At 71.0% G+C, this 57214-nt stretch carries 46 protein-coding genes and 1 tRNA gene (2 of these 47 cut by a window edge); 26 read left to right on the forward strand and 21 right to left on the reverse strand.

The window, feature by feature from the left end; genetic code table 11:
* A protein-coding gene (gene lgt / locus ACZ4D5_RS06410) for a prolipoprotein diacylglyceryl transferase (protein WP_467771172.1) crosses the window boundary here: on the forward strand, positions 1-380 show its 3' end. Its footprint begins 571 nt before the window's first position; the window shows 380 of its 951 coding nt (coding positions 572-951); its start codon lies beyond the left edge, outside the window; the stop codon is at positions 378-380.
* Positions 381-477: 97 nt separating this feature from the next.
* Here lgt and ACZ4D5_RS06415 read toward each other — a convergent pair whose 3' ends face one another.
* The 7 genes from ACZ4D5_RS06415 to ACZ4D5_RS06445 all read right to left on the reverse strand — a co-directional run bounded on the left by ACZ4D5_RS06415 (position 478) and on the right by ACZ4D5_RS06445 (position 8414).
* The gene (locus ACZ4D5_RS06415) at positions 478-1314 is read right to left on the reverse strand and encodes an HpcH/HpaI aldolase/citrate lyase family protein (protein WP_467771173.1); all 837 of its coding nucleotides are present in this window, start codon (positions 1312-1314) and stop codon (positions 478-480) included.
* Positions 1311-2534, reverse strand: a complete 1224-nt coding sequence (locus ACZ4D5_RS06420) for a CaiB/BaiF CoA transferase family protein (protein WP_467771174.1) — start codon at positions 2532-2534, stop codon at positions 1311-1313. The genes ACZ4D5_RS06415 and ACZ4D5_RS06420 overlap by 4 nt, the downstream gene beginning before the upstream one ends.
* A complete protein-coding gene (rbsK, locus tag ACZ4D5_RS06425) occupies positions 2531-3454 on the reverse strand; it encodes a ribokinase (RefSeq protein ID WP_467771175.1) in 924 nt (307 codons plus the stop codon). Before rbsK ends, ACZ4D5_RS06420 begins: the two co-directional genes overlap by 4 nt.
* Complete coding sequence (locus ACZ4D5_RS06430) at positions 3451-4917, reverse strand: ADP-ribosylglycohydrolase family protein (protein WP_467771176.1); 1467 nt, start codon at positions 4915-4917, stop codon at positions 3451-3453. Before ACZ4D5_RS06430 ends, rbsK begins: the two co-directional genes overlap by 4 nt.
* Positions 4914-6092 carry an ADP-ribosylglycohydrolase family protein gene (locus ACZ4D5_RS06435; RefSeq protein ID WP_467771177.1) on the reverse strand — a complete coding sequence of 393 codons (1179 nt, stop codon included), beginning with the start codon at positions 6090-6092 and terminating at the stop codon, positions 4914-4916. Before ACZ4D5_RS06435 ends, ACZ4D5_RS06430 begins: the two co-directional genes overlap by 4 nt.
* The gene (locus tag ACZ4D5_RS06440) at positions 6076-7242 is read right to left on the reverse strand and encodes an ADP-ribosylglycohydrolase family protein (protein WP_467771178.1); all 1167 of its coding nucleotides are present in this window, start codon (positions 7240-7242) and stop codon (positions 6076-6078) included. The genes ACZ4D5_RS06435 and ACZ4D5_RS06440 overlap by 17 nt, the downstream gene beginning before the upstream one ends.
* Positions 7243-7454: 212 nt before the next feature.
* Positions 7455-8414: an ADP-ribosylglycohydrolase family protein gene (locus ACZ4D5_RS06445; RefSeq protein WP_467771179.1), complete on the reverse strand. Its 960-nt coding sequence runs from the start codon at positions 8412-8414 to the stop codon at positions 7455-7457.
* A gap of 202 nt (positions 8415-8616) precedes the next feature.
* Between ACZ4D5_RS06445 and ACZ4D5_RS06450 the strand changes: the two genes are divergently transcribed.
* From ACZ4D5_RS06450 to ACZ4D5_RS06475, 6 genes are all read left to right on the forward strand, one after another.
* Positions 8617-9348: a VIT1/CCC1 transporter family protein gene (locus tag ACZ4D5_RS06450; RefSeq protein WP_467771180.1), complete on the forward strand. Its 732-nt coding sequence runs from the start codon at positions 8617-8619 to the stop codon at positions 9346-9348.
* A 308-nt stretch (positions 9349-9656) separates the two neighbouring features.
* Complete coding sequence (gltB, locus tag ACZ4D5_RS06455; RefSeq protein ID WP_467771181.1) at positions 9657-14234, forward strand: glutamate synthase large subunit; 4578 nt, start codon at positions 9657-9659, stop codon at positions 14232-14234.
* Positions 14227-15687, forward strand: coding sequence for a glutamate synthase subunit beta (locus tag ACZ4D5_RS06460; protein WP_467771182.1), 1461 nt, complete (start codon positions 14227-14229; stop codon positions 15685-15687). The genes gltB and ACZ4D5_RS06460 overlap by 8 nt, the downstream gene beginning before the upstream one ends.
* A gap of 365 nt (positions 15688-16052) precedes the next feature.
* Positions 16053-17318, forward strand: a complete 1266-nt coding sequence (locus ACZ4D5_RS06465; RefSeq protein WP_467771183.1) for a sugar ABC transporter substrate-binding protein — start codon at positions 16053-16055, stop codon at positions 17316-17318.
* 72 nt (positions 17319-17390) lie between these two features.
* Positions 17391-18383: a carbohydrate ABC transporter permease gene (locus ACZ4D5_RS06470; RefSeq protein WP_467771184.1), complete on the forward strand. Its 993-nt coding sequence runs from the start codon at positions 17391-17393 to the stop codon at positions 18381-18383.
* Positions 18380-19213, forward strand: coding sequence for a carbohydrate ABC transporter permease (locus tag ACZ4D5_RS06475; protein ID WP_467771185.1), 834 nt, complete (start codon positions 18380-18382; stop codon positions 19211-19213). The genes ACZ4D5_RS06470 and ACZ4D5_RS06475 overlap by 4 nt, the downstream gene beginning before the upstream one ends.
* 40 nt (positions 19214-19253) lie before the next feature.
* On the opposite strand, the gene ACZ4D5_RS06480 is transcribed toward ACZ4D5_RS06475, so the two are convergent.
* Complete coding sequence (locus tag ACZ4D5_RS06480) at positions 19254-20153, reverse strand: chitosanase (RefSeq protein WP_467771186.1); 900 nt, start codon at positions 20151-20153, stop codon at positions 19254-19256.
* 145 nt (positions 20154-20298) lie between these two features.
* On the opposite strand from ACZ4D5_RS06480, the gene ACZ4D5_RS06485 reads away from it, so the two are divergent.
* The 3 genes from ACZ4D5_RS06485 (at position 20299) to ACZ4D5_RS06495 (ending at position 22290) form a co-directional block, all read left to right on the forward strand.
* Positions 20299-20517, forward strand: a complete 219-nt coding sequence (locus ACZ4D5_RS06485; RefSeq protein ID WP_467771187.1) for a hypothetical protein — start codon at positions 20299-20301, stop codon at positions 20515-20517.
* Positions 20518-20539: 22 nt separating this feature from the next.
* On the forward strand, positions 20540-21640 hold the full coding sequence (locus ACZ4D5_RS06490) for a hypothetical protein (RefSeq protein ID WP_467771188.1): 1101 nt from the start codon (positions 20540-20542) through the stop codon (positions 21638-21640).
* 293 nt (positions 21641-21933) lie between these two features.
* The gene (locus ACZ4D5_RS06495) at positions 21934-22290 is read left to right on the forward strand and encodes a hypothetical protein (protein ID WP_467771189.1); all 357 of its coding nucleotides are present in this window, start codon (positions 21934-21936) and stop codon (positions 22288-22290) included.
* A gap of 12 nt (positions 22291-22302) precedes the next feature.
* On the opposite strand, the gene ACZ4D5_RS06500 is transcribed toward ACZ4D5_RS06495, so the two are convergent.
* Positions 22303-23058 (reverse strand): SDR family NAD(P)-dependent oxidoreductase, encoded by a 756-nt coding sequence (locus ACZ4D5_RS06500; RefSeq protein ID WP_467771190.1) that lies wholly within the window; start codon positions 23056-23058, stop codon positions 22303-22305.
* Between the two features lie 95 nt (positions 23059-23153).
* Here ACZ4D5_RS06500 and ACZ4D5_RS06505 point away from each other — a divergent pair, with 95 nt between their 5' ends.
* Positions 23154-23876, forward strand: coding sequence for a VWA domain-containing protein (locus tag ACZ4D5_RS06505; RefSeq protein ID WP_467771191.1), 723 nt, complete (start codon positions 23154-23156; stop codon positions 23874-23876).
* Between the two features lie 24 nt (positions 23877-23900).
* Here ACZ4D5_RS06505 and ACZ4D5_RS06510 read toward each other — a convergent pair whose 3' ends face one another.
* Entirely contained in the window at positions 23901-24845 is a 945-nt protein-coding gene (locus ACZ4D5_RS06510; protein WP_467771192.1) for a tyrosine-protein phosphatase, read from the reverse strand.
* A gap of 410 nt (positions 24846-25255) precedes the next feature.
* Here ACZ4D5_RS06510 and ACZ4D5_RS06515 point away from each other — a divergent pair, with 410 nt between their 5' ends.
* The 3 genes from ACZ4D5_RS06515 (at position 25256) to ACZ4D5_RS06525 (ending at position 28193) form a co-directional block, all read left to right on the forward strand.
* A complete protein-coding gene (locus ACZ4D5_RS06515) occupies positions 25256-25459 on the forward strand; it encodes a cold-shock protein (protein ID WP_030362889.1) in 204 nt (67 codons plus the stop codon).
* A 142-nt stretch (positions 25460-25601) separates the two neighbouring features.
* A complete protein-coding gene (locus ACZ4D5_RS06520; RefSeq protein ID WP_467771193.1) occupies positions 25602-27134 on the forward strand; it encodes a DEAD/DEAH box helicase in 1533 nt (510 codons plus the stop codon).
* Positions 27135-27332: 198 nt separating this feature from the next.
* The gene (locus ACZ4D5_RS06525; RefSeq protein WP_467771194.1) at positions 27333-28193 is read left to right on the forward strand and encodes a pentapeptide repeat-containing protein; all 861 of its coding nucleotides are present in this window, start codon (positions 27333-27335) and stop codon (positions 28191-28193) included.
* Between the two features lie 48 nt (positions 28194-28241).
* On the opposite strand, the gene ACZ4D5_RS06530 is transcribed toward ACZ4D5_RS06525, so the two are convergent.
* The gene (locus ACZ4D5_RS06530; RefSeq protein ID WP_467771195.1) at positions 28242-29165 is read right to left on the reverse strand and encodes a hypothetical protein; all 924 of its coding nucleotides are present in this window, start codon (positions 29163-29165) and stop codon (positions 28242-28244) included.
* A 207-nt stretch (positions 29166-29372) separates the two neighbouring features.
* Between ACZ4D5_RS06530 and ACZ4D5_RS06535 the strand changes: the two genes are divergently transcribed.
* Positions 29373-30209 carry a S1 family peptidase gene (locus ACZ4D5_RS06535; protein WP_467771196.1) on the forward strand — a complete coding sequence of 279 codons (837 nt, stop codon included), beginning with the start codon at positions 29373-29375 and terminating at the stop codon, positions 30207-30209.
* A gap of 205 nt (positions 30210-30414) precedes the next feature.
* On the forward strand, positions 30415-33519 hold the full coding sequence (locus ACZ4D5_RS06540) for an endo-alpha-N-acetylgalactosaminidase family protein (RefSeq protein ID WP_467771197.1): 3105 nt from the start codon (positions 30415-30417) through the stop codon (positions 33517-33519).
* A 194-nt stretch (positions 33520-33713) separates the two neighbouring features.
* Here ACZ4D5_RS06540 and ACZ4D5_RS06545 read toward each other — a convergent pair whose 3' ends face one another.
* Positions 33714-35477, reverse strand: a complete 1764-nt coding sequence (locus ACZ4D5_RS06545; protein WP_467771198.1) for a glycoside hydrolase family 35 protein — start codon at positions 35475-35477, stop codon at positions 33714-33716.
* Between the two features lie 123 nt (positions 35478-35600).
* Here ACZ4D5_RS06545 and ACZ4D5_RS06550 point away from each other — a divergent pair, with 123 nt between their 5' ends.
* The 6 genes from ACZ4D5_RS06550 to ACZ4D5_RS06575 all read left to right on the forward strand — a co-directional run bounded on the left by ACZ4D5_RS06550 (position 35601) and on the right by ACZ4D5_RS06575 (position 43737).
* On the forward strand, positions 35601-36509 hold the full coding sequence (locus ACZ4D5_RS06550; RefSeq protein ID WP_467771199.1) for a helix-turn-helix domain-containing protein: 909 nt from the start codon (positions 35601-35603) through the stop codon (positions 36507-36509).
* 11 nt (positions 36510-36520) lie between these two features.
* Positions 36521-36877, forward strand: a complete 357-nt coding sequence (locus tag ACZ4D5_RS06555; protein WP_467771200.1) for a chorismate mutase — start codon at positions 36521-36523, stop codon at positions 36875-36877.
* 137 nt (positions 36878-37014) lie between these two features.
* Positions 37015-39663, forward strand: a complete 2649-nt coding sequence (gene pepN, locus ACZ4D5_RS06560; protein ID WP_467771201.1) for an aminopeptidase N — start codon at positions 37015-37017, stop codon at positions 39661-39663.
* A gap of 176 nt (positions 39664-39839) precedes the next feature.
* Positions 39840-40706, forward strand: coding sequence for an NAD(P)H-binding protein (locus tag ACZ4D5_RS06565; RefSeq protein WP_467771202.1), 867 nt, complete (start codon positions 39840-39842; stop codon positions 40704-40706).
* A gap of 197 nt (positions 40707-40903) precedes the next feature.
* Entirely contained in the window at positions 40904-42289 is a 1386-nt protein-coding gene (locus tag ACZ4D5_RS06570) for a pyridoxal phosphate-dependent decarboxylase family protein (RefSeq protein ID WP_467771203.1), read from the forward strand.
* Complete coding sequence (locus ACZ4D5_RS06575) at positions 42286-43737, forward strand: lysine N(6)-hydroxylase/L-ornithine N(5)-oxygenase family protein (protein ID WP_467771204.1); 1452 nt, start codon at positions 42286-42288, stop codon at positions 43735-43737. Before ACZ4D5_RS06570 ends, ACZ4D5_RS06575 begins: the two co-directional genes overlap by 4 nt.
* A gap of 29 nt (positions 43738-43766) precedes the next feature.
* Here the strand turns inward: ACZ4D5_RS06575 and ACZ4D5_RS06580 are convergent, their stop codons facing one another.
* Entirely contained in the window at positions 43767-44189 is a 423-nt protein-coding gene (locus ACZ4D5_RS06580; protein ID WP_467771205.1) for a hypothetical protein, read from the reverse strand.
* A 104-nt stretch (positions 44190-44293) separates the two neighbouring features.
* Between ACZ4D5_RS06580 and ACZ4D5_RS06585 the strand changes: the two genes are divergently transcribed.
* On the forward strand, positions 44294-45475 hold the full coding sequence (locus ACZ4D5_RS06585) for a GDSL-type esterase/lipase family protein (protein WP_467771206.1): 1182 nt from the start codon (positions 44294-44296) through the stop codon (positions 45473-45475).
* A gap of 10 nt (positions 45476-45485) precedes the next feature.
* On the opposite strand, the gene ACZ4D5_RS06590 is transcribed toward ACZ4D5_RS06585, so the two are convergent.
* Positions 45486-47306 carry a bifunctional metallophosphatase/5'-nucleotidase gene (locus ACZ4D5_RS06590; protein ID WP_467771207.1) on the reverse strand — a complete coding sequence of 607 codons (1821 nt, stop codon included), beginning with the start codon at positions 47304-47306 and terminating at the stop codon, positions 45486-45488.
* Positions 47307-47446: 140 nt separating this feature from the next.
* Here ACZ4D5_RS06590 and ACZ4D5_RS06595 point away from each other — a divergent pair, with 140 nt between their 5' ends.
* Both ACZ4D5_RS06595 and pyk read left to right on the forward strand, forming a co-directional pair.
* Positions 47447-48175 carry an SIMPL domain-containing protein gene (locus ACZ4D5_RS06595; protein WP_467771208.1) on the forward strand — a complete coding sequence of 243 codons (729 nt, stop codon included), beginning with the start codon at positions 47447-47449 and terminating at the stop codon, positions 48173-48175.
* A gap of 120 nt (positions 48176-48295) precedes the next feature.
* Positions 48296-49732, forward strand: a complete 1437-nt coding sequence (pyk, locus tag ACZ4D5_RS06600; RefSeq protein WP_467771209.1) for a pyruvate kinase — start codon at positions 48296-48298, stop codon at positions 49730-49732.
* Positions 49733-49749: 17 nt separating this feature from the next.
* On the opposite strand, the gene ACZ4D5_RS06605 is transcribed toward pyk, so the two are convergent.
* The 3 genes from ACZ4D5_RS06605 to ACZ4D5_RS06615 all read right to left on the reverse strand — a co-directional run bounded on the left by ACZ4D5_RS06605 (position 49750) and on the right by ACZ4D5_RS06615 (position 52757).
* Complete coding sequence (locus ACZ4D5_RS06605) at positions 49750-51690, reverse strand: alkyl/aryl-sulfatase (RefSeq protein WP_467771210.1); 1941 nt, start codon at positions 51688-51690, stop codon at positions 49750-49752.
* Positions 51691-51805: 115 nt separating this feature from the next.
* Positions 51806-52576: a helix-turn-helix domain-containing protein gene (locus ACZ4D5_RS06610; protein ID WP_467771211.1), complete on the reverse strand. Its 771-nt coding sequence runs from the start codon at positions 52574-52576 to the stop codon at positions 51806-51808.
* Positions 52577-52683: 107 nt separating this feature from the next.
* Positions 52684-52757, reverse strand: a tRNA-Leu gene (locus tag ACZ4D5_RS06615).
* A gap of 100 nt (positions 52758-52857) precedes the next feature.
* Between ACZ4D5_RS06615 and ACZ4D5_RS06620 the strand changes: the two genes are divergently transcribed.
* Positions 52858-53514, forward strand: coding sequence for an ANTAR domain-containing response regulator (locus ACZ4D5_RS06620; protein WP_362335092.1), 657 nt, complete (start codon positions 52858-52860; stop codon positions 53512-53514).
* 75 nt (positions 53515-53589) lie between these two features.
* Here ACZ4D5_RS06620 and ACZ4D5_RS06625 read toward each other — a convergent pair whose 3' ends face one another.
* The 4 genes in view from ACZ4D5_RS06625 to ACZ4D5_RS06640 are tightly spaced (at most 5 nt apart) and all read right to left on the reverse strand, a layout consistent with a single transcriptional unit that may run on beyond the window.
* Positions 53590-54306 (reverse strand): ABC transporter ATP-binding protein, encoded by a 717-nt coding sequence (locus ACZ4D5_RS06625; RefSeq protein WP_467771212.1) that lies wholly within the window; start codon positions 54304-54306, stop codon positions 53590-53592.
* A complete protein-coding gene (locus ACZ4D5_RS06630) occupies positions 54306-55127 on the reverse strand; it encodes an ABC transporter ATP-binding protein (RefSeq protein ID WP_467771213.1) in 822 nt (273 codons plus the stop codon). Before ACZ4D5_RS06630 ends, ACZ4D5_RS06625 begins: the two co-directional genes overlap by 1 nt.
* A 3-nt stretch (positions 55128-55130) precedes the next feature.
* Positions 55131-56975: a branched-chain amino acid ABC transporter permease gene (locus ACZ4D5_RS06635; RefSeq protein WP_467771214.1), complete on the reverse strand. Its 1845-nt coding sequence runs from the start codon at positions 56973-56975 to the stop codon at positions 55131-55133.
* Between the two features lie 5 nt (positions 56976-56980).
* Positions 56981-57214 carry the final stretch of a branched-chain amino acid ABC transporter permease gene (locus tag ACZ4D5_RS06640; protein WP_467771215.1) on the reverse strand. The gene runs 696 nt beyond the window's last position, so the window shows 234 of its 930 coding nt (coding positions 697-930); its start codon lies off the right edge, out of view — the gene reads right to left on this strand; the stop codon is at positions 56981-56983.

Consider the following 57214-nt stretch of genomic DNA (forward strand, 5'->3'; position numbering starts at 1 on the left):
TCCTGGTCATCTGGGCCGACCGCCGCTTCAAGCTCGGGCACGGGCGGGCGTTCGCGCTGTACGTCGCCTCGTACTGCGCAGGGCGCGGCTGGATCGAGTACATGCGGGTGGACGACGCCCACCATGTCCTGGGCCTGCGCCTCAACGTCTGGACCGCGATCGTCGTCTTCGTGCTGGCCGTGGTGTACCTCGTGGTGTCGGCGAAGATCCGGCCCGGCCGGGAGGAAGTCGTGGAACCGGCGGCGGTTGCCGGTGCCTCTGGCGGTGACGGTTCCTCGGAGGGGGCTTCGAAGGCTGAGGGTGAGTCCTCGGAGGACGGCACGGAGAGCAAGGCGAAGGACGAGGCGAAGGACGAGGCCAAGTCCGTCGACAAGAGCTGAGGCTCTTTGGTCGTACGTCGACGGGGCCGCCGGATCGATCGATCCGGCGGCCCCGTCGTGTTGCCGGTCGGGTGAGGGTGGGGGGGGCTGGCGGGCGTCAGGTGATGCGTTCGGCCAGGGCCAGGACCCTCCTCGCCCCCTCCACCACCGCCTTGTCCACGAAGCGGCCGTCCGGGAGGGCCAGGGCGCCCTCGTCCGTCGCTGCCGCCTTGGTGATCTCCTCGGCCTTCTCGATCTCCTCGGGGGTGGGGAGATAGGCCCGTTCGATCACCGGGAGCTGGCGGGGGTGGATCGCCGCACGGCCGAGGAAGCCGAGCGCGCGGCCCCGGGCGCAGGACGCGATGAGGCCCTCCAGGTCGCGGATGTCCGGGTGGACCGACTGCGTCGGCGGCGCGAGGCCCGCCGCCCGCGCGGCCACCACGACGCGGGAGCGCGCCCAGTCGAGGCCCGTCTCCTCACGCACCCCCAGGTCGGCGCGGAGGTCGGCCTCGCCGAGGGAGATGCCGTGCAGGGCCGGGTGCGCGGTGGCGATGGCGAAGGCGTGCTCCAGGCCGAGCGCCGACTCGATCAGGGCGTGCAGGGCGGGGGGCTCGGCGGTGGCGAGAGCCGTGCGGTCGGCGACCCGGACGACCTCCGCACGGCTGACGACCTTGGGCAGTCGCAGGCCCGCGACGCCGGGCAGCGTGGCGACCGCGCGCAGGTCCGCCTCGGCCAGCGGGCCGTCCAGGGCGTTCACGCGGACGTGGACGGGCAGCGGCTGGGGCTCGGAGAGGAGTTCCGCCGTCGCCGAACGCGCGTACTCCTTGCGGTCGGGGGCGACCGCGTCCTCCAGGTCGACGATCACCACGTCGGCGCCCGCGTGGAGGGCCTTGGCGACCACGTCGGGCCGGTCCCCGGGAACGTACAGCCAGGTCAGGGGGAGCGCGGCGGTCACAGGGCGCCCTCCTTGCGCAGGGCGGTGATCTCCCGTTCCGTCAGCCCGAGTTCGGCCAGGACCGTGTCCGTGTCGGCGCCGTGCGGGCGGCCCGCCCAGTGGATCGCGCCGGGGGTCTCGGAGAGGCGGAAAAGGACGTTCTGCATGCGCAGCGGGCCGAGTTCCGGGTCGTCGACCGTGGTGATCGTGTCCAGGGCCGCGTACTGGGGGTCGGTCATGACGTCGCGTACGTCCTGGATGGGGGCGACGGCCGCCTCCGCCTTCTCGAAGGCCTCGACGACCTCGGTGCGGGTGTGGCGGGCGATCCAGCCGCCGACCGCCTCGTCGAGGACGTCCGCGTGGCGGGCCCGGTCCGCGCCCGAGCCGAACCACGGCTCGTCGATCAGCTCGGGGCGGCCGACCAGGCGCATCACGCGTTCCGCGATCGACTGGGCGGAGGTGGAGACGGCGACCCACCTCCCGTCCGAGGTGCGGTAGGTGTTGCGGGGCGCGTTGTTCGTGGAGCGGTTGCCGGTGCGGGGCTGTACGTGGCCCAACTGGTCGTACCAGAGCGGCTGGGGGCCGAGGGCCGTGAGGATCGGCTCGATGATCGCCATGTCCACCACCTGGCCCTCGCCCGTGCGGTCGCGGGCCGCGAGCGCCGTCATCACCGCGTACGCCGTCGCAAGGCCCGCGATCGAGTCGGCGAGCCCGAACGGGGGCAGGGTCGGGGGCCCGTCCGGATCGCCGGTGATCGCGGCGAAGCCGCTCATCGCCTCGGCGAGCGTGCCGAAGCCGGGGCGGCGGGCGTAGGGACCGAACTGGCCGAAGCCGGTGACGCGGGCCAGGACCAGGCGGGGGTGGGCGGCGTGCAGCTCCTCCCAGCCCAGGTCCCACTTCTCCAGGGTGCCGGGCCGGAAGTTCTCGATGATCACGTCGGCGGTGGCGGCCAGGCGCAGGAGGGTGTCGCGGCCGCCGGGCGCCGACAGGTCCAGGGTGATCGTGCGCTTGTTGCGGCCGAGCAGTTTCCACCACAGGCCGACCCCGTCCTTCGACGGGCCGTGGCCGCGGGAGGGGTCGGGGCGTGTGGGGTGCTCGACCTTGATGACGTCCGCGCCGAAGTCGCCGAGCATCGTGGCGGCGAGGGGGCCCGCGAAGAGGGTGGCGAGGTCCAGGACGCGGAGGCCGGCGAGGGGCGGCGTCGCGGCAGGGGGCGCTGTCGTGGCAGAGGGCGGTGTCATGAGGGGGTGCCGTTCGCCTGGGCGTCGATCTCCGTGCGGTACGGCATCGATTCCGAAGCCCCCGGGCGCTGCACGGAGAGCGCGGCCGCCGACGAGGCCCACGCCAGCGCGTCCGGCACGGAGTTGCCCTCGGCGAGTGCCACGGCGAGGGTGCCCGCGAACGTGTCGCCCGCGCCCGTCGTGTCGACTGCCGTGACCCGCTCGGCCTCGACCGTGACCGGTTCGGTGCCGCGCGCCGCGTACAGGCTGCCGCGCGAGCCGAGCGTGATGACGACCTCGGGGACCTGGGAGAGCAGGGCGCGGGCCGCGGCGTGCGGGTCATCGGCGATGCCGGTGAGGGCGGCCGCCTCGTGTTCGTTGGGCAGCAACAGGTCGACGGCGGCGAGGAGTTCGGGCGGCAGGGGCTGCGCGGGGGCGGGGGTCAGGACGGTGCGCACGCCGTGGCGGCGGGCGGCCTCGGCGGCCGCGAGCACCCCCTCGACCGGCACTTCCAGCTGGAGCAGCAGGACGTCGGCGGAGGCGATCAGGCCCTCGTCGCCGGGGGCCAGGGCGGTGACGGTGCCGTTGGCGCCGGGGATGACGACGATCGCGTTGCCGCCCTCGTCGTCGACGACGATGTGCGCGGTGCCGGTCGGCGTCTCGACGGTGCGCAGGAGGTCCGTGTCGACGCCGGAGTGGTCCAGGGCGGTGCGGAGCTGGGTGCCGAAGGCGTCGGTGCCGACCGCGCCGATCATCGAGACGGTGGCGCCCGCGCGGGCCGCCGCGACGGCCTGGTTGGCGCCCTTGCCGCCGGGAACCGTGCGGAACTCGCGTCCCGTCACGGTCTCCCCGCGCTCGGGGGCCTTGGCGACGTACGCGACGAGGTCCATGTTCGCGCTGCCGAGTACGGCGATGTGGGGGGTCTTCGTCGGGTCTGTCATGGGCGGTGTGCCTCCCGGGCGGTGAGTTCTGCGAGGGTGTCGAAGCCGATGCCGTTGAAGTCGCCGACGGACGTGGCGAGTCGGTTCTTGAGCGGGGCCGTCCAGCGGTCGGGGAGCGCGTCGGGGCGGCCCGCGAGCAGACCCGCGATCGAGCCCGCGGTCGCGCCGTTCGAGTCGGTGTCCCAGCCGCCGGAGACGGCGCGGGTGATGGAGCCGGTGAAGTCGCCGTCGGCGTGGGTAAGGGCGGCGGCGGTGAGGGCGGCGTTGGGGATGACGTGGACCCAGTGGTGGGTCGCGGCGTACGTGGCGTGGAGGGTGTCGACGACGTCGTCGAAGTCCCTTGTGGTGGCCGCGAGTTGGATGGCGTGGTGGACGGCTCGGGCCAGCCGGGAGTCCTCGGGGACGGTGGCGAGGCCGGCGCGGAGGCAGTGGTGGACGTCCGTGCCGCCCGCCGCGGCCCGCGCGATCGTGGCCGCGGCGAACATCGCGCCGAAGACGCCGTTTCCGGTGTGGGTGAGGGCGGCGTCCCTGCGGGCCTGTTCGGCGGCGGCCCCGGGGGCGCCGGGGTTGGTCCAGCCGTGTACGTCGGCGCGGATCAGGGCGCCGATCCACTCGCGGAAGGGGTTGTGGTGGGTGGCGGTGTGCGGGGGTTCGATGCCGTGGAGGAGGTTGCGGTAGGCGATGCGTTCGGCGGTGAAGGTGCGGCCCGCGGGGAGTTCGTCGAGCCAGAGCCGCGCCACGTCCGCGGTGGTGAAGGTCTTTCCGTGGCGTTGGAGGAGGACGAGGTTCAGGAGGGGGTAGTTGAGGTCGTCGTCCTCGGGCATGCCGTCGATGTTCTCGGCGAGGGAGGTTCTTGCCGAGCGGCGGTTCCAGGGGTACGTGGCTTTGAGGGCGGGCGGGAGGCCCCGTTCCGTGAACCAGGTGCGCAGGGGGCGGTTTCCTGTGGCTTCGGCGAGGCTTCGGATGGCGGCGAGGGGGAGCTTTTCCACGGGTTTACCGAGGAGGCAGCCTGCGGCCCGCCCTAGCCAGCCGGCGTGGAGGCGGTGCTGTAGGTCGTGCGGGGTGGGGGCCTGCTTTTCCGGTACTCGGCACCGGGGGTTGTGCCCACCCTTCCCCAAGCTCTCGGCTTCGCTCGAGCAGGGGAGACCCCACTCGCCGTGCGGAACGCCTGCCCGCAACGGGGGCGGCGGCGGTGGTTGTGGGGGTGGGGTGTCGTCGTGCGGGACGTCTGCCCGCACGGGAGGCGGGGGCGGCGGGGATAGCTCGGCCAGGAGTTGTTCTGCCAGGGCTCGAAGGTGCTTTGGCGCCGGCGTGGGGGACGCGCCCGCTGTCGGGGGTGCCAGGTGGCCGCCTGCCTGCAGCCAGCGGGTCCGTGCCGATGTCACGTCGCGGCCCTCCTGGGCCGACTGGATCAGTTCGTGGCCGATCAGGTCTTCCGGCTGGACCCAGGTCAGGCGGATCACGGCGTGGCCGTCAGGGACGCGAAGGACGACTCGTGGGACCTGCGGCGGTGGACGTCGCGGGCGTGGATCTCCTCGGTGACCTCGGTGAGTGCTGCCGCCGGGGCGTGCAGGTCGAGGCGGCTGGCCTCGGCGACCCGCTTCGTCCAGTCGGCGGGGATCGCGGGCTCGCCGCGCAGGGCGCCCACGATCGCGCCGCTCATCGTGGCGATGGAGTCGCAGTCGCGGCCGTAGTTGACCGAGCCGAGGACCGTACGGCGGTAGTCCGCCTCGCCCACCAGGAGCATGCCGAGGGCGACGGGGAGTTCCTCGACGGCGTGCAGGCGGGAGGGGCGGCGGGCGCCGAGGGACGGGGCGCGGTAGTCGGGGCCGACCGTGTCGAAGGGGGCGACGGCGGCGCGGATCGGGGCGAGGGCCGTCTCGAAGTCCCGGTGTCCCGCGGCCACTTCGGCCACCGCCTCGATCGCGGCGCGCGTGCCGTCCTTCGCGAGGCCCAGGCACGTCTCGACCACCGAGCCCGCCGTGGCCCCCGGGGTGCAGGCCGCCGCGACCGCCGCCGCGAAGACGCCCGCGGCCTCGCGGCCGTACGAGGACTGGTGGGCGCCCGCCACATCGAGCGCCTCGGCGTACGCCCCCGCCGGGTTGGCCGCGTTGACCAGGCCGACCGGCGCCATGTACATCGCCGCGCCGCAGTTGACGATGTTGCCGTTGCCGGCCTCGCGCGGGTCGACGTGGCCGTAGTGGAGCCGGGCGACGAGCCACTTCTCGGCGAGGAAGATCCGCTGGAGGGGGAGCGCCTCGGCCTCCAGCTCCGGGATCCAGCGCGGTGCCGTCATCAGATCCGGGACCAGGTGGTCGGCGACGGAGTAGGCGTCCAGGTGGTCCCGGACGGTGGTGTAGACGCGTACGAGCGCATGGGTCATCAAGGTGTCGTCGGTGACGTGCCCGTCGCCCTTGTGGTACGGCGCGATGGGGCGGGCGGTGCGCCACTGGTCGCCGTTCCAGGGGCCGACGATGCCCTGGACCCGGCCTCCGTGGCGCTCGGCGATCTGCTCGGGGGCGTATCCCTCGACGGGGCCGCCGAGGGCGTCGCCGACCGCGGCTCCGACGAGGCTGCCGGTGATGCGGTCCGCCAGGCCGATCGTGCTGGTCGTGGGCTTCCTATGGGTGGGCTTCATGTCGGGATTGTCCACCTGTGGCGGCCAGTTCCGCGGCTGCCAGGTGCCCGGCGAGTTCCACCAGGTCGGTGCCCGCGAGGCGGGGGAGCGCGCAGCCGGAGAGCGTGCGGCAGGCGTCGCGCCAGGCCTCGGGGATCGCGGCCGAGGTGCCGAGCGTGCCGGTCAGTGCTCCGGCGAGGGCGGGGGCGGAGTCGGCGACGCGGGACAGGCACGCGGCGGCGGGTACGGCCTCGGCGATGCGGCCGCGGGCGGCGGTGGTCAGGGCGAGGGCGACGGGGACGGTCTCGGCGGCGGCGATGCCGTAGCTGTAGACGTGGTCGACGATCTGGTGCTCGAGGAGCGGTACGAGGGCGAAGGCGCCGTCGTTCGGGTGGGCGGCGCGGGCGAGCTTGACGGCGTGCCGGGCGTTGCGGCCGATCTCCGTGTGCTCGGGGAGCTGGGCGAGGGCGGCGTCCACCGCGGTGTCGACGTCGGCGCCGCCGAGGGCGGTGGCGGTCGCCGCGGCCATGGCGCGGGCGCCGTGCACGCCGTCGCCGTCCTGGGTGTAGCGGGCGTCGAACTCCGCGAGGGCGGCGGCCTGTTCGGGGGCGCCGGGATGGACGCAGGCGAGTACGCAGGCGCGTACGCAGGCGGCGTCGTCGAAGTAGTGGGGGTTGTCGTGGCCGGTGGCCGGTGGGCGCAGGCCCGCGGCGAGGTTGCCGAGGCCGGCGCGGACGGAGATGCGGGCGCGGAGGGGCAGGACGGCGGATTCGACTTCCGGGGCGCGGGCGGAGGCGGCGGCGACCTCGGCGGCGAGGGTGGACCAGGCGAGGTCCAGGGCGGTGCGGGGGGTGAGGGGGGTGGTTGCCGCGTGGAGGAGGGCCTCGGCGGTGAAGGCCGCCCACTCGGCGTCGTCGGAGGGGCCGAGGCGCAGGGGTTCGGGGGGTTGGTTCAGGGCGATGGGGACGGGGAGGGTGGTGGTGGCGTTCTGCTCGGCGAAGGTGTCGAGTTCGCGGGTGAGTCTTCGGGTCCACTCGGGCATGCGGGCGGCTCGGTGTCTGGCCGCGGGCCATCCGGCGGCGTCGCCTGCGGCCAGGCCCAGGAGGAGGCCCTCCAGGTGCGGTGCGGAAGCGTTGTCCTGGCGGGGGCTTCGTGGGTCGGCACCCGGCATCAAGGGCTGTGCCCACCCGTTCCGCCGTGCGGAACGCCTGCCCACAGCCGGGACGGCCTGGTGCGCCTTCGTGGGTGCGGAACGCCTGCCCACAGCGGGGGCGGGAGCGGCTGGGGCGTTCTCGGCCGGCACGGAGGGCCTGTCCGCCGCCGGGTGAACGGGTGGGTGGGTGGGAGGGATCCGCCCCGGAGCGGCGGGGTTTTCCTCGGTCATCACGCCTCCCCGTCAGGGATCAGCAACTCCGCGATGTCCAGCACGTGATGCCCCCGCATCGAGGGAAGGCAGCTGCCTCGCGCCGGGCCGATCGCCGTGGACCAGGGCTGGGGGATCGCCGAGGCGCCGCACGCGGCGCCGGAGAGCGCGCCGGCCACCGCCGCCGTGGTGTCCGCGTCACGGCCCATGTTGACGGCGGTCAGCACGGCCGCGGAGAAGTCGCCGCGCGCCGCCGCGTACGCCCCGAAGGCCAGGCCCACCGCCTCCGGCGCGAGGTCCGTCCAGGGATAGCCGCCGATCACCACGGCGGAGCGCACCGCGCGTTCGCCGAGGTGGGCGACCGCCACCGCGCGCCGCAGCGAGCGGGACGTCCAGCAGTCCTCGGGGATGACGGAGAGGGCGGCCTCCACCACCGACCGCACCGGTTCGCCCGCCATCGCCGCCGCGACGCCCGCCGCGACCGCCTGCCCGCCGTAGATGCCCTCGCCGTCATGGCTCACCGAGCCGTCGATCGCCACGAGCCGTGCCGCTTCGGCGGGTTGACCCGAGGCGAAGACCCCGAAGGGAGCGGCCCTCATCGCGAGCCCGTCGCTCCATGCGTGCCGGTGCTGGGCCGAGATGGGGGCCGTGAGACCGCGCCGCAGGTTCTCCAGCGTGCCGCGCTCGCTGAAGCCCGCGCCCCGGAAGGGCCCTTCGTCCAGGTCCGCGATCCACTGGTGCCAGGCCCGTTCGACGTGCCCGACGGTCAGCGCCGAGCCGTGCCGCGCGAGCAGCAGGCCCGAGAAGATCGCGTACTCCGTGTCGTCCGTACCGGCCGGGTGCTCGGCGACGTATCCGGTGATCCGCCCCCAACGGGCCCGGATCTCGGACGGTTTCATGTTCTCCGCGGGCGCACCGAGCGCGTCGCCGACGGCGAGGCCGAGCAGCGCGCCGCGCGCCCTTTCCTGGAGGTCGCTCACGTCCGTATACCTGCCACGCGGCGCCCGGTGCACGAGCCTCCGGGGGGTCTACGTCACCCCTTCGGCACTCCTGGGACAGGGCCGGAAACCAGCCGCCAACACCCGCGTTTTCGCAGGTAAGTACGGCCTTCCTTGCTGGCGGGAGATTTTTTTCGCGCGTACTTTCGAGGTCGTCCAAGCACATTGAGGGGGCTTCACCACCATGGCGATCATCGAGACCGAAGCGGCACTGCACGAGGCGCACCGCGACAACCACACCCACCGTGACGTGAACGGTGGCTGGCTGCGTCCCGCCGTCTTCGGGGCGATGGACGGACTCGTCTCCAACCTGGCGCTGATGACCGGCGTCGCGGGCGGCGCCGCCTCGCAGCAGACCATCGTCGTCACCGGCCTGGTGGGCCTGGCCGCCGGTGCCTTCTCCATGGCCGCGGGCGAGTACACCTCGGTGGCCTCCCAGCGCGAGCTGGTGCAGGCCGAACTGGACGTCGAGCGGCGCGAGTTGCGCAAGCACCCCAAGGACGAGGAGCGGGAGCTCGCCGCGCTCTACGTCTCGCGCGGCGTCGAGCCCGAGCTGGCCCGCGAGGTCGCCCGGCAGCTGTCGAAGGACCCCGAGCAGGCCCTGGAGATCCACGCCCGCGAGGAGCTCGGCATCGACCCGGGCGACCTGCCCTCGCCGACCGTGGCCGCAGTGTCGTCCTTCGGCTCGTTCGCGCTGGGTGCCCTGCTCCCCGTACTGCCGTATCTGCTCGGTGCCACCGTGCTGTGGCCCGCGCTGCTGCTCGCGCTCGTCGGGCTCTTCGCCTGCGGCGCCGTGGTGGCCAAGGTGACCGCGCGGTCCTGGTGGTTCAGCGGCCTGCGGCAGCTGGCGCTCGGCGGTGCGGCGGCGGGTGTGACGTACGCCCTGGGCAGCCTGTTCGGCACCGCCGTAGGATGACCCGCTGCAGGCCTATACGGGACCTTGTATAAGTAGCCGTTACTCGGCGGTTTCGATTCCATGACCACCGGGCATGAGCCGTAAGCGCTGCGGGCAATGAGGCCTGTGTCGCTTTGGGCCTTCGGCCATTGATCTGTCCGCAAAGGTCCCCTCTGAACCGCTCCCCACCTCCCCGAGCGGTGTCCACATGGTGGAATGGAGTATCCGCTTTTCGAGAAGCGTTCCATCATGTAACCTGCACGAAATTTCGCCAGGGCCAACGTCGTCCCTCGCCTTCTGCATATGCCACGACGACGACGGGAGTGCCGATGCGTACCCACGCCTGGTCGCCCATGGACGGTCGCCCCGCCCCCCAGGGGATGTACGACCCCCGTAACGAACACGACGCCTGCGGTGTCGGGTTCGTGGCCACCCTCACCGGTGTTGCCAGCCATGAGCTGGTCGAACAGGCGCTGACGGTACTGCGCAACCTCGAGCACCGCGGGGCCACGGGCTCGGAGCCCGACTCCGGCGACGGCGCCGGAATCCTGCTCCAGGTCCCGGACGCCTTCCTGCGCGAGGAGGCCGGATTCGAGCTGCCCGAGGCCGGTGCCTACGCGGTCGGCATCGCCTTCCTGCCGGTCGACACCGCAGGCACCACCGACGCCGCGGTCTCACAGATCGAGACGATCGCCTCGCAGGAGGGCCTGACCGTCCTCGGCTGGCGCGACGTCCCGGTCGCCCCCGAGCTGCTCGGCGCCACGGCCCGCTCGACGATGCCCGTCTTCCGGCAGCTCTTCGTCGCCGACGGCGACACCAAGGGCCTTGAGCTGGACCGCAAGGCGTTCGTGCTGCGCAAGCGCGCCGAGCGCGAGGCCGGGACGTACTTCCCCTCGCTCTCCGCCCGCACGATCGTCTACAAGGGCATGCTGACCACCGGCCAGCTGGAGCCGTTCTTCCCCGACCTGTCCGACCGCCGCTTCGCCACGGCCGTCGCGCTCGTCCACTCCCGCTTCTCGACGAACACGTTCCCGAGCTGGCCGCTCGCGCACCCGTACCGCTTCGTGGCGCACAACGGCGAGATCAACACCGTCAAGGGCAACCGCAACTGGATGCGGGCCCGCGAGTCGCAGCTCGCCTCCGACCTCTTCGGCCAGGAGAAGCTGGACCGGATCTTCCCGATCTGCACGCCGGACGCCTCCGACTCCGCGTCCTTCGACGAGGTGCTCGAACTCCTGCACCTGGGCGGGCGTTCGCTGCCGCACTCGGTCCTGATGATGATCCCGGAGGCCTGGGAGAACCACGCCTCCATGGACCCGGCCAGGCGCGCCTTCTACCAGTTCCACTCCACGATGATGGAGCCCTGGGACGGCCCGGCGTGCGTCACCTTCACCGACGGCACCCAGGTCGGCGCCGTCCTCGACCGCAACGGCCTGCGCCCCGGGCGCTACTGGGTCACCGACGACGGCCTCGTCGTCCTCGGCTCCGAGGTCGGCGTCCTCGACATCGACCCCGCGAAGGTCGTCCGCAAGGGCCGCCTGCAGCCCGGCAGGATGTTCCTCGTCGACACCGCCGAGCACCGCATCGTCGAGGACGACGAGATCAAGGCCGCCCTCGCCGCCGAGAACCCGTACCAGGAGTGGCTGGAAGCCGGCGAGATCGAGCTCTCCGACCTGCCCGAGCGCGAGCACATCGTGCACACGCACGCCTCCGTCACGCGCCGCCAGCAGACCTTCGGCTACACCGAGGAGGAGCTGCGCGTCATCCTCGCGCCGATGGCCAGGACCGGCGGCGAGCCGCTCGGCTCCATGGGTACGGACACCCCGATCGCGGCCCTCTCCGAGCGCCCGCGGCTGATCTTCGACTACTTCACCCAGCTCTTCGCGCAGGTCACCAACCCGCCGCTGGACGCCATCCGCGAGGAGCTCGTCACCTCGCTGCACTCCTCGCTGGGCCCGCAGGGCAACCTGCTCGACCCGAGCGCCGCGTCCTGTCGCAGCGTCACCCTGCCCTTCCCGGTGATCGACAACGACGAGCTGGCCAAGCTCATCCACATCAACGCCGACGGCGACATGCCCGGCATGAAGGCCGCGACGCTCTCCGGCCTCTACCGGGTCGGCGGCGGCGGCGACGCGCTCGCCGACCGCATCGACGAGATCTGCGCCGAGACCGACGCCGCCATCGAGGCGGGCGCCCGTCTGATCGTGCTCTCCGACCGGCACTCCGACGCCGAGCACGCGCCGATCCCCTCGCTGCTGCTCACCGCGGCCGTCCACCACCACCTCATCCGCACCAAGCAGCGCACCGAGGTGGGCCTGCTGGTCGAGGCGGGCGACGTGCGCGAGGTCCACCACGTGGCCCTCCTCATCGGCTACGGCGCCGCGGCCGTCAACCCCTACCTCGCGATGGAGTCCGTCGAGGACCTCGTCCGCGCAGGCACGTTCCTGCAGGCCGATGAGAACGGCGGAGCCGAGCAGGCCATCCGCAACCTCATCCACGCCCTCGGCAAGGGCGTCCTGAAGGTTATGTCCAAGATGGGCATCTCGACCGTCGCCTCCTACCGCGGCGCCCAGGTCTTCGAGGCCATCGGCCTTCAGCAGTCCTTCGTGGAGCGGTACTTCGCGGGGACGACGACGAAGATCGGCGGCGCCGGTCTCGACGTCATCGCCCAGGAGGTCGCCGCCCGGCACGCCAAGGCCTACCCGGCCTCCGGCGTCCCCTCCGCGCACCGCGCCCTGGACATCGGCGGCGAGTACCAGTGGCGCCGCGAGGGCGAGCCGCACCTGTTCGACCCGGAGACGGTCTTCCGCCTCCAGCACGCCACGCGCAATCGTCGGTACGACATCTTCAAGCAGTACACGGACCGCGTGAACGAGCAGTCCGAGCGCCTGATGACGCTGCGCGGACTCTTCGGCTTCAAGTCCGGCCGCCCGTCGATCCCCGTCGACGAGGTCGAGCCCGCCTCCGAGATCGTCAAGCGGTTCTCGACCGGCGCCATGTCGTACGGCTCGATCTCCCGCGAGGCGCACGAGACCCTCGCCATCGCCATGAACCAGCTGGGCGGCAAGTCCAACACCGGTGAGGGCGGCGAGGACCCGGAGCGTCTGTACGACCCGGCGCGCCGCTCCTCCATCAAGCAGGTCGCGTCCGGCCGCTTCGGCGTGACGAGCGAGTACCTCGTCAACGCCGACGACATCCAGATCAAGATGGCGCAGGGCGCCAAGCCCGGCGAGGGCGGCCAGCTGCCCGGCCACAAGGTGTACCCGTGGGTCGCCAAGACGCGTCACTCGACGCCCGGCGTCGGCCTGATCTCGCCGCCGCCGCACCACGACATCTACTCCATCGAGGACCTGGCCCAGCTGATCCACGACCTCAAGAACGCCAACCCTTCGGCCCGCATCCACGTGAAGCTGGTCTCCGAGGTCGGCGTCGGCACGGTCGCCGCGGGTGTCTCCAAGGCGCACGCGGACGTGGTGCTCATCTCCGGCCACGACGGCGGCACGGGCGCGTCCCCGCTCACCTCGCTCAAGCACGCCGGTGGCCCCTGGGAGCTCGGCCTCGCCGAGACCCAGCAGACCCTGCTGCTCAACGGCCTGCGCGACCGCATCGTCGTGCAGACCGACGGCCAGCTGAAGACGGGCCGCGACGTCATCGTCGCCGCGCTGCTCGGCGCCGAGGAGTTCGGTTTCGCGACCGCGCCGCTCGTCGTCTCCGGCTGCGTCATGATGCGCGTCTGCCATCTGGACACCTGCCCGGTCGGCATCGCCACGCAGAACCCGGCGCTGCGGAGTCGCTTCTCCGGCAAGCCCGAGTTCGTCGTGAACTTCTTCGAGTTCATCGCCGAGGAGGTCCGCGAGATCCTCGCCGAGCTCGGCTTCCGCTCGATCGAGGAGGCCGTCGGCCACGCAGAACTCCTCGACACCACGCGGGCCGTCAGCCACTGGAAGGCGCAGGGCCTGGACCTGGAGCCGCTCTTCCACGTGCCCGACCTGCCGTCCGGCGCCGTGCGCCACCAGATCACGGTCCAGGACCACGGTCTGGAGAAGGCGCTCGACAACGAGCTGATCAGGCTCTCCGCCGACGCGCTCGCCGCGTCCAGCGCCACCGACGCGCAGCCCGTCCGCGCGCAGGTCGCCATCCGCAACATCAACCGCACGGTCGGCACCATGCTCGGCCACGAGGTGACGAAGAAGTTCGGTGGCGCGGGCCTGCCCGACGACACCATCGACATCACCTTCACCGGGTCGGCGGGCCAGTCGTTCGGCGCGTTCGTGCCGCGCGGTGTCACCCTCCGCCTCGAAGGCGACGCCAACGACTACGTGGGCAAGGGCCTTTCGGGCGGCCGCATCGTCGTCCGTCCCGACCGCGGCGCCGACCACCTCGCCGAGTACTCGACGATCGCGGGCAACACCATCGCGTACGGCGCGACCGGCGGCGAGCTGTTCCTGCGCGGCCGCACCGGCGAGCGCTTCTGCGTCCGCAACTCCGGCGCGACGGTGGTCTCGGAGGGCGTGGGCGACCACGGCTGCGAGTACATGACCGGCGGCCACGCGGTGATCCTCGGCGAGACGGGCCGCAACTTCGCGGCCGGCATGTCGGGCGGCATCGCGTACGTCGTCGACCTGGACCGCGACAACGTCAACGCCGGGAACCTGGCGGCGATCGAGCCCCTCGACGAGACCGACAAGCAGTGGCTGCACGACGTCGTGCGCCGCCACCAGGAGGAGACGGGCTCGACCGTCGCCGAGAAGCTGCTCGCGGAGTGGTCCGTTTCGGTGGAGCGCTTCAGCAAGATCATCCCCAGCACGTACAAGGCAGTGCTCGCCGCCAAGGACGCCGCCGAGCGAGCCGGTCTCTCCGAGACCGAGATCACCGAGAAGATGATGGAGGCGGCGACCAATGGCTGATCCCAAGGGCTTCCTGAACCACGGCCGTGAGGTCGCGCAGACCCGCCCGGTCGGCGAGCGCGTCAAGGACTGGAACGAGGTCTACGTTCCCGGTTCCCTCCTCCCGATCATCTCCAAGCAGGCCTCGCGCTGCATGGACTGCGGCATCCCCTTCTGCCACAACGGCTGTCCGCTGGGGAACCTGATCCCGGAGTGGAACGACTACGCCTACCGCGAGGACTGGCAGGCCGCGTCCGAGCGGCTGCACGCGACCAACAACTTCCCGGAGTTCACGGGCCGGCTCTGCCCGGCCCCGTGCGAGGCGGCGTGCGTGCTCGGCATCAACCAGCCGGCCGTCACCATCAAGAACGTCGAAGTCTCCATCATCGACAAGGCGTGGGACGCGAACGACGTCAAGCCGCAGGCGCCCGAGCGGCTCTCCGGCAAGACCGTCGCCGTCATCGGCTCGGGCCCGGCGGGCCTGGCCGCCGCCCAGCAGCTGACCCGGGCCGGCCACACGGTCGCCGTCTACGAGCGCGCCGACCGCATCGGCGGCCTGCTCCGCTACGGCATCCCCGAGTTCAAGATGGAGAAGCGGCACATCAACCGCCGCATCGAGCAGATGCGCGCGGAGGGCACCAAGTTCCGCACCGGCGTGGAGATCGGCCGCGACATCGACGCGGCGAAGCTGCGCAAGCGGTACGACGCCGTGGTCATCGCGGCGGGCGCCACGACCGCCCGCGATCTCCCCGTTCCCGGGCGGGAGTTGAAGGGCGTCTACCAGGCGATGGAGTACCTCCCGCTGGCCAACAAGGTCCAGGAGGGCGACTACGTCACCACGCCCGTCTCCGCCGAGGGCAAGCACGTCGTCGTCATCGGCGGCGGCGACACCGGCGCGGACTGCGTGGGCACCGCGCACCGCCAGGGCGCGGCCTCCGTGACCCAGCTGGAGATCATGCCGAGGCCGGGCGAGGACCGCGCCCCGCACCAGCCGTGGCCGACCTTCCCGATGCTGTACAAGGTCACCTCGGCGCACGAGGAGGGCGGCGAGCGGGTCTACTCCGTCTCGACCACGCACTTCGAGGGCGACGAGGACGGCAACGTCCAGTTCCTGCACCTCATCGAGGTGGAGTTCGTCGACGGCAAGCTGACCCAGAAGCCCGGCACGGAGCGCAGGATCCCCGCCCAGCTGGTCACGCTCGCCATGGGCTTCACCGGCACGGACCGCGAGAACGGCCTCGTGGACCAGTTCGCCCTGGAGCTGGACGAGCGCGGCAACGTCGCGCGCGACGGCGAGTTCCAGACGAACGTGCCCGGAGTCTTCGTCGCCGGCGACGCGGGCCGCGGCCAGTCGCTCATCGTCTGGGCGATCGCCGAGGGCCGCTCCGCGGCGCGCGGCGTGGACCGCTTCCTCACCGGTGCGAGTGATCTTCCGGCCCCGATCCGCCCGACGGACCGTGCCCTGACGGTCTAGCCCGTACGGTTCCTTCGCGTACGGACCCGTCCGTACGACCTCTCATACGTCCCGCACAACGGTGTGCGGAACTGACGCGGCGCCCGCTTTGTCCCCGACCGGACGGAGGCGGGCGCCGTGGCGTTCGCGGCCGTCCCCGTCGCGGCGGCGCGGCGCGGACCGACGCGGCGCCGTGACGCATGCGTTGCGTGGTGCGCAACGGCATGAGCGTATGTTGCGTCAGTCGCAACCCTCATTACGGTTCGGCCGCTTATCCCAATGGGTCTAGACCGCCCCTGTCCTGTGTGACCACAATCGCTCCCACCAATCGGAACCTGGAGGGGGCCGGCATGAATCGACGTGTCATCGCCGCTGGTTGTATCGCCTTGAGTCTCGGACTGACCGCCACGGCGTGCGGTGGCGATGACGGCGACAAGGGGGACGAGGCCACCGACGGCAAGGGCAAGACCCTCACCGTCTGGATCATGGAGGGGACCAACCCCGACGCACGCCCGTTCTTCGAGGAGGCCGAGAAGGCCTTCCAGAAGAAGACCGGCGCCAAGATCAAGGTCGAGTACCAGCAGTGGGCCACCGCCCAGAAGAAGTTCACGACCGCCATCGAGGGCGGCGAGGACCAGGTGCCCGACGTCGCGGAGGTCGGCACCACCTGGGTGCCGCAGTTCGCCGAGACGGGCGCCCTTGTCGACGTCACCGACCAGGTGAAGAAGTCGGGCCTGAACGACGACCTCGTCGAGGGCCTCAAGGACGCGGGCACGCTCGACGGCAAGCAGTACGGCATGCCGTGGTACGCGGGCGTCCGCTCCATCGTCTACCGCAAGGACATCTTCGAGAAGCACGACCTGAAGCCCCCGACCACGTGGAAGGAGCTCCGGGCGACCGCCAAGACGCTCAAGGAGAAGGAGCCGAAGCTCGTCTCCTTCCCGGTGGCGGGCGGTGCCGAGATGTTCGCGACGCCCTTCATCTGGGGCGCGGGCGGCGAACTCGCCACCGAGTCCGGCGGCAAGTGGAAGTCCGGCATCAACTCGCCCGAGGCCGTCAAGGGCATCGAGTTCTACACGGACCTCGCCACCAAGGACAAGGTCTCCCCGGCCAAGGTCAACACCTGGACGGAGAAGGAGGTCGGCGACGCCTGGAACAAGGGCGAGGTCGCCATGGCCATCGGCGGCAACTGGACCCCGAAGGCCATCGTCGACAAGAACCCGGACCTCAAGGGCAAGCTCGGCGCGGTGCCGATCCCGGGCGAGAACGGCGGCATGAGCAAGTCCTTCCTCGGCGGCTCCTACCTGTCCACGTTCGACACGAAGAACCAGGACCTCGCCTGGGAGTTCGTGAAGCTGGTGACCACCGGTCAGTTCGCGGCCAAGTGGGCCGAGGAGACCAACTACTTCCCCGGCCAGAACTCCGAGCTGAAGAAGATCGAGGCGAAGAAGGACCCGCTGGTCGAGCCGTTCGCCAAGCAGATGCTGGAGGCCGGCGCGACCGTCCCGAAGACCAAGTCGTACGGCGAGATCCAGGCGTCGAAGGTCATCCCGGGCATGATCCAGTCGATCCTCACCGGCAAGTCGTCCGTCAAGGACGCGGCGGACAAGGCCGCGAAGGACATGGACGCGATCTTCGCCAAGGACGAGTAGGCGAGGGCGAGTTCGCCACCGTCAAGCACGTCAGCCTCGTGCAACACACGACACCGTGAGAGACACGACACCGTGAAAGACACGCTCGTCAGCGGCGGGCCGGAATCCCCGGCCCGCCGCGGCCCCCGGCAGCCGGACGGCGGAGCCGAGGCGGCCCGCCGCCGCAAGAAACTGATCACCCTCACCCGTCCCTGGCTCCTGCTCGCCCCCTCCCTCGTGGTCCTCGCGGGCCTGCTGCTCTGGCCGCTGATCCAGGTCGGCAAGCTCTCCCTGCAGGACTACGAGGTCAAGTTCGGCGGTGGCGTGGGGACGTACACCGGGTTCGACCACTACACCGACCTGCTCGGCAGCAGCCTGCTGTGGAAGACGGTCCTGCCCAACACCGTCGTCTTCGCCGTCGCCTGCGTCGGCCTCACCGTCGCGCTCGGCACCCTCGTGGCGCTGCTGCTCAACCGCCTCGGCCCCACCTGGCGGGTGCTCTGCTCGATCGCGATCCTCGCCGCCTGGGCCATGCCTGCGGTGACAGGGACGTACGTATGGATCTGGCTCTTCCAGCCGCAGGACGGCATGGTCAGCCAGATCGCCGGGGCGGTCGGCCTGATCGACCCGGAGACCACCAACTGGTTCACCGAGCGCGGCCCGTTCTACGCCATCGCCACGCTCAACGTCATCCACCACGGCTTCCCCTTCGTCGCGATCACCGTCCTCGCGGGACTCATGACGATCCCCAAGGAGCTCTACGAAGCGGGGGAGTTGGACGGCGCCAACGCCTGGCAGCGGTTCTGGAACATCACCGTGCCGACGATCAAGCCCGTCTTCCTCGTGGTGACCATCCTCTCCACCATCTGGGACTTCAAGGTCTTCACCCAGATCTATCTGCAGCCCGGCGGCGACGGCTCCAACGAGGACGTCTACAACCTCGGCGTCTTCTCCTACATCCAGGCCTTCGCCAAGAACGACTACGGCACCGGCGCGGCCGCGGCCGTCCTGCTGACCGCGCTGCTGCTCATCATCACCGTCGTCTACATCCGCACGCTGTTCCGGCAGGGGGAGGAGGACCTGTGAGTACCCGCCGCACCACTTACGTCTCGCGCATCGGGCTGCCGGTCGCGGTCGTCGCGCTCCTGGTCTTCACGCTCTTCCCCGTCTACTGGATGATCTCCACGGCACTCGACCCGAAGGCCGCCCTGCGCGGCTCGGACGTGCTGCCGAGCGGCGTCAGCTTCGAGCACTTCACGTTCGTGTTCGAGAAGGGCAACTTCGGTACGTACCTGCTGAACTCGGCGCTCGTCGGCCTCGCCACGATCGTCGCGGCCGCGCTGCTCTCGCTCTTCGCGGCCATCGCGGTGGCACGGTTCAAGTTCCGCTTCCGCACCTCCGTGCTGATCATGATCCTGATCGTGCAGATGGTGCCGCTCGAGGCGCTGGTCATCCCGCTCTTCATCCAGATGCGGGACTACGACATGCTCAACTCCCTGCTCGGGCTGAGCATCGTCTACATCGCCCTCTCCCTGCCCTTCGCCATCTGGACGCTGCGCGGCTTCGTCGCCACCGTGCCCAAGGAGGTCGAGGAGGCGGCGTACATCGACGGGGCGTCCTGGCCGCGGATGTTCTGGTCGGTGCTGCTGCCGCTGGTCGCGCCCGGACTCGTCGCCACCTCGATCTTCGCCTTCATCACGGCGTGGAACGAGTTCGTCTTCGCCTACACCTTCATGAAGGGCAGCGACAAGTACACGGCGGCCGTGGGCATTTACCAGTTCTTCGGTGAGAACTCGACGGCCTGGGGCCCGGTCATGGCGAGCTCCACGCTGGTCACCCTGCCGGTCATGATCTTCTTCGTGATCGTGCACAGGAAGCTGGGCTCGGGTCTGGCGGCGGGCGCGGTCAAGGGCTGACGGCCGCACGGACGAGGTACCGCGGGGAGGCGCGCGAGGGCTACGGCACCTTGAACGTCTCCCCGTACACCTTCCACGTCAACGGCGTCCTCAGGTCCAGGTTGCCGTCGTAGAGGAACTGGCGCTGGGCCGTCTCGACGCGGGTCGTGTCGCGGTGGGCCTTCTTCTCCTTCATCGCCTTGGTGCGGATGTCGAGGAAGATGTCGAGGTACGCCTTCTCCTTGCCGCCCTGGGACGGGGTGTCCGCCTCCTCGACGGCGGCCTCGCGCAGGCCGTAGAAGCCGCGGGGGCCCGTGCCGGGGCCGTGCAGGACCATCGCGTCGTAGTAGATGAACTGGCCGAGTGTGCCGAGCCCGTCGAGCTTGGCCAGGCGCACCGCCGGGTCGAAGTAGACGCGGTCGCGCGTCCGGTCCTGGGCCTTCCGGAAGGCGGGCTGGGCGGCCTCGGCCTTCCACGCCTTGGTGAAACCGGGGTCCAGGCCCTCGTGCGAGTCGCTGCCGTCGACCTTGCGCAGGGCGGGCAGATAGCGGGCCAGGCCGTTGTCCGGGTGGTCCTTCGTGTAGCGCTCGACGAGGGTCAGCAGGTCGTGGGTGCCGGTGCAGAAGCCGATGATGCCCGCGGTGTAGCCGTTCCCGTCGCCTATGTCCTCGATGTAGCCGTACTGGCCGCGCCAGTTCAGCGTCGAGTTCTCCGCGCTCGACACCAGCTTCTGTGCCAGGTCCTTCTTGGCGGGGGCGGCGAGGCCGGGCGGCAGCGACGCGATCAGCTTGTCGTCGGCCCTGATCTCGGCCGCCGACTTGTCCTCGTCGTAGGGGCGCTTGGCGCCGGAAGCCTTCCGGTCCGCCGCGCCCGCAGGGTCGGAGTCGCCGCCCATGAGGTAGGCGGCCACCGTGGCGACCGGGGCGACGGCGACGAGAAGCAGGAGACCAGCGCGTTTCATTCGGCCAAGATTACGTGCGCTTTCGCGGTGGCGCGCCTTCCGGATTCGTTCCTCCGGTGACCGGATCCGACTCTATTGACTAATAGTCAATTCGGCGCCAGTCTCGGGACCCGTACCCAGTCCGGGCGGCCATCCGGGAGGCCACGTGAGCACCGATGCACGGGAGCAGCTGAGCGCAAAGCTGCGGGACGAACCAGCCGAATCCTTCGGGCAGTTGAGGCCCGGACAACTGACCCTCCTCGCCGACGCCCTTGAGCGGCAGCGCGAGAGCCGGGCCGCCGGACTGAACGAGGCGGCCGAGGAGGCCCTGAAGCTCGTGCCCGCACTGGCACGCGGCCCCGTCCGCCGGATCCTCTTCCGCTAGCCGCAAGGAGCGCTGAGTCAGCATGGACAAGCTGCGCAGCAGGGCCGAGACCCTCAAGATCGCTCGCCTGCTCGACGTCGAGCCCGAGACCCTCGCCTTCCTCCAGGCGCTGCCCGTCGAGGACGTACGCCGCTTCCGCGCGCAGAGCGTCGCGGCCCTCTTCGACCGGGCGCCCGACATGCTCGACCGCATCGCGTCCGCGACCAGGCTGGTGCCCGCCGGGGTCGCGGCCGCCATCTCGCAGAAGGCGCTCGGCCCCCGCCTGGCCGCCGCCGTCGCGGGACGCCTCGAACCGGCCCGCGCCGCCGACATCATCGAGAAGCTGCCGGTGTCCTTCACGGCCGAGTCGTGCGGACACCTCGACCCCCGCCGGATCAAGGGCATCGTCGACCGGCTCGACGAGGACCTGGTCGTCCGCATCGCGGTGGTGCTCGCCGAGCGCGGCGACCATCTGACGATGGGGCGCTTCGTCGGCCATCTGCCGGACTCCGCGCTGCGCCGCATCCTGCCGCAGGTCGACGACGCCGCCGTCCTCAGGACGGGCTTCGCCATCGACGTGCCCGAACGCCTCGGCGGGATCATCGACTTGATGGGTGAGCGGCGGCTCGCCTCGGTCATCGCCTCCGCGTCGGCCGAAGGACTGTGGCCCGAGGCGCTCGCCGTCGCGGGCATGGTGACGGGGGAACAGCGCGGCCGCATCGCCTCGCTCGCCGCCGGGCAGCCCGGGGACCGGCTCGACGCGCTGGTCGTGACCGTGGCGGAGCAGGACCTGTGGGAGTCCCTGCTGCCGCTGGTCGCCCTGCTGAGCGAGGCCGAGCGGCGGGCGGTGGCCGAACTGCCCTCGCTGCGCGGCGCGGAGGTGCTCGGCGGCGTCGTGCGCGCGGTCGTCGCCACCGGCCTGTGGGCGGAGTTCCTGCCGCTGGTCGGCGCGCTGCCCGACGAGTCCCGCAAGGTCGTCGCCGACGCGGCGGGCGCGTTGCCCGAGCCCGACCTGGACGCGCTCGCCAGGGAGGTCGACAAGCAGGATCTGTGGGAACTGGTCATGCCCCTGGTCGAGTTGATGGACGACGAGGCGAAGACGCGGATCTTCGCGCTGCCGGCGTTCCGGGACCAGGCGGGGTAGGCCCTGCCAGGGGCGCGGGGGAACTGCGCGCTCAGTACGCGAAAGGCCGCAGTCGCGTCTGCGGAGATCCCGGCAGACGCGACTGCGGCCTTTCGTGGTTGCTCGCGCAGTTCCCCGCGCCCCTGACGGGACCCGGACCAGCCGCGCCGTAACCCACATGGCGCAGGCAGGATCGATGCGGCAGGCCCGTACGGGGGACGGTGCGCATCCGGAGGACGTGCGCGGGGCAGGGCGCAGGCGGATCCGCCGCGTTCCGGGCGGGTCGGCCAACTCCCCCGAAGGAAAAGGACTTCATGCGCCTTCGCACCACGGTCGCCGCCGCCCTCGGCGCCCTCGCCCTCGTCGTCACCCTGCCGGCCTCGGCGAGCGCCGCCACCGGCGACTTCTCCTACACGTTCGTCGGCCTCGACGGCACGCCCCGGTCGGTCACCCTGCACGACCCGGTGAGCCCCGGCTGCGTCACGCTCCCCGAGGTCGCCGACCCGGGCTCCTCCGAGCCCGCGTTCGCCCCGCACAACGACACCGACGAATGGGTGATGGTGTTCACCGAGCCGGACTGCACGGGCGACTCCTGGACGCTGCGTCCGCACGGGAACCCCACCACGGACCGCCTCACGCTGCGTTCGGTGTTCCTGACCGGCCGCCACTGAGCCGCAGCGCGCTCACCCCGTCGTCGACCCGCCGTCCACGGTGAACTCCGCTCCCGTGATGTACGACGACGCGTCCGACGCCAGGAAGAGCACCAGCTCGCCGACCTCCTCCGGGCGGCCCATCCTGCCCAGCGGCAGATGGGACCAGTCCCGCCCGGCCGAGGTCGCGGAGATCATCGGGGTGTCGATCGCCCCCGGGTGAACGGAGTTGACCCGGACCCGGTGCCGCGCGAGGTCCAGCGCCGAGGACCGGGTCAGCCCCCGCAGACCGAACTTCGTCGAGCCGTACGCCGCGTGGCCCGGGATGCCGACGAGGCCGGCCGTCGACGAGATGTTCACGACCGACCCGCCGCCCGCCTCCTTCAGCGCGGGCAGTACCGCCTGGATCCCGAGGAACGGCCCGAGCAGGTTGACCCGGATCAGCGCCTCGAAGTTCTCGTACGTCTCGTCCTCGACGGAGGCCGTGCGCCACAGCGCGGCGTTGTTCACCAGGGCGTCGAGCCGCCCGAAGGACTCCATGGCGCGGGCCACGGCCGACGCCCAGCTCTTCGGGTCGGTGACGTCATGGCGTACGAACACCCCTTGGTCCCCGAGGGACCCGGCCACCGCCCGGCCCTCCTCCTCGCGTACGTCCGTGACCACGACCCGCGCCCCGGCCCCGGCGAACAGCCGTGCCTCCGCCGCGCCCTGGCCGCGGCCCGCGCCCGTGATCAGGACGGTCCTGCCGTCCAGGCCGTGGGTGATGTTTCGCTTGTTCCGGGATTCCATGCCACCCTCCATGCGGAGCGAATCGGCATATGACTGACAGTCATATGCGCAAGGTCTAGCAGTCATGTGTGCAAGGGAGAAGGGCGGAGCGACGCATGGATTCCGCGATCAGTCTGCGCAAGGTGGAGGACTCGGCGCCCGCGCTGGTCAGCCTCTACAAGAGCGCGGGGGTCTCGCTGCGCAAGCACGGCCTGGAGGGGGCGCGGGCCGCCGTCTATCTCGTCGTCGACTACTCCGGCTCCATGCGGCCCTACTACGAGGACGGCAGCGTCCAGGCGCTCGCCGACCGGGTGCTCGGCCTCTGCGCGCACCTCGACGACGACGGGGTCGTGCCCACCGTCTTCTTCTCCACGGACGTCGACGCGGTGACGGAGGTCGCGCTCGACAACCACCGCGGCCGGATCGACGAGATCGTCGCCGGGCTCGGGCACATGGGCAGGACCAGCTACCACCTGGCGATGGACGCGGTCATCGACCACTACGTCGACAGCGGCTCCACCGTGCCCGCCCTCGTGGTCTTCCAGACCGACGGCGGTCCGGTCAACAAGCTCGCCGCCGAGCGCTATCTGTGCAAGGCGGCGAGGCTTCCCCTGTTCTGGCAGTTCATCGGCTTCGGCGATCCGGCGAGCAAGCAGTTCGACTATCTGCGCAGGCTCGACGAGCTCGCCGTCCCCGCGAAGCGCCCCGTCGACAACGCGGGCTTCTTCCACGCAGGGGCGGACCCGCTCGCGGTGCCGGACGACCGGCTGTACGACCAGCTCGTGGGCGAGTTCCCGGCGTGGCTCGCGGCGGCGCGGGCGGGCGGGATCGTGGGCTGACGGGCGGGCGGGGCTGATCGTGGGCTAGTCCACCATGCGCTCGCGCAGCTTCAGGATCGTGCCCGGGTCGAGCCCGAGGCCGTTGGTGAGATAGCCCCGCAGGCCGCCGTAGCGCTTGGCCGCCTCGGCCAGGGCCGTGTCGAGGTAGTCGGTGCGGACCTCCTGCAGCGGGATGATCAGGTCCGGGTTCTGCATCATGCCGCTCTGCTTGAGCGCCTCGCGGAGCTTCGCGTCGTACGCGGCGCGGTAGGTGTTGGAGGCCAGGTAGTCGCCCACGGCCGTGCGCTCGGAGACGCCGACCAGGCGCAGCAGGAGGTACGTCGTCCAGCCGGTGCGGTCCTTGCCCGACGTGCAGTGGTAGAGCAGCGGCGAGCGGCTGTTCGCGATGTCGCGCAGGGTGGCCGCGAACTGCGCGCGGTTGGTGGAGTCGGTGACGAAGGTGCGGTACACCTCCCGCATGAACGCGGCGGCCCTGCCGCCTCCGAGTATCTCCTCCTGCTTGACCGGGTCCTTGGAGCCGATCGCGGTGAGGAGCTGGGTGAACAGGCCGTTGTCGGTGACCGGCCGGGAGGTGGGGGAGAGTCCGTCGGGCAGCCGGTCGGCTCCGTCGTACCGCACCTCGGCGGCCACCCGGAAGTCGATGACCTTCTTCAGGCCGAGCCTGGAGACGGTGGCGAGGTCGGCGTCGGTGAGCTTGCTGAGGGCGTCCGCGCGGAAGACCTGGCCGCGGCGGACCTGCTCGCCGTCGATGGTCGGAAGGCCGCCCACGTCGCGTACGTTGACGGCGCCCTGGAGGGGGATCTGGCTCCGGAGGGCGGGCGCCTGGGGGTGGGACGGGGCGTGGCGGAAGGTGATGGAGGTGTCACCACCCGTGACGGATTCGGAAGGGGCGGCCCAGGCGGGCAGGGTGCCCAGGGCGAGCGCGGAGATCGCCAGTCCGGTCGCGGTACGGGTACGAGAGATGCGCATCGGTCCGCCTTCCCATCGGCGCTGGTGCCCCAACCAAGCGATTGTTTGGGTGGGTGGTCCGGTGAAGGTAGCGAGGCGCCCGCGAGGGAGGAAGGGATACGCTCGAAGTACTGACGAATCGTCAATTATGTAGAGGCGGACGGGCGTCGGGGCGAGAGCTGTGACCCCTGTGGGGCGGCGTGCGTGCCGAGTGTCGTGCGTCTCACGGGGGCCCGGAACAAGGGGTGCCGTGTCCGTGTTAAAGTTCTGTGTTGCAGTTTTGGTACCCATGAACTTTATGTGCGCCTGACGGGAATGCTCCGAGGGCGCATTATTGTTTTTCCGGTTCTCTCCGGTATGGGGGTCATTGCAGCGCTGGAGATTCACAATTCCGTGGTTCTCCATACTCTGCCCCTGTTGAGGAGATTGACATGGCAACCGGCACCGTTAAGTGGTTCAACTCGGAAAAGGGCTTCGGCTTCATCGAGCAGGACGGCGGCGGCCCCGACGTCTTCGCCCACTACTCGAACATCGCGTCCTCCGGCTTCCGTGAGCTCCTGGAGGGCCAGAAGGTCTCCTTCGAGGTGACCCAGGGCCAGAAGGGCCTGCAGGCCGAGAACATCGTTCCTGCCTGATCGTCGCAGCGCGCGAACCTCACAGCCGAGGCCCGCACCGTCACGGTGCGGGCCTCGGCTTGCGCTGTCATCGGGCCCGACGGGCCCAGAGCCGCACCGGCTCAGAGGTCCGGAAGTCCAGCGACCAGGAAGGCATTTCCGTATGAACCGCCCCGAACGCCCGGCACGCCCCGCACGCAAGCGCCCCGCAGGCGCACAAGGAAAGGGCAGGCCGAACGGCTCGGCACGCTCCTCGCATTCCGCGAAGAAAACCGGGAGCCGCAAGCCGAGGCCGGTCCAGGGCGGCGAATTCGCACTGCCCGAGACCCGCACGCCCGCGCTGCCGGCCGTCGAGGCCTTCGGTGAACTGGACATGCCCGAGGCCCTGCTGAAGACGCTGGCCGCCCAGGGCGTCACGGACCCCTTCCCGATCCAGGCCGCCACCCTCCCCAACTCCCTGGCGGGGCGCGACATCCTCGGCCGCGGGCGCACCGGATCCGGCAAGACCCTCGCCTTCGGCCTCGCCCTCCTGGCCCGCACCGCCGGGCGGCGCGCCGAGTCGAAGGCGCCGCTCGCCATGGTCCTGGTCCCCACGCGCGAGCTGGCCCAGCAGGTGACGGACGCGCTCACGCCGTACGCGACGTCGGTGAACCTCCGTGTCGCGACGGTCGTCGGCGGCCTGTCGATCGGCAAGCAGGCGGGCACGCTCCGCCGCGGCGCCGAGGTCCTCGTCGCCACCCCCGGGCGCCTCAAGGACCTGATCGAGCGCGGCGACTGCGATCTCTCGCGGGTGCGCACGACGGTTCTCGACGAGGCCGACCAGATGGCCGACATGGGCTTCATGCCGCAGGTCACGGCGCTGCTCAAGCAGGTCGAGCAAGGCGGCCAGACGATGCTGTTCTCGGCGACGCTGGACAAGAACATCGACCGCCTGGTCCGGATGTTCCTGACCGACCCCGTCGTGCACTCCGTCGACCCGTCCGCGGGCGCGGTCACGACGATGGAGCACCACGTGCTGTACGTCGCCGACGAGACGGACAAGAAGGCCGTCGCGCTGCGGATCGCGGCCCGCGAGGGCCGAGTGATCATGTTCCTGGACACCAAGCGGGCGGTGGACCGCTTCACCAAGCGGCTGCTCGCCAACGGCGTGCGGGCCTCCGGGCTGCACGGCGGGCGCTCGCAGCCGCAGCGCAACCGGACGCTCGACCAGTTCAAGAACGGCCAGGTCACCGCGCTGATCGCGACGAACGTCGCGGCGCGCGGCATCCACGTCGACGACCTCGACCTGGTCGTGAACGTGGACCCGCCGACCGACCACAAGGACTACCTGCACCGGGGCGGGCGCACCGCGCGGGCGGGGGAGTCGGGCAGCGTCGTCACGCTCGTCCTGCCGGACGAGAAGCGGGACATGACGCGCCTGATGTCCGACGCGGACATCCGGCCCCACACGGCGCGGGTCTCCTCGTCCGACGAGGAGCTGACGCGGATCACCGGGGCGCGCGAGCCGTCGGGCGTGCCGGTGGTGATCGAGGTGCCGCAGCCCGCGCAGGCGCCGGCGGCGCGCTCCTCGCAGCGGCGGCGTCGCCCTCGGGGCGGCTCCGGGGGCTCCTCCGCGGGTGCGGGCAACGGCGGAGGCCGTGCCCGCCGGGGCGGTCGTCCCGGCAGCGGGGCCGGGGGGCGCCGCGGGACGGCGTGACCCCGGTCGCCCACTGCCCGGCGGTATCCCCTGGTCCGCCGGGCGCGGCGGGTGCCTCCCGCCCCCGCGCCCGTTTGCCCCGCGATGGATGAGCGGGCGCGGTCCGTGGACCGGCACCATCACCTGCCCGCGCGTACCATCACCTACCTGCGCGTACCATCCCGTACCACCGCACCACGGTCCGAAGGAGCCCGTTCGATGTCATCGGAGCGCGAAGTCGTCGCGTTGCCCCTGCTGGAAGACGACCGCGCCGCGTTGCGCGCCGACTGCGGCAGCTGTTTCGGGCTCTGCTGCGTGGCCCTCGCCTTCTCCGCGTCCTCGGACTTCCCCGTGAACAAGGACGCAGGCAAGCCCTGCGCCAACCTCCAGGAGGACTTCCGCTGCGGCATCCACCGCGATCTGCGGAAGAAGGGCTACCGCGGCTGCACGGTGTACGACTGCTTCGGAGCCGGACAGCACGTCTCCCAGGGCACCTTCGAGGGCCGTGACTGGCGCGAGGATCCGGCCACCGCGCGGCAGATGTTCGAGGTGTTCCCGATCATGCGGCAACTACACGAACTGCTCTGGTACGTGACCGAGGCGCTCAGCCACCCGCAGACGCGGCCGATCGCCGCGGACCTGAAGCGCGCCCTCGACAAGACGGAGCGCCTCGCCGGTGGCACTCCCGAGGCCGTCGCCGCCACGGACGTGGCCGCCCACCGCCAGGACGTCAACACCCTTCTCCTGCGCACCAGCGAGCTCGTCCGCGCCGAGCACCTGCGCAAGGGCGGCAAGAAGAAGAACCGCCGCGGCGCCGACCTCTTCGGAGCCCGGCTCAAGGGCGCCGACCTCAAGGGCGCCGACCTCCGCGGCGCGTACCTCATCGCCGCCGACCTGCGCGACGCCGATCTGCGGGCGGCCGACCTGATCGGCGTGGACTTCCGCGACGCGGACCTGCGGGGCGCCGACCTCACCGGCGCGCTCTTCCTCACGCAGACGCAGGTGAACGCGGCCAGGGGCGACGAGCGGACGAAGCTGCCCGACTCCCTTGAGCGGCCCTCGCATTGGGGCAGCGACTAGCGAGTCCTTCGGGGGCGCGGCCCGGCGGGATCCCGGCCGGGCCCCCGGCTACGCGTCGCACTCCAGGACCGTCCGGCACAGTGTGCACCGCGCCCGCACCCGCCCCCGCGCCGGCACCCGGATCCGCTGGTGACAGGTGGGGCAGGGGAACGACACCCGGAGCGTGCCGAGGCCGTCGGAGGTGAAGGAGTACGCTCCCGCGGTCCCGCCCCGCGGCCCCGCCGCCCCCGCGGCACTCGCGGACCCGTGTTCCTGCGCGTACCGCCGGTCCTTCGCGTACCGCCGCCGGCCCGCCCAGCCCGCGGCCGTCAGCGGTGGCTGCTGTTCGTCGCGGCGGGCCTGGGCGAGCCCCTTCGTGTACGCCGTGTACGCCTGGGCGCTGGTGAACCAGGTCTCCGGCGCCTCGCCGAACGCCAACGCCCGCTTGGCCAGGACGTATCCGAACTCCTCCGGCGTGAGATAGCCGAGCTTCTGCGAGGAGGCGCCGTCCTCGCGGTAGGCGTCGAGCAGCAGCCAGCCCGCCCCCAGGTACGTGGTGGCGGTGTCGGTCAGGATCTCGTTGTCGCGCGTGCCGGGGAACGACAGGTCGAGCCGGTGCAGGTACACGTGCATGACCTCGTGGGCGAGCGCGGCGCCGATGTCCCTGCGATGCGTGCGGAAGCGGTCGTTCAGCTCGATGAAGTACTCGGGCCCCGCGGCGAGTTCGACGTACGCGGCGTGTTCCATCTCGCGGAAGCTGACGATCATCCGGGCGTCCGGAAGACGCAGGTGCCGCACCATCTCTCGGGCCACGCGCTGCACGCCGAGGTGCAGGTCGTCCTGGTCGCTGAAGGCCACGTCGGCCGGGGCGACGCTGGTGTCGAAGGTGTGGACGGTGTCGTACGAAAGGCGTTTGTAGAGCGCGGTGAGGGCGGCGCGCACGGTCTCCAGATGGGGGTAGCCGTGCACGACTGGACCGCCGTCGACCGTCACGTCCGTACCCCCGTCAGTCCGATTCCCGGGACACCGCAACTGGATCCCACTGTACGGGGGTTGCTGCGCCCAGGGGCGGGACCGCGCGACACGCCATGGCCGGAAACCGCCCCTTGTCCTGAGCGGACACCGATCTCCATAATCCGCAACAACGCTTTGGCGGGCTCATGCCATCCACGCACCCGGTGGGGACGGCAAGGGCCCGTCATGCGTGCGACCCCCCACGAACCCCCCACGAAGGGAAGTCAGTTGAAGACCAAGCTGCGTGGAGTGAAGAGAGCCGCCACCCTCGGTGTGATCGGGCTCGCCGCCATCAGCCTTCAGCCCGTGGCCGCCCAGGCGGCCGCGAAGCCGACCCCGCCGAGCGAGCGCGTCGTCGGCGGCACCCCCGCCGAGCAGGGCGAATTCCCGTTCATGGTCCGTCTTTCGATGGGCTGTGGCGGCGCTCTGTACGCCAAGGACGTCGTGCTGACCGCCGCCCACTGCGTGGACGGCTCCGGTGACAACACCAGCATCACCGCCACCGGTGGTGTCGTGGACCTCGAGAGCCCCGACGCGATCACCGTGAAGTCCACCAAGGTCCTCCAGGCCCCCGGCTACAACGGCAAGGGCAAGGACTGGGCGCTCATCAAGCTCGAGAAGCCGATCGACCAGCCCACGCTGAAGATCGCCAAGGACACCAAGTACAACGAGGGCGACTTCACCATCGCGGGCTGGGGTGCCGACAAGGAGGGCGGCGAGCAGCAGCGCCACCTCCTGAAGGCGACCGTCCCGTTCGTGAGCGACGCCGACTGCGAGGCCGCGTACGGCGCCGACCTCACGCCCGGCGAGGAGCTCTGCGCGGGCAAGCTCGCCGAGGGCGGCACGGACACCTGCCAGGGCGACTCCGGTGGCCCGATGTTCCGCAAGGACGAGGCCGGCGAGTACATCCAGGTCGGCATCGTCAGCTGGGGCAACGGCTGTGCGCGGCCGAAGTTCCCCGGCGTCTACACCGAGGTGTCGACCTTCGCGGCCGACATAGAGAAGGCGGCGTCGGAGCTCTGACCGCACCCGCCTGACCCGAGCACCTGAACGACCCCGGCGCGGGGCGTCCGCTTCCTGCGGGCGCCCCGCGTCGTCGTGTTCCCGAACCGGAACCGGCCGCGCCCCTCGGTAAGTCCAACACCTGTCCCTCCTTTGTCCATGGGCGCACCGGCACCGCCCGCCGCATCGTGATCCGCACGAATCCAGTCCCACGGAGGGGTGCCCCATGCCGCCGTCAGAGACGTCAGGACCGAGCCGCAGAGCCGTGGTCGCGACGGGAGCGATCGCCGGGATCGGAGTCGCCGTGGGCGGGGGCGGCAGCGCGTTCGCCGCGCCCGTGCCCGGTGCGCGCCCGGCGGACGAGGTGGTCCTGCGCTCGGCCGACCTGGACGTGCGCGTCGCCACCGCCTTCCCGCGCGTCGTCTCGTACACGGACCGCGGGAGCGGCGCCGTGCTGCACGGCCGCGGCGACGCCGTCACCACGGTCCTCGTCGACGAGGCCGAGCACACCCCGAAGGTCACCGCGTCGCCGGGCAGGTCCCGCATCGCGTACGTACTCGCCTTCGAGGGCGGCACCCGGATCGACGTCGAGATCGCGGTCGAGGGCCGAAAGGTCCACTGGCGCGTCACGAAGATCGCGGACACGGACGCGCTGCGGGTGGGCACCCTACGCATCCCCGGCCTCGCCCTGCTCTCCGTGCGCAGCGACCAGCCCGGCGCCGCACTCCTCGCCGCCAAGATCCAGCTGGACAAGGCCAAGAGCGGCGACACCCTCGTCCGGCCGACGAAGGACACGCCCGCGGAGAAGGCGACCGGCTGCGCGTACGCCGTCGTCGCGCACGACGCGCTGGGTGGCGCGATCGAGACGAACACCGTCTACGACAAGCCGACCAGTGAGGCGGGCACGACGTGGGAGAACGGCCGCCTGTGGCGCGAGACGGTGAGAATCGGTGACTACGTAGAGGCCAGGTTGGCGCCGGGGCAGTGGACGCACCGCGCGGCGACCGCACCCGTCGACGCCACCGAACCCCTCCCGTACGCGACTGTCGTCATCACGGGGGACAGGAACGGCGACGGCAAGGTCGACTGGCAGGACGCGGCGATCGCCCTCCGCGACATCATGGTGACCCCGCTCGGCGCCGACGAGCAGCATCTGCGGGTCGTCCCGCACATCCCCTTCAACTTCGCCTCACAGGCCACCAATCCGTTCCTCGCCACCCTCGACGACGTCAAGCGGATCCACCTGGCGACCGACGGACTGCGCCAGTACACACTCCTCAAGGGCTACCAGTCCGAGGGCCACGACTCCGCCCACCCGGACTACGCGGACAACTACAACGAGCGCGCGGGCGGCCTCGCGGACCTCAACACCCTGGTCCGCGAGGGCAAGAAGTGGAACAGCGACTTCAGCGTGCACGTCAACGCCACCGAGTCCTACCCCGTGGCGAACGCCTTCTCCGAGAAGCTCGTCGACAAGACCGACGAGCAGTGGGACTGGCTCGACCAGAGCTACCGCATCGACCAGCGCCGCGACCTGGTCTCCGGAGACATCGTCAAGCGCTTCGCCGACCTGCGCGCGCAGACCGACAAGGGCCTGAACACCCTCTACATCGACGTGTTCCGGGAGTCCGGCTGGACCTCCGACCGCCTCCAGCGTGCCTTTCGCGAGCAGGGCTGGACGATCACCACGGAGTGGGGCCACGGCTTCGAGCGCTCCGCGATCTGGTCGCACTGGGCCACCGAACCCGACTACGGCGGCGACACCTCGCGCGGCATCAACTCCCGCCTGATCCGCTTCGTGCGCAACCACCAGAAGGACGTCTTCGCCGACAAGTGGCCCACCCTCCTGGGCATCGCCCGCATGGGCAACTTCGAGGGCTGGGTGGGCAAGACCGACTGGCACGCCTTCTACGAACTGATCTGGACCCACTCGCTGCCCGCCAAGTACCTGCAGGCGTACCCCATCAAGACATGGGGCGAGCACGAGATCACCTTCTTCGGAGAGGCGCGGTCCGGCGCGTCGACCGCGGTGTCCGACGCCGATGGCACGCGCCGCATCACCACCGACGGACGCGTCGTCTACGAAGACGGCCGTTACCTGCTGCCCTGGGAGCCCCGCAAGGCCACCGATCCGGCCAAGCTGTACCACTACAACCCGGCGGGCGGCAGCAGCAGTTGGCGGCTCCCGCGCGCGTGGGCGGGCCGCTCCCGGGTCGCCCTGTACCGGCTCACGGACCAGGGCAGGGTCTTCGAGTCGTACGTCTCCGTAGTGGGCGGAAAAGTCACCCTGGACGCCAAGGCGAAACAGCCCTACGTCGTCTACCGCGAGTCCGCCCCCGCGCTGCCCGACCCGCGCTGGGGGCAGGCCACCCCGCTGCACGACCCCGGCTTCCACTCCGGCTCGCTCAAGGGCTGGAAGGTCAGTGGGCCCGCCTCCGTGGAGCTCAGCGCGCTCGGCGACCACGAGCTGGTCATCGGCGCGGGCGGCGCGGCCTCGGTCGGGCAGCGGCTCGCCCGCCTGAAGGCAGGGACGTACGTCGCCTCCGTGCAGGTCGAGGTCGGCGAGAAGGCGGGGGAGCGGCGCAAGGCGTCCCTGGAGGTGCGCACCGCCGACGGCGTCACCGCGGTCAACTCCACGCAGACGTCCACCGCGGGCAACTACGTGGCCGCCGACCGCAAGCACGGCACCCGGTTCCAGCGCATGTTCACGTACTTCACCGTGCCCGAGGGCGGCGGCACGGCCGAGCTGACGCTGCGGGCCGCCGCGGGGCGGGCGCGCGTGCGCTTCGACAACGTGCGGATCGTGGCGGGGCAGCGGCCCGCCACGGCCCGCGGTGTCGTCGTCCGCGAGGACTTCGAGCATGTGCCGCAGGGCTGGGGGCCCTTCGTGAAGGGCGACGCGGGGGACGTCACCGACCCGCGCACCCACATCGCGCAGCGGCACGCCCCGTTCACGCAGCGGGGCTGGAACGGCAAGGTGATCGACGACGTCGTCGACGGCTCCAACTCCCTGAAGTCGCGCGGTGAGAACGTCGGTCTCGTGTACCGGACGGTGCCGCACAGCGTGCGTTTCGTGCCGGGGCGCCGCTATCGGGTGTCGTTCCGGTACGAGAACGAGAAGGCCGGGCAGTACGTCTGGGTCACCGCGGTGGACGAGCCGGCGGCGCGCGAACTGGACCGCAAGGAGCTGCCGGTGGCCACGGGGCCCACGACGCTCGCCTATGAGTTCACCGCCCCCGCGGAGGGGGAGGCGTGGGTCGGGCTGCGGAAGACCGGGGAGGACGGGAAGGCGGAGTTCGTGCTGGACGGGTTCGAGGTGGCGGAGGTGTAGGGGCGGGTGTCGGTGCGGGCTTGGGTTCGAGTGGGATTTCTTCCCCGAGCCCGCCCCTTCCCGAAACTGGGGCTCCGCCCCAGACCCCGCTCCTCAAACGCCGGAGGGGCTGAAAGACACAAGCGCGGAGCGCGATCGGCGGAGCCGCAGTATTCGGGAAGGGGCGGGGCCGGGGAAAGGAGAGGGGCTGGACCTCAGCCCAGTTCCACCCGTTCCCCGGCCCCCTCCAGCTCCAGCACCCACACCTCGTTCGGCCCCTCCCTCAGCACCGGGCCCGGAACGAACAGGGACCTCTGCGGGCCCACCGCCCAATAGCGGCCCAGGTTGAAGCCGTTCACCCACACGAAGCCCCGTGTCCAGCCCGGGAGTTCGAGGGACGCGTCGCCGGGAGAGCCGAGAGCGATGACGCCTCGGTACAGGCCGGGGCGGCCCTCCCCGGGGCCGGTCACCGGAACCCCCCGCACCGCCGACGGTGCGTCGAACGCGTCAAGGCGGAGCGCTCGCGCCCGCACTCCGTGCAGGTACTGCCGCTCGTGGAGCACGCCTCCCGTGATGCCCTTGGACTCGCCCGTGCGCGGCCCGTAGTTGACCCGGCCGAGCGACTCCACCCACAGCTCCACGCGCGCGTGCCCGGCCACGGGGGCGAGCAGGGTGGGGGTGCCCTCCGTGAGGACGCCGGCCCGTTCGCCGTCGACGTACACCACCGCCCGGTCCCGAAGGCCCCGCACGCTCAGCGGGTACGGCTCGCGCGGGCCCGGCACGGTCAGGGAGTAGCGGACCACGCCCCGGTCCACGTCCAGCGCCTCGAACGTGGGCGGCACCGCGTGCTCGGACTCGGGGGTGCCCAGGGCGTCCAGGAGCGTGTCCAGGGAGCACCAGTCCGTCAGGGGCGCCGACACCGGCGTGCCGAGGGACGGGAGCGGCGGGGGCGGGTCGGGGAGCGGCGCGGTCGCGTACGGCGCCAGGACCTCCCTGAACGCCCAGAACTTGGCCGTGGCGCGGCCGAACTCGTCGACGGGCGCGTCGTAGTCGTACGACGTGACGTCCGGCTGCAGCTCGCCGTCGTGCAGCGCGCCCCCGCCCCGGTTGGCCCCCGCCCAGCCCGCGAAGTTCGTCCCGCCGTGCGCCATGTACAGGTTCACCGACGCCCCGCACTCCAGGATCTCGCGCAGCGCGGCGGCCGCGTCGTCGGCGTCCCGCGCCACGTGGTCCGCGCCCCAGTGGTCGAACCAGCCGCACCAGAACTCCATGCACATCAAGGGCCCCTTGGGGCGGTGCCTGCGGAGCGCGGCGAAGCCGTCCCGTGCGCCCGAGCCGAAGTTGGCCGTCGCCAGGACGCCCGGGATCGAGCCGCCGGTCAGCATGTGGTCCTCGGGGCCGTCCGAGGTGACGAGGGGGGCCGTCACGCCCTCGGCGCGCAGCAGGTCGGCCAGGTGGCGCAGGTACACCTGGTCCGAGCCGTAGCTGCCGTACTCGTTCTCGACCTGCACCATGATCACCGGGCCGCCGTCCGCGCCCCCGCCGCCACCGCCGTGCTGGCGCGCCACGATCTGCGGGAGCAGCCGGTGGAACCAGCGGTTCACATGGCCCAGGTACTCCTCGTCGCGGGTCCGCGCGCGTGCCCCCACCGCGCCCGTCAGCCAGTGCGGGAGGCCGCCGTTCTCCCACTCCGCGCAGATGTAGGGGCCCGGCCGGACGATCGCCCACAGGCCCGCCTGGTGCGCGGCGTCCAGGAACCGGCCGAGCGCCTCGACGTCGTGGTACGTGCCGGGGCGCGGCTCGTGCAGGTTCCACGGGACGTACGTCTCCACGCAGTTGAGCCCCATCGCGCGCAGCATCGCCAGACGGTGGCCCCACTGCGCCTCGTGCACCCGGAAGTAGTGCAGCGCTCCGGACAGCAGCCGTACCGGCCGTCCGTCCAGCTCGAAATCGTCCTCGCCGACCCTGAACCCGTTCATCGCGTCCTCTCGCTCACGTCCGGCCACGATCACCTCTGGCGGGCGGCAGGGTCCATGGACAAAGATCGGGCCCGGTTGGACGCAAGGAGCGGGCACGCGCCCGGACGAAAGGGGCGGAAGCGGATGTACCACACGTGGATGCGGTATTTCACTCCCAGCCCGGCCCACCACAAGCTGGGGCTCGTCTGCCTCGGCGTCGGCCTGCAGCACGGCCTCCTGCCGACCGTGGGCCCGCGCACCCTCGACCACCACGTCGCCGTCGTCGTGAGCGCGGGCGGCGGCTGGTTCCGCGGCGCCGACGGCAGGCGTACGAAGGTGACCGCGCCCGCGCTGATCTGGCTCACGCCCGGCGTGCGCCACCACTACGGGCCCGACCCGGACACCGGCTGGGACGAGTGCTTCGTCGACTTCACGGGCCCCGCCGCGGCGACGTACACCGAACTCGGCTACATCGAGCCCGCCCGCCCCGTCGTGCCGCTCTCCGACGCGGCGGCCGCCCGCGCCGCCGTCGGCCGCATCGCCCGCGCGGCCCGGCGCGGCAACCCCCTCCTGGAGGTCGAGACGGGCGCCGCCGTGCACGAACTCCTCGTCGCGCTGCGCCGCGCCCGCGCCGACATCGCCCCCGACGGCGACCCCGTCCTGCAGGCCCTGGCCCGCGACGCCTTCCAGCCGCTGTCCGTCGCCGAGCACGCGGCACGGCACGGCATGACCCCCGCCGAACTGCGCACCGCCGTGCGGCGCGGCGCGGGGTGCAGCCCCAAGGACTACCTCCTCGGCATCCGCCTGGGCCGCGCCAAGGAGCTCCTCGCCGCCACCGAACTGCCCGTCGCCGCCGTCGCCCGCCGCGTCGGCTACGACGACCCGGCGTACTTTTCGCGCCTTTTCACCCGCCGGGTGGGCATGGCCCCCGTACGCTTCCGCGACCAGCAGGGAAGGGCCGTACCCGGCGGCTGGTCCCAGCAGATACCCGACCCCGACCACCCGCCGATTTTGCGCTCATCCGCGGCGGGCGGCACCGGACAGGCAACGTAGGCTCGTGGCCCATGACCACCAGCCACACCACTGACGAGAACGGCGCGGGCGCGGGCGCCTCCGCCGACGCGGCCACCGACGAGGCCGTGCGCGCCGAGCTGTCCCGTCTGCGCGACAGCATCGACAACATCGACGCCGCCGTCGTCCACATGCTCGCCGAGCGCTTCAAGTGCACCCAGCAGGTCGGCCACCTCAAGGCCAACCACCACCTGCCGCCCGCCGACCCGGCCCGCGAGGCCCGCCAGATCGCCCGGCTCCGCGAGCTCGCCGAGAGCGCCAAGCTCGACCCCGCGTTCGCCGAGAAGCTGCTCAACTTCATCATCGCGGAGGTCATCCGCCACCACGAGACGATCGCCAAGTCCTCCTAGCGCGTCGCCAAGTCCTCCTGGCGGATCCCAGGCCCTTCCGGCAGATCGCCAAGTCCTCCTGGCACAGGGCACGGTCGCCGCGGGCCCTGAGACCCCGGTCCTACACCGACGGCGGTGGCATCGGGCAGCATGGGCCCATGCCCGTACTGACGCGCGACGAAGCGCAGACCCGAGCCCAGCTCATCGACGTCCACCGGTACTCGGTCGAGCTCGACCTCACCCAGGCGGCCGATCCCGCCGGCGACACCTTCGGCTCCCGGACCGTCATCCGGTTCAGCGCCCGCGCGGACGGGGCCACCTTCGTCGAGCTCAAGCCCGTCGAACTGCGCTCCGTCACCCTCGACGGGCGCCCCCTGGACCTCGCCGCCCCGGCGGGTCTCGTCGACAACCGCCTCACGCTCGACGGACTCACCGCGGGCGAGCACGAACTGCGCGTGGACGCCACGATGCGCTACTCGCGCACCGGCGAGGGCATGCACCGCTTCACCGACCCCACCGACGGCGAGACGTACACGTACACGCAGCTCTTCATGGAGGACGTGCAGCGCGTCTTCGCCGCCTTCGACCAGCCCGACCTGAAGGCCGTCTTCGAGCTGACCGTCACCGCCCCCGAGGGCTGGACCGTCCTCGCCAACGGCGTCACCGAGCACGTCGGCGACGGCAGGTGGCAGGCCGCCGCCACCCCGCTGATCTCCACCTACCTCGTCGCCGTCGCCGCCGGCCCCTGGCACTCCGTGCGCACCGAGCACCGCGGGCTGCCCTTCGGTATCCACTGCCGGCGCTCGCTCGCGCCCTTCATGGACGCCGACGCCGAGGAGATCCTCGACATCACGCGCGCGTGCTACGACCGCTACCACGAGAAGTTCGAGGAGCCCTACCCCTTCGACTCCTACGACCAGGCGTTCGTCCCCGAGTTCAACGCGGGCGCGATGGAGAACCCCGGACTCGTCACCTTCCGCGACGAGTTCGTCTACCGCTCCGCCGTCACCGACACCGAGCGGCAGACCCGCGCCATGGTCATCGCCCACGAGATGGCCCACATGTGGTTCGGCGACCTCGTCACCCTCAAGTGGTGGGACGACATCTGGCTGAACGAGTCCTTCGCCGAGTACATGGGCTTCCAGACCACCGCCGAAGCCACCCGCTTCAAGGACCCCTGGACCGACTTCGGCGTCGCCCGCAAGTCCTGGGGGTACGACGCCGACCAGCGTCCCTCCACCCACCCCGTGGCCCCCGACCCGGACGCCGTGCCCGACACCGCGTCCGCGATGCTCAACTTCGACGGCATCTCCTACGCCAAGGGCGCGAGCGCCCTGCGCCAGCTCGTCGCCTGGCTCGGCGAGAAGGACTTCCTCGCGGGCATCAACACCCACTTCGCGCGGCACAAGTTCGCCAACGCCACCCTCGCCGACTTCATCGAGTCCCTCGCCCACGCCACCGACCGCGACGTGCACGGCTGGGCCGAGGCCTGGCTGCGCACCACGGGCGTCGACACCCTCACCCCGAAGGTCGCCCACACCGGACGCGAGTGGACCCTCACCGTCGACCGGGACGGCGGGCCGGGCGAGGAGAGCGGTCCCGGCAAGGACGGCGCCCCCGGAAAGGACGGCGCCCCCGGAAAGGACGGCGCCCCCGGAAAGGACGGCGCCCCCGGAAAGGACGGCGGCCCCGGCAAGGAGAGCGGCCGCCCCCACTGCATCGCCGTCGGCGTCTACGACCGCGACCTCTCCGGCGGCCCCGCCCTCGTCCTGCGCGAGCGCTTCGAGACGGACGTCCCCACCACCGGCGCCGCCCACCCGCGCGACGGCGGCCGCCCCGCCCTGATCGTCCCCAACGACCAGGACCTCACCTACGCCAAGATCCGCCTCGACGAGGTCTCCCAGGAGACCGTCCTGCGGAGCCTGTCCGGCGTCCCCGACGCCCTGACCCGCGCCGTCCTGTGGAACAGCCTGCGCGACATGGTCCGCGACGGCGAACTCGCCCCGGCCGCCTATCTGCGGGCCGCCCTCGACCACCTGCCGGAGGAGACCGACCTCGCCATCGTCCAGGGCGTCCTCACCTTCGCCACCGCCCACATCGCCGACCGCTACGCCACCCCACAGGAGCGGCCCGCCGCCCTCGCCACCCTCGGCGAGCTCTGCCGCGACCTGATCCGCCGCACCGAGGACGGCTCGAACCCCGGCCTGCGCCTGACCGCGGTCCGCTGCGCCATCGACGTCGCCACCCAGGCGGCACCGCTCCAGGCGTGGCTGGCCGAGGGCACCGTGCCCGGCGGCCCCGAGCTCGACCCGGAGCTGCGCTGGCGCCTGCTCGCCCGGCTCGCCGTCCTCGACGCGACCGACGAGGCCGCCATCGACGCCGAGCTGGCGCGGGACCCGAGCGCCACCGGCAGGGAGGGCGCCGCACGCTGCCGGGCCGCGCTGCCCGACGCCGCGGCCAAGCGGGCCGCGTGGGACGCGATGTTCGCCTCCGACGAGCTGTCCAACTACCTCTTCACCGCCACCGCCCAGGGCTTCTGGCAGCCCGAACAGGCCGATCTCGTACGGGAGTACGTCCCGCGCTTCTACGAGGACGCCGTCGCCCTCGCCGACCGCAGGGGGCCCGCCATGGCCGAGGCCGCGGGACGGTACGCCTTCCCGCTGCCCTTCGTCGACTCCGAGACGCTCCGCCTGGGGGAGCGGTGCCTGGACGACGCCCGGCCCACCCCGGCCCTGCGCCGCAAGCTGGTCGACCAACTCGACGACCTCGCACGGGCGTTGAGGGTGCGCGAGGGACGCAGGTCCTAGGACCTCGGTCCTGGTTCCCCTGGTCCCAAACGACGATCCGTCGACCGGTGGGCCCGGCCTAGGCTCGATCGGGAGCCGGACCGGGCCCACCGGTCCGTCCGGCCGCCACCAGGAACCACAACGCCAGGACCCGCGACACCGGGACCTGGCGCACCAGGACCAGAAGGAGCCCTCCTGTGATCGTCGTGACCGGTGCCACCGGCAACGTGGGCAGCGCCCTTGTCGACCAACTCGTCGCCGAGGGCGTCCCCGTGCGGGCCCTGACCCGCGACCCCGCACGGGCCCGCCTTCCCGAAGGCGCCGAGGTCGCCCGCCTCGACCTGTCCGAACCCGACTCGCTCGCCCCGCTGTTCACCGGGGCCACCGGCCTCTTCCTGCACCTGCACGCCGTCGGCGAGGGCGGCGAACACACCGCGGCGCTCCTCGAGGCGGCCCGCGCGGGCGGCGTCCGGCACGTCGTCGTCCTCTCCTCCAGCATCATCGCGGACGGCGCCGACGAGACCCACCCGCTCTACGTCGTCCACGCCGCGCTGGAAGGAGCCGTGCGCGACGCGGGCTTCGACTGGACCTTCCTGCGCCCCGGGGCCTTCGCCGCCAACTCCCTTCAGTGGGCGCCCCAGACGCGCGCCGGCGACACCGTCCGCGGCCCCTTCGGCGGCTACGTGGGCAACCCGATACACGAGGCGGACATCGCCGCCGTCGCCGTGCGGTCCTTCCTCGACGAAGGGCACAAGGGCGCCGTCCACCGCCTGACCGGGCCCGAACCCGTGTCCACCGAGGAGAGCATCCTGGCCATCGGGCGCGCCCTGGGCAGGGACCTGCGGTTCGTCGAGATCCCGCCGGAGGACGTCACCCCCGAGATGTTCCCGCACGTGCCGCCGGCGATACTGCCCGAACTCCTCAAGTCCCTGGGCGCGTTCGTCGGCCGGCAGCCGGAGATCACCACCACCGTCGAGTCCGTCACCGGCCGGCCCGCCCGCACCTTCGAGGAGTGGGCGCGCGACCACAAGGACGACTTCCGCGCCCTGCAGCAAGGCACCTGACGCGCCCCGTGGGCAAGTCAACTTCCTTGCCCCGTGGGGGCGCGGGGCGGGGTGCATAGCACCCTGCGCCGTACCGACACGTTTTCTCCGCACGGCAGTACCACTTTCGGGTTCGGTTCGCCCCGGTATGCGGGCGCGCCGCCCGCGCGCCGTACAGGCTGGTGCCCCTGTACGCGCGCACCCGAAGGACACGCTTCATGAGCACCCCGCCACCCCTCGCCGGAGGCGCCCAAGGACCCGATGCCCTACGGCCGTTGCTCGCGACCGCGCTCGACGCCCTGCGCGAGGGGGCGGCCGCGCGCACGGGCCCGCTGCCCGTCGGCGGCCCCGAAGCCGTCGCCGGGCGCGTACGGGCCGCCGTCGAACCGGTCCTGCCCGAGCGCGGCCTCGGCCCCGAAGCGGCCCTGCGCGCCGTCGTGCGCAGCGTCGCCGAGGGCGCCGCCGACCCCGCGGACCCGCTGTGCGCCGCCCATCTGCACTGCCCGCCGCTCGCCCTCGCGGCCGCCGCCGACCTCGCCGCGTCCGCCCTCAACCCCTCCATGGACTCCTGGGACCAGGCGCCCGCCGCGTCCGTCGTCGAGGAGCTCGTCACCCGCGCGCTGGCCGCCGAGATCCACGACGGCGGCGACGCCCTCGTCACCACCGGCGGCACCGAGTCCAACCAACTCGCCCTGCTCCTGGCCCGCGAGGCCCACGCCGACCGCGGACCCGTGCGCCTCCTCGTCGGCGAGAACGCCCACCACTCCCTCGCCCGCGCCGCCTGGCTCCTCGGCCTGCCCGAACCGGTCGCCGTACCCGCCCCCGCGGGCACCCTCGACCCCGCCGCACTCGACGAGGCCCTCACCGAACTCGGTGGGCCGCCCGGCATGTTCCTCGTCGCCGCCACCGCCGGCACCACCGACGCCGGACTCATCGACCCCCTCGACGAGATCGCCGACCTCTGCGCGGCCCACGGCGCCCGACTGCACATCGACGCCGCGTACGGCGGAGGACTCCTCTTCAGCGACGTACGCAAGGACCTCCTGCGCGGCATCGAGCGCGCCGACACCGTCACCCTCGACCTGCACAAGCTCGGCTGGCAGCCCGCAGCGGCCGGGCTGCTGGCCGTCCGCGACCCGCGCGACCTGCGGGCCCTCGGCCACCGCGCCGACTACCTCAACGCCGACGACGACACCGACGCGGGCCTGCCCGACCTCCTCGGCCGCTCCCTGCGCACCACCCGCCGCCCCGACGTACTCAAGATCGCCGTCACGCTCAAGGCGCTCGGCCGCGCGGGGCTCGGCGCGCTCGTCGACGAAGTCTGCGACCGGGCACGGGAGTTCGCCGGACTCATCACGGCGCACCCCGGCTTCGAGCTGTACGACACGCCGCCCATCAGCACCGTCCTGTTCCGCCCCGAAGGCGCCGACGACGACCGCATCGCCGACGTGCGAAGGCGGCTGCTCACCGACGGGAGCGCCGTGCTCGGCCGCGCCGACCTCGACGGACGCCGCTGGCTCAAGGCCACCCTGCTCAACCCCCACACCCGGCCCGGCGACCTCGCCGCGCTCCTCAAGCTCGTGGAAGGAACAACCCCCCGATGACCGGCACGCCCGACCGTCCAGAGCCGCAGCCGCTCACCACCCCCGAAGACCCCCGCGACCTGGTCGGCATCGGCATCGGCCCGTTCAACCTCTCGCTGGCCGCACTCGCCCAGCCCCTCGGCGGACTCGACACCGCCTTCTACGAACAGCGACCCGCCTTCCACTGGCACCCCGGACTCCTCATCGACGGCGCCACCCTCCAAGTGCCCTTCCTCGCCGACCTGGTGACCCTCGCCGACCCCGCGAGCCGCTGGTCCTTCCTCAGCTACCTCAAGACCCGCGAGCGGCTCTTCCCCTTCTACTTCGCCGAGCGCTTCCACATCCAGCGCGCCGAGTACGACGCCTACTGCCGCTGGGTCAGCGAGAACCTCTCCGGGCTGCACTTCGGCCACCAGATCGACGCGGTCCGCTGGAACCCCGAACGCAGCCTGTTCGAGGTCGACTTCACCCAGCTCGACACCGACGGAGAGGCCGAAGCCCTCGGGCGCACCTACACGAGGAACGTGGCCCTCGGCGTCGGCACCGCCCCCTACGTCCCCGAGCCCCTCAAACCCCTCGCCGAGGCCCCCACCGTCCCGGTCTTCCACTCCGCTGACTACCTCGACCACCGCGAACTCCTGCTCTCCGCCGAGCACATCACCGTCATCGGCTCGGGGCAGTCCGGCGCCGAGATCTTCCTCGACCTGCTGCGCGCACGCCCCGCCGGACGCGAGAAGATCCACTGGCTCGCCCGCACCGAGGCCTTCGCGCCCATGGAGTACTCCAAGCTCGGCCTGGAGCACTTCACGCCCGACTACACCCGCTACTTCCACGCCCTGCCCGAAGCCGTCCGCGACGGCCTCGTCCCGCACCAGTGGCAGCTCCACAAGGGCATCGACGCCGACACCATCGCCGCCATCCACGACGAGCTCTACCGCCGCACCCTGCACGGCGGCTGGCCCGACGCCGTCCTGACCCCCGGCGTCTCCGTGCGCACCGCGGGCCGCGTCGCCACCACCCGCGTCGAGCTCCACCTGGAACACCTCCAGCAGGGCACCCGCTCCCGGCTCACCACCGACGCCGTGGTCCTCGCCACCGGGTACCGCGAGCGCCCCCTCGACCAGCTCCTCGCCGGACTCGACCCCTACATCCGCAAGGACTCCTCCGCCCGGCCCCGCATCGACGAGCGGTACCGCCTCGTCCTCGACCCGTCCATCACCGGCACCGGCTGCAACGTCTACGTCCAGAACGCCGAGCGCCACACCCACGGCGTCGGCGCCCCCGACCTCGGCCTCGCCGCCTGGCGCAGCGCGAGCATCCTCAACTCCCTGACGGACAAGACTCCTTACCCCCTGCCGGGGCGCACCGCGTTCACGAGCTTCGGCCTCCAGGCCCCCGAGGGGCCGCACGCCACCGCCGCGGGACGCATCGGCGAGCAGCGCGGGAATCTCGTACGCCTCAAGAGCTGAGGGCTCTCAGGAGCTGCCGCACCCAGCTCTCAGGAGCTGCCGCTCCCCGCCAGTTCCCCCACCGGCGCGACCACCTGCCGCGTCCTCGGGCACGACCACACGGCGACGCCCTTCACCACCCCGGCCTCCAGTGGATGCGAGTCGGGGTGCGTGGGGCACTCCGGCCACGTCGCGGGCCGTCCGGCGGCACACAGCTCCTCGACCGCCCAGCCCTGCACCTGGTCCGCGAGATCCGCCACCTGCTCGGCGGGCCCCTGCCACTCGGAGACGGAGACGCCCTGCCCCGAGCCGCCGGATGCGTACAGCATGATGACGTCCTCGCCGAGCCGCATGAAGTTCCGCTCCTCATGGACGATCGGCCGCACGGCGCACGTGGCCCTCACGTCACGGAGCACGACATCGAGCGCCACCGCCAGTGCCCTGTCCCTGAGATGTACGAGCTGGTCATCCATGAAGTCGATGGTGCGCCGACAGTTGCCGTCACGTCACACGAATATTCCCCGAAAACGGACCTCCACCTCGAAATATGCGCCCCAACGGGAAGGTTGGGGTGATCATGAACACGCACCCCACCACTTCCTGGACCGCAGCCTTCCGCTCCGCCGTCGTCAGCCCCCACGAGAGCATCGACCTCTTCGAACTCCGCGGCTTCGCCGCCCAGACCCTGCGTCAGATCATCCGCCTCGACGGCGGCGGCAGCGCCGTCCGCATCCGCCTCAGCAACCGCTACGGCAAGGAGCCCCTCCACATCGGCGGCGCCCGCCTCGCCATCCGCACCGAAGGCAGCGGCATCGAATCCGGCAGCGACACGCCCTTGCGGGTCGGCGGTGCCGAGGAGTTCACCGTCCCGGTCGGCGAGGACGCCGTCACCGACCCCGTCGAGCGCGCCGTGGCCGCGGGCGACGAACTCGCCGTCAGCCTCTGGCTGCCCGAGGACACCGGCCTGTCCACCTACTCCGCCGTGCCCCTGCGCACCGGCTACGCAATACCCGGCAACGCCCTCTCCGCCCCCTCCTTCGACGGCACCGAAGGCCTGGAGGAGCTCGTCACACGCCACTTCATCAGCGGCGCCGACGTCCTCGCCCCCGCGGGCACGGCCGTCGCGGTCGCCTTCGGGGACTCCTGGTTCGAGGGCACGGGCACCACGACCGACACCGACCGCCGCTTCCCCGACCTCCTCAACGACCGCCTGCGGGCCGCGGGAAGCACCGGCTGGGTGGTGAACCAGGGCCTGTCCGCCAATCGTCTGCTCACCGACGAGATCGGCGAACACGCGCTCGCCCGCCTCCAGCGCGACGTCCTCGACGTGCCCGGCGTCACCCACGTACTGATCCACTTCGGCCTCAACGACCTCGGCATCCCCGGCCAGGAGGCCTACCCCGAGGCCGCGCCCGGCCCCACGGCCGCCGACCTCATCGCGGGCTTCACCGCCCTCGCGGAGCGCCTCCACGCGGCCGGGCTCACCGCGATCGCCACCACCGTCGGCCCGTACAAGGACACGGTCTTCGAGGGCTACTCCACCCCCGAGGGCGTCGCCGTGGCCCGTGAGGTCAACGACTGGATCCGCGGCGCCGACAGTCCCTTCGACGCCTACGCCGACCTCGCCGCCGCCGTCGCGGACCCGGCCGACCCCGACCGGATCCACGACGACTACGACAGCGGCGACGGCCTGCACGTCAACGACGCCGGCGCCCAGGCCCTCGCCGACGCCGTCGACCTCACCACCCTGAAGGTCTGAACCCGAGGTTCTAGAAGACGGGCGTGCCGTCCCGGGTCAGCTTCCAGTCCACCGACGCGAACCGGCCCGGGTCGATCGTCCCCTTCGCCTTCACCCAGCCGATGATCGTGTTCCGGATCTCCTCCGAGTTGGCCCACAGCTGCTTGGCGCCCGCGATGTGCGGGAAGTTCCCGCCGCCGCTCGCCCGGTAGTTGTTCACCGCGAGGACGAACTCGGCCTTCGGGTCGATCTCCTTGCCCTCGAAGGCGAGCTTCACGATGCGCGACCCGGCGGGCTTCGCGATGTCGATCTCGTACGTCAGGCCGAGCACCGCGTCGTAGTTGTAGTCCGGGGTGTTGTCGGCGTTCGTCAGCTTCGCCGGGTCCACCGGGCCGCCCGCGGGGGTCTGTACGTAGTAGCGCGCGGAGAACTCCAGGTACTCCTTGAGCTGCGCGCCCGTGAGCAGCCGCGCCTCCAGGGTGTTCTCGAAGGGGTAGAGGCCCGCCGCGTCCCTGATCGTCACGTCGCCCGTGGGGATCCGTGCCGTGCGTGAGAAGCAGGACGCCTGCGAGAGCACCGGCAGCGCCGCGTACGCGCCGCCCTTCAGCGCCTCGGCGACCGTCTCCTTCTGCACCTGGTTGATCAGGTCGATGATCGGTACGTCCTTGACGGGACCCTCGGCCGTGCTCATCGCGGCCGTGGAGGTGCCGATGACCTGGTTGACGTAGGCGACGACCTTCTTGTGCTCGTCGGCCAGGAGCCGGGTGATCTTCCTGTCCTCCTCGGCCGTGTTGGAGTTGAGGACCTTCGCACCGACCTTCTCGACCGTCCAGCGGCCCTTGGCCCACACCAGGTCGAAGTCGAACAGCGTCAGCCGCTGGCCCCACTTCAGCGGCTCGGACAGGACGACCTTCTTGCCGGTCTCCTTGTTCTGGACGACGTACTCGGGGATCTCCGTGTGCGCGTGCCCCACCAGGATCGCGTCGATGCCCGGCACCTGCTCGGCCACCAGACCCGCCGCGTTCTCGACGTACGGCAGCTGGTCGCCGTACGACGAGGTGCCGCTGGAGCCGGAGTGCGCCGACACGACGACGACGTCCGCACCCATGGAGCGCAGCTTCGGCACCCACTTCGCCGCCTGCTCCTCAAGCCCCGGGAAAGTCATCTTGCCCTGCACGTTCGCCTTGTCCCAGATCGCGATGCCCGGGTTGGTCAGGCCGAGGACCGCCACCTTCACGTCCCGGCCGTGCGGGGTGCGCAGACGCTTCATGAAGTACGGCGGGAAGGCGGGCCTCTGTGTCCTCGCGTCCAGCGCGTTCGCCCCGAGCAGCGGGAAGTCGCACTGCTCCTCGAACTTCCTGAGCACCGGGATGCCGTAGTTGAACTCGTGGTTGCCGAGCGCCGCCGCGTCGTACCCGATCGCGTTCATCGCCTGCGCCATCGGGTGCACCGGGCCGTGCTCGGCGGTGATCGGGTCGACCTTGGCGTAGTAGTACGAGAGCTGGGTGCCCTGAATGGTGTCGCCCGCGTCGATCAGGAGGGTGTTCCCGCGGCCCTTCTCCTCGCGGACCTGGTTCACGAGGGTCGAGATCTTCGCCAGGCCCACGTCGTTGTGGTCCTTGTCGTCGAACTCCTTGTCCGTGAAGTAGTCCCAGTTGAAGACGTTGCCGTGCAGGTCCGTCGTGCCGAGCACGGTGAAGGAGTACCGCTTCTTCCGCTTCGCGGGCTTCCCGGAGCCTCCGGGCCTCCCGTGCGCCTGGGCGGTGGCCGGCGCGACGGCCGCCCCCGTGAGCGCCACGCCCACGCCGGTGGCGGCGGACGTGCCCAGGAACTTCCTGCGGTTCAGCGGCATTTCTGTACTCCTCGGTCGCACCAAGTAACGCGCGTAGACAGCGCGCGTAGATTCTGACCCGGCAGCCACATCCGCAACAGACCCCGCAGGTTTCGATCCGGTGACTGTCCGGTACGTCCACGCGATGCCAGAGTGTCCGCATGGAAACGACCCCCACCCCCACCCCCTACGGCACCCCCGACGCGCCCCGCGTCGCCGTCCGCGGCGAGGCCCGCCTCGAGGTCGACCCCGAGATCGCCCGCATCGGCATCACCGTCAGCGCCCGCGGCACCGACCGGCGCGAAGCCCTCGCCGACCTCACCCGGCGCAACGCCACCGCCCTCGACCTCGTCAAGACCTACGGAGAGGCCGTGGAGAAACTGGAGACCGGCACCTTCTCCATCAGCCCCCAGCTCACCAAACACGGCCGCGGCGAGAAGATCCGCGCCTACCACGGCCGCGTCCACATCACCGCCGAGCTCGCCGACTTCACCGCACTCGGCGAGCTCACCACCCGCCTCGCCGACCTTGACCTCACCCGCGTCGAGGGGCCCTGGTGGGCCCTGCGCCCCGACTCGCCCGTCCACCGCCACGCCCGCCAGCAGGCCGTCCGCGAGGCCGTGCAGCGCGCACGCGAGTACGCGGAAGCGCTCGGCACCACGCTCGCCGCCCTCGTCGAACTCGCCGACATCGGCGCGGAGAACACCCCCGCGTACGGCTACGGCGGCCCCGCCGGCGGCATGCGCTCCGCCGCCTACGCCGGAGCGCCGGACTTCGCCGAGGACGCACCACCCCTCGACCTCGAACCCCAGCGCCAGCACGTCTACGCACAGGTCAACGCCCGATTCACCATGACACCACCGGACTTGGGGGCCTCGGGCGCACGGTGACCGCTCATCGGAGCGGCGCCCCGCACAATTCAACACTTGTCAATAGCCCTTCATGCAAAGGTTGTTGAGTAGTCACGCCCGACCAATCCTCTACCGACGGGTAAGGCCTAGGGTCGAAACATGCGCCGAGCGAAAATCGTCTGCACCCTGGGCCCCGCCACCGACTCGTACGACCAGATCAAGGCACTGGTCGAAGCCGGAATGGACGTCGCCCGCTTCAACCTCAGCCACGGCACCTACGCCGAGCACGAGGAGCGCTACCAGCGCGTGCGAAAGGCCTCCGAGGAGACCGGCCGCAGCGTCGGCATCCTCGCCGACCTTCAAGGCCCGAAGATCCGCCTCGGCCGCTTCAGCGAAGGCCCCGTACTCCTTGAACGGGGCGACGAGTTCACCATCACCGTCGAAGAGGGCGTCCAGGGCGACCGCCAGGTCTGCGGCACCACCTACGACGGCCTCGCCGACGACGTCACCACCGGCGAGCGCATCCTCGTCGACGACGGCAAAGTGACCCTGGAGGTCACCGCGGTCGACGGGCCCCGCGTCGCCACCACCGTCATCGAAGGCGGCATGGTCTCCGACAACAAGGGCCTCAACCTCCCCGGCGTCGCCGTCTCCGTCCCCGCACTCTCCGACAAGGACGAAGCCGACCTCCGCTGGGCCCTGCGTTCAGGATTCGACGTCATCGCCCTGTCCTTCGTACGCAGCGGACGCGACATCGAGGACGTCCACCGCATCATGGACGAGGAAGGCCGCCGCCTCCCCGTCATCGCCAAGGTCGAGAAGCCCCAGGCCGTCGAGAACATCGAGGACATCGTCGCCGCCTTCGACGGCATCATGGTCGCCCGCGGCGACCTCGGCGTCGAAATGCCCCTGGAACAGGTCCCGATCGTCCAGAAGCGCGCCATCAAACTCGCCAAGCGCAACGCCAAGCCGGTCATCGTCGCCACCCAGATGCTCGACTCGATGATCGACAACTCCCGCCCCACCAGGGCCGAGGCCAGCGACGTCGCCAACGCCGTCATCGACGGCACGGACGCCGTGATGCTCTCCGGCGAGACCAGCGTCGGCAAGTACCCCATCGAGACCGTCCGCACCATGGGCCGCATCGTGGAAGCGGCCGAGGAGGACATCCTCGCCAAGGGCCTGCCCCCGCTGACCGAACGGAACAAGCCCCGCACCCAGGGCGGCGCCGTGGCCCGCGCCGCCGCCGAGATGGGCGACTTCCTCGGCGCCAAGTTCCTCGTCGCCTTCACCCAGTCCGGCGACACGGTCCGGCGCCTGTCCCGCTACCGCTCACCGATCCCCCTGCTCGCCTTCACCCCGGACGCCGCCACCCGCGCCCAGCTCAACCTGACCTGGGGCGTGGAGACCTTCCTCGGCCCCCACGTCGAGTCCACCGACGCCATGGTCGACCAGGTCGACGAACTGCTCCTGAAGATCGGCCGCTGCCGCAAGGGCGACACCGTCGTGATCACCGCAGGGTCCCCGCCCGGAGTCGCCGGCTCCACGAACCTCGTACGGATCCACCACATCGGCGAGGACGACAGCCCCAAGTAGCCTGCCGCGACTCAGAGTTACGGCGTCACGATGGGGAAGTTCGGATCGGGCTTCCCCACCACGCCGAGCAACTCGGTCAGCAGAGAGACATCCCCCTTCACGTCGATGTCGCCGAGCCCCTTGCCGGCCAGCATCGCGAGCAGCTGCGGCTTGGTCATGGTCAGCGTGACACCGGCGTTCGGGTCGGCCTTCGTATCACTGCGATACGTCAACACCCCGTGCCGCAACGTCAGATGCCAGACCCTCCCGCCGAGCGAGGGCAGGCTCCAGTCCATCCGCAGCTTCAGATCCCACGCCTTGGGGCCCTCGATCCGTATCGCCACGGAATCGATCAACTGGTCCACGTCCAACGCCATCAGCATGTCCGCACTCACCACGGACACCGGCGACTCCCGCACACCCTCACGCAACTCCTGCGCACCCGTGAGATAGAAATTCCGCCACACCGCGTTCTCCGACGCCTGGCCCAGCCTCGTGTAGACCTCGGCGAGCTCGGACTTGGCGTGCCTGTTCTCCGGATCCGCGAAGACGACGTGATTGAGCAGCGTGGCGGCGAACCGAAGGTCACCGTCGCGGACGAACCCCCTGGCCTTGGCAATGGTCGCCGAACGCCCACCCATGGCCCTCACATACCGCTTCGCCTCGGCGACCGGCGGGTGCTCCCACAAATGCGCGGGATTCCCGTCGAACCAACCCATGTAACGCTGGTAGATCCCCTTCACATTGTGGCTCAGCGACCCGTAATACCCGCGATTCGCCCACACCCCGGCGAGCGCGGGCGGCAACTCGATCTCCTCGGCGATCTCCCGCCCCGTCATTCCCGAATTGATCATTCGCAACGTCTGATCATGCATGTACGCATAGAGATCCCGCTGCTGCTCAAGAAGCTCGACGATGATGTCCCCGCCCCACGTCGGCCAATGGTGCGAAGCAAACGCGACATCGACCTTCCCGTCGAAAAGCGCCACCGACTCATTCAGGTAATGCGCCCACTGCCGGGCATCACGCACCTGCGCGCCGCGCAACGTGATGATGTTGTGCATCGTGTGCGTAGCGTTCTCGGCCATGCAGACGGCGCGGAGCTCGGGCAGCAAGAAGTTCATCTCGGCAGGGGCCTCGGTCCCCGGCGTCATCTGGAACTCGAACCGCACCCCGTCGACGGTCTCCGTCTGTCCGGTCTCGGTGATGTCCTTCGTGGGCGGTATCAGCCCGATGGACCCCAGCGACACGGTCTGCCCGAGCCCACAACCGATCTGCCCGGCAGCCGACTTGGGGAGCTGGGCCCCGTACATGTACCCGGAGCGCCGCTGCATCGCCGTACCCGCGTAGACGTTCTCGGAGACGGCGTGCTCCATGAAGCCGTCGGGGGCGAGGATCGGCACGCCGTCACGCGCCCCGTCCGGAAGGACACCACGGCAGCCGCCGAAGTGATCGACGTGGGGATGGGTGTAGATGAGCCCGGTGACGTTCCGGTCGCCCCGGTGCTTCCGGTAGAGCTTGAGCGCGGCGGCGGCGGTCTCGGCGGAGATGAGGGGGTCGATGACGACGACACCGCTGTCCCCCTCGACGAGGGTCATGTTGGACAGATCGAGCCCACGGACCTGATAGATCCGGTCGGCGACCTTGTACAGCCCCTGCTTCGACACGAGCTGCGACTGCCGCCACAGACTCTTGCTGGCGGTCCTCGGGGCGTCCTTCTTCAGGAACTCGTACGCGTCGGCGTCCCAGACGACCTGCCCCTTGGAGTTCTTGATGACGCCGGGCGTGAGCGGAGCGATGAACCCCTTGTCGGCGGCCTCGAAGTCGTCCCGGTCGTGGAAGTCGAGCTCGCCCTCGTCGGTGGCGCCGCGTTGCTCCCCGGCGGGCAGGGCGGAGGCGGTCTCGGGACTGAGAGCGACAGCCGCGGCGGCGGCACCCGCGGCCGCGGCGACGAAGTTGCGACGGTTCAAGGGAGTCATGGGGCCGAACGTCGCAGCGGGGCGTAGGAGGGTCAAGGAAACGGAGGGGAATTGGGACGAGTCCCAGGGTGCGGGGAGCGGAGGAGTGATCCGCCCTATTGCGTGGGGCGGGGCTTCAGCACTTGGGGCCTACGTGGGTGTCCATGAGGGCGACGGAGGCTTTGCGGGCGATGGAGATGTTGCGGTGGTTGGCCGCCTTCCAGGCGACGCCGAGCTTGTCGAGGGTGCCGGTGAAGAGCTGGATGATGTCGCCCGAGAGGTTGGTGAAGAAGTACCGCGGATACTCGTAGCGCTTGCGCTTGCGCTCGCCGCCGACGACGCGGGTCGTCCAGTTGGTGACGCGGCAGCCGTCGGAGTGGATGAGGCCGCGGACGAACTCCCACGGGTGGGCGTCGACGATCGCCTGCTGCCAGGGTTCGAGGGCGATCGTGCGCTCGTGCTTCTTGCCGGGGCCGTGCTGGGGGAACAGGCAGGGCCAGTGCCGACTGTAGCCAACCACCGAGACGTAGCCCACTGCCTGCACGCGGTTGGACTTTGCGCTGGGATTGACGGATTCGATGGCTGCGGCGCAGGCCTCGATGAGACCGGGCCAAGAGTTGGCACAGGCGATGCGAAGGAAGTGGCCCGCCCGCAGGCCTGCGCTGATGCAGCCATCGCCGAGATAGAGCCCAAGGAGGTACGAGTAAGCCGCACTGTCGGGTGGTGACTTGGGGACAGGGGCACACCGGACGCATGGCTGATGCTGCATGCGAGGCAGCGGTTCGATGCGTGACTGCCAGGACCGGATCGCCGCCCGCGAGATCCCGGTCTCCTTGCTGACTGAGTTCAGGCTGCGGCCCTGGTCGACCAGAGCCGATGCCCGTGCACGGGTACCCATGTCGTACATGTGAGGCACGGTGCTCGATGGCCGGTGACGACACGCGGAGAAAGACGGATATTCACAAGAACGGGAACATCCACTTTTCGTCGACAGCCTTCGGATCGAAGGAAAAGTGCCCTGGGTGGGATTTGAACCCACACTGAATGGTGTTTGAGACCATCGCCTCTGCCGATTGGGCTACCAGGGCCCAACGAATCGAAGGTTAGCCTCGACCCGCTGCCCGCCCACCATATCGCAGCTAGGTAGGCTCTTGGGAGCAGTACCCCTGCCCTGAACGAGGAGCCCCCGTGACCGCCCCCGAGTCGCCCCAGCCCACCGACGTGTCCGACGACGACAAGTCGCACGTCCCGCCGCTGACGACCCGCGTCGTCATCGCCGAGGACGAGGCCCTGATCCGGCTCGACCTCAAAGAGATGCTCGAGGAAGAGGGGTACAGCGTCGTCGGCGAGGCCGGTGACGGCGCGAAGGCCGTCGAGCTGGCCCGCGAGCACAAGCCGGACCTGGTGATCCTGGACGTGAAGATGCCCGTCCTCGACGGCATCTCCGCGGCCGAGAAGATCGCCGAGGAGTCCATCGCCCCGGTCCTCATGCTCACCGCCTTCTCGCAGCGCGACCTCGTCGAGCGGGCCCGTGACGCGGGCGCGATGGCGTACCTCGTGAAGCCCTTCAGCAAGAGCGACGTCGTCCCGGCGATCGAGATGGCCGTCTCCCGCTTCACGGAGCTGAAGACGCTGGAGAAGGAGGTCGCCGACCTCTCCCAGCGCCTGGAGACCCGGAAGCTGGTGGACCGCGCGAAGTCGATCCTCCAGACCGAGTACGGCCTGACCGAGCCCGCCGCGTTCCGGTGGATCCAGAAGACGTCGATGGACCGGCGCCTGTCCATGCAGCAGGTCGCCGAGGCCGTCATCGAGGACGCCGAGGAGAAGAAGGCGGCGAAGGGCTAGAGCCCAGAGCGTGTGAGGAGGCCCGCACCCCGAGCTCGGGGTGCGGGCCTCCTCACGTACACGTATGTACGAGATTCAGTCCTCGCCCAGGTACGCCTTGCGCACCGACTCGTCGTGCAGCAGGTCCTCGCCCGTCCCGGAGAGGGCGATCCTGCCGACCTCCATGACGTGGCCCTGGTCGGCGAGGGAGAGCGCCGCCTGGGCGTTCTGCTCGACGAGGAGGATGGTCGTGCCGTTCGCCTTGAGCTCGGCGATGGTGGCCATGATCTTCTGCATCATGATCGGCGAGAGGCCCATGGAGGGCTCGTCGAGCATCAGGAGCTTGGGCTGGGACATCAGGGCCCGGCCCATCGCGAGCATCTGCTGCTCGCCGCCCGAGAGGGTGCCCGCGGCCTGCTTCCTGCGCTCTCCCAGGATCGGGAAGAGCTCGTACGCGCGCGCGATGTCCTTCTCGATGGCCGCCTTGTCGGAGCGCAGGTAGGCGCCGAGGCGGAGGTTGTTCTCGATGGTCATGCGCGGGAAGATGTGCCGGCCTTCGGGGGAGTGGGCGAGGCCCAGTTGCACGATCTGGTCGGCGCGGTACTTGCGCAGGGGTTTGCCGTTGAACCTGATCGAGCCCGCGACGGGCTTCAGGAGTCCGGAGATGGTGCGCAGTGTGGTGGTCTTGCCCGCGCCGTTGGTGCCGATCAGGGTGACGACCTGGCCGGCTTCGACGGTGAACGAGATGCCTTTGACGGCCTCGATCTTGCCGTAGGCGACGCGGAGGTCCTCGACCTCAAGGAGTGCGGCCATCAGTTGTTCTCCTCGAAGGGTTCGCCGAGGTACGCGGCGATGACGCGGTCGTCCTGTTGGACCGTCTCGCTGGTGCCTTCGACGAGTTTCTCGCCCTGGACCAGGACGGCGACACGGTCGCAGAGGTTGAAGATGAAGCGCATGTCGTGCTCGATGACGAGGATGGCGATGCCCATCTCCCGGATGGCGAAGACCAGTTCCTCGGTGGCGCGGGTCTCCTGCGGGTTCATGCCGGCCGTCGGCTCGTCGAGGAGCAGGAGGCCGGGCTCGCTCGCCAGGGCCCGCGCGATCTCCAGCTTCCGCTGCTCTCCGTAGGGGAGGTTGCGGGAGAGGTGGTCGGCCTTGTCGGCGAGGCCGACGAACTCCAGGAGCTCCATGGCGCGGGCTCGGGAGGCGGCCTCGGCCTTGTGGAAGCCGGGGCCGCGGAGGAGTGCCGACCAGAGGCCTTCCTTCGTCCGCGTGTGACGGCCGACGAGGACGTTCTCCAGGACGGTCATGTTGGCGAAGAGGCGGATGTTCTGGAAGGTGCGGGCGATGCCGGCCGCCGTGACCTTGAACGACTTGGCGGGCAGGACCGTGCCCTTGTACCGGACTTCGCCCTCGGTGGGGATGTAGAGGCCGGTGAGGCAGTTGAAGAAGGTGGTCTTGCCGGCGCCGTTGGGGCCGATGAGGCCGACGATCTCGCCGCTGTTGACGGTGAGGTCGACGGAGCGGACGGCGGTCAGGCCGCCGAAGCGCATGGTGACGCCGCGGGCGTCGAGGACGGTCTCGCCGACCGGGGTGGCCGGGGTGGTGTCCTCGTGGGTGGTGTCTGTGGTCATGGGTCAGGCCCCTGTCTTGCTGAGGACTGCGGGCGGCGGCGTCTCGCCGGGTTCGAGTTCGGCCTCGTGGAACTCGAGCTGGCGGCGGCGGTTGGGGATGAGGCCTTCGGGGCGGAAGCGCATGAGGAGCACGAGGGCGAGCCCGAAGGCGAAAAGCTGGTAATCGCCGAGGAATTGGAGCTTGTTCGGGATGAGGTAGAGCAGTGCGGCGCCGACGAGGGGGCCGCTGATGGTGCCCATGCCGCCGAGGACGACGGCTGCGAGGAGGAAGGCGGAGTTGGGGGGCACGGAGTTGGCGAAGAGGTACTGCTCGGGTGTGACGGTGTAGGTCACGTGTGCTTGCACGGTTCCGGCGAGTCCGGCGAGGGAGGCGCCGAGTGCGAAGGCGATGAGCTTGACGCGGAAGCCGTTGATGCCCATGGCGAGTGCGGCGGTCTCGTCCTCGCGGATGGCGACCCAGGCGCGCCCGATGCGGGAGTCGCCGCTGCGTCGGAAGACGAGGACGACGACGAGGGTGATGAGCAGCATCAGGAAGAAGTAGTTCGCGAAGCGGCCGATGGTGAAGCCCGCGACGGTGTGCTCCAGGCCGAAGTCGAAGCCGAAGATCTTCAGGTTCGGGATGGAGGAGATGCCGTTGGAGCCGTTGGTGATGTCGGGGCCCGAGGATCCGTCGGAGTTGTTGGCGGCGATGCGGAAGATCTCGCCGAAGCCGAGGGTGACGATGGCGAGGTAGTCGCCGCGCAGGCGCAGGGTGGGGGCGCCGATGAGGACGCCGAAGATCAGTGAGGCGCAGGCGCCGACGAGGATGGCGCCCCAGAAGGGCAGGTGGACGTCGAAGGGCGAGGACGGGGCTCCGGAGACCATGGAGGCGGCGTAGGCGCCGACGCCGAGGAAGGCGACGTATCCGAGGTCGAGGAGTCCGGCGAGGCCGACGACGATGTTCAGGCCGAGGGCGACGGTGGCGAAGATGAGGATGTAGACGCCGGTGGTGGCGTACTGGTCGTTGCTCTGGGTGAAGGGGAACGCGGCGGCGGCGAGGAATGCCCCGATGAGGGTGATGTTGCGGTGTCGTGCGGTGTAGGTGGAGACGTGGGCGACGAGTCCGGCTTTGGCGAGTGCGGCGAAGCCGAAGCCGACGGTGATGAGGAATCCGATGAAGAGTTGGTCGTACTCGGTGCCGATGCCGTAGGTGAAGACGAGCAGGCCGACGGCGAGGGCCGCGATGATGATCAGGATCTCGATGTACGAGTTGAGTTTGCGTGGTGTGGGGGGTGCCTCGGCGGCGAAGGCGCCCTTGAGGATGGCCCGGCCGTTGCGGGCGTGGTGTTTGAGCTGTTCCCAGGTGCTGTCTTCGGGGTCCACCGGGTAGGTGTGCGGCCGTTTGAAGGGTAGTGCGAGGGCGCCGAGGAGTGCGGCGAGGGTGGCGATGGCGGCGATCCAGCCGCCGGGTTCGAGGTTGGCGAGTCCGCCGAGTTCCGCGCTGATGGCGAGCATCGTGTACCAGGCGGTGGCGAAGGCGGCGAGTGCGGCGTATTTGAGGGCGGCGTCGGCTCCGGCGGGGGCGAGTGCGCGTATGCCCCGCACGCCGTAGGAGGCGAGGCCGAAGAGTGTGGTCAGGGCGCCCGCGATGAGGACGAGCCATTGGAGGCCGCCGGGGTAGCCGTAGACGGTGAGGTCGCCGGGGAACGCGGCGGTCCAGGTCCAGGCGAGGAATGCGGAGACGACGGTGAGGGCGCCGCCGCCGGTGGCCAGCGCGCGGGCGGGTCCGGGCGGGATGGAGATGAGGCCGGTGGGGGCCTTCTCCTTGTGCGGGCGGGGGCTGTCGGTCGCTGTGGTCTGTGTGGTCATGGATGTCACGCCCTGTCCGCGACGCGCTCGCCGAGAAGGCCCTGGGGCCTGACGAGGAGGACGATGATGAGGAGTACGAACGCCCAGACATCGGCCCAGGACTGGCCGCCGAGTTTGTCCATGCCGGGTACGTCGTTGATGTACGCGGTGGCCATGGATTCGGCGAGGCCGAGGACGACGCCGCCGATCATGGCGCCGTAGATGTTGCCGATGCCGCCGAGCACGGCCGCGGTGAAGGC

This window comes from Streptomyces sp. NPDC025651, from assembly GCF_055558735.1.

Coding starts and splice junctions, on each gene's coding strand:
- ACZ4D5_RS06490 (WP_467771188.1), top strand. CDS start 20,540: ATGGACAAGCTGCGCAGCAGGGCCGAGACCCTCAAGATCGCTCGCCTG.
- ACZ4D5_RS06525 (WP_467771194.1), top strand. CDS start 27,333: ATGTCATCGGAGCGCGAAGTCGTCGCGTTGCCCCTGCTGGAAGACGAC.
- ACZ4D5_RS06555 (WP_467771200.1), top strand. CDS start 36,521: ATGACCACCAGCCACACCACTGACGAGAACGGCGCGGGCGCGGGCGCC.
- ACZ4D5_RS06575 (WP_467771204.1), top strand. CDS start 42,286: ATGACCGGCACGCCCGACCGTCCAGAGCCGCAGCCGCTCACCACCCCC.
- ACZ4D5_RS06635 (WP_467771214.1), bottom strand. CDS start 56,975: ATGACCACACAGACCACAGCGACCGACAGCCCCCGCCCGCACAAGGAG.
- ACZ4D5_RS06510 (WP_467771192.1), bottom strand. CDS start 24,845: ATGCGCATCTCTCGTACCCGTACCGCGACCGGACTGGCGATCTCCGCG.
- ACZ4D5_RS06570 (WP_467771203.1), top strand. CDS start 40,904: ATGAGCACCCCGCCACCCCTCGCCGGAGGCGCCCAAGGACCCGATGCC.
- ACZ4D5_RS06460 (WP_467771182.1), top strand. CDS start 14,227: ATGGCTGATCCCAAGGGCTTCCTGAACCACGGCCGTGAGGTCGCGCAG.
- ACZ4D5_RS06630 (WP_467771213.1), bottom strand. CDS start 55,127: ATGACCACAGACACCACCCACGAGGACACCACCCCGGCCACCCCGGTC.
- ACZ4D5_RS06545 (WP_467771198.1), bottom strand. CDS start 35,477: ATGAACGGGTTCAGGGTCGGCGAGGACGATTTCGAGCTGGACGGACGG.
- pyk (WP_467771209.1), top strand. CDS start 48,296: ATGCGCCGAGCGAAAATCGTCTGCACCCTGGGCCCCGCCACCGACTCG.
- rbsK (WP_467771175.1), bottom strand. CDS start 3,454: ATGACAGACCCGACGAAGACCCCCCACATCGCCGTACTCGGCAGCGCG.
- ACZ4D5_RS06580 (WP_467771205.1), bottom strand. CDS start 44,189: ATGGATGACCAGCTCGTACATCTCAGGGACAGGGCACTGGCGGTGGCG.
- pepN (WP_467771201.1), top strand. CDS start 37,015: ATGCCCGTACTGACGCGCGACGAAGCGCAGACCCGAGCCCAGCTCATC.
- ACZ4D5_RS06500 (WP_467771190.1), bottom strand. CDS start 23,058: ATGGAATCCCGGAACAAGCGAAACATCACCCACGGCCTGGACGGCAGG.
- ACZ4D5_RS06495 (WP_467771189.1), top strand. CDS start 21,934: ATGCGCCTTCGCACCACGGTCGCCGCCGCCCTCGGCGCCCTCGCCCTC.
- ACZ4D5_RS06595 (WP_467771208.1), top strand. CDS start 47,447: ATGGAAACGACCCCCACCCCCACCCCCTACGGCACCCCCGACGCGCCC.
- ACZ4D5_RS06505 (WP_467771191.1), top strand. CDS start 23,154: ATGGATTCCGCGATCAGTCTGCGCAAGGTGGAGGACTCGGCGCCCGCG.
- ACZ4D5_RS06610 (WP_467771211.1), bottom strand. CDS start 52,576: ATGTACGACATGGGTACCCGTGCACGGGCATCGGCTCTGGTCGACCAG.
- ACZ4D5_RS06590 (WP_467771207.1), bottom strand. CDS start 47,306: ATGCCGCTGAACCGCAGGAAGTTCCTGGGCACGTCCGCCGCCACCGGC.
- ACZ4D5_RS06440 (WP_467771178.1), bottom strand. CDS start 7,242: ATGCCGGGTGCCGACCCACGAAGCCCCCGCCAGGACAACGCTTCCGCA.
- ACZ4D5_RS06480 (WP_467771186.1), bottom strand. CDS start 20,153: ATGAAACGCGCTGGTCTCCTGCTTCTCGTCGCCGTCGCCCCGGTCGCC.
- ACZ4D5_RS06540 (WP_467771197.1), top strand. CDS start 30,415: ATGCCGCCGTCAGAGACGTCAGGACCGAGCCGCAGAGCCGTGGTCGCG.
- ACZ4D5_RS06625 (WP_467771212.1), bottom strand. CDS start 54,306: ATGGCCGCACTCCTTGAGGTCGAGGACCTCCGCGTCGCCTACGGCAAG.
- ACZ4D5_RS06585 (WP_467771206.1), top strand. CDS start 44,294: ATGAACACGCACCCCACCACTTCCTGGACCGCAGCCTTCCGCTCCGCC.
- ACZ4D5_RS06535 (WP_467771196.1), top strand. CDS start 29,373: ATGCGTGCGACCCCCCACGAACCCCCCACGAAGGGAAGTCAGTTGAAG.
- ACZ4D5_RS06435 (WP_467771177.1), bottom strand. CDS start 6,092: ATGAAGCCCACCCATAGGAAGCCCACGACCAGCACGATCGGCCTGGCG.
- ACZ4D5_RS06450 (WP_467771180.1), top strand. CDS start 8,617: ATGGCGATCATCGAGACCGAAGCGGCACTGCACGAGGCGCACCGCGAC.
- ACZ4D5_RS06520 (WP_467771193.1), top strand. CDS start 25,602: ATGAACCGCCCCGAACGCCCGGCACGCCCCGCACGCAAGCGCCCCGCA.
- ACZ4D5_RS06420 (WP_467771174.1), bottom strand. CDS start 2,534: ATGACACCGCCCTCTGCCACGACAGCGCCCCCTGCCGCGACGCCGCCC.
- gltB (WP_467771181.1), top strand. CDS start 9,657: ATGCGTACCCACGCCTGGTCGCCCATGGACGGTCGCCCCGCCCCCCAG.
- ACZ4D5_RS06605 (WP_467771210.1), bottom strand. CDS start 51,690: ATGACTCCCTTGAACCGTCGCAACTTCGTCGCCGCGGCCGCGGGTGCC.
- ACZ4D5_RS06550 (WP_467771199.1), top strand. CDS start 35,601: ATGTACCACACGTGGATGCGGTATTTCACTCCCAGCCCGGCCCACCAC.
- ACZ4D5_RS06515 (WP_030362889.1), top strand. CDS start 25,256: ATGGCAACCGGCACCGTTAAGTGGTTCAACTCGGAAAAGGGCTTCGGC.